The following is a 56,960-nucleotide window of genomic DNA, read 5'->3' on the forward strand; positions in this document are numbered from 1 at the left end:
TGATCCGTGATCCGTGATCCGTGATCCGTGATCCGTGATCCGTGATCCGTGATCCGTGATCCGTGATCCGTGATCCGTGATCCGTGATCCGTGATCCGTGATCCGTGATCCGTGATCCGTGTATTAGGCGAGCGCCAGAATTCATCGATCATAATACCTTGGCATGATTGAACTTTCGGCTGAATGGCCGTTTTGTTGAAAACTGCTCGCAAGAAGATCGTTCTGGAGGAGTACGTCCGCGATGGACATGAAGGGGGAATATCGTATCCCGGCGCCGCGCCAGAAGGTGTGGGAGGCGCTCAACGATCCGGAAATCCTGAAGATTTGCATTCCCGGCTGCGAAAGCCTGGAAAAGACGGGCGAACATGAAATGGCCGCGGAGGTGACCGCGAAGGTCGGCCCGCTCAAGGCGCAGTTCAAGGGAGAGGTGAGCTTCGAGAACATCAACGCGCCGGAAAGCTACACCATCACGGGCGAGGGCAAGGGCAAGGGCGGCGTCGCCGGCTTCGCTAAGGGCGGTGCGGACGTGCATCTGGCCGAGGAGGGCGAGGCGACCGTCCTCACCTACGAGGCCTATGCCCAGGTGGGCGGCAAGCTGGCCCAGCTCGGCTCGCGGCTGATCGATTCAACGGCGCGCAAGATGGCGGACGATTTCTTCGGTAAGTTCTCTGAGCTTCTCGGCGGTGCGCCTCAGGGCGCGGGCGATCATTCGATCGCCGGTGTGGTGGCTGAGGTCGAGAACGCCATGGAGGACACGGTGCGCGATGCGGAGGAATGGTTGGAGGTGGAGGCCGGCAAGGGCACGCTCGGCGACCCGATGGTCTGGGGCCTGATCGGCCTTGCCGTGCTGATCGTCATCATTCTGATTGCGAATATTGTGAGAGGTCTGACGGCACGCCGCATGCCGGGAAGAGGGGCTGCGGCGTCGCCGGATATTGATGCAGAAACGGGAGGATTATCTATGGCTACGGTTTCCATGACCGTGAACGGCAAGGCCGTCACGGGCGAGGTCGAAGGCCGGACGTTGCTCGTGCAGTCCCTGCGCGAGGGGCAGGGGCTGACCGGCACCCATGTCGGTTGCGATACCTCGCAATGCGGGGCCTGCGTCGTTCATGTGGACGGTAAGGCGGTGAAATCCTGCACCATGCTGGCCGCCCAGGCGGACGGATGCACGGTCACCACAATCGAAGGGCTGGCCAGGGGCGACCAGCTTCACCCCGTGCAGGCAGACCGCGTTCCGCGAACATCACGGACTTCAGTGTGGCTTCTGCACGCCCGGCATGATCATGTCCGCGGTCGACATGATCGAGCGCTACGGCGGCAAGCTCGACGAGGCGACCATCTGCCACGAGCTTGAAGGCAATATCTGTCGCTGCACCGGCTACCACAATATCGTCAAGGCCATCAAGGCGGCCGTCGGCGAGATGTCCGGCACCGTGGCGGCTGCGGCCGAATAGCGAAAACCTCTGAGATTTTCAGCGGGCGGGTCAGCTGTTCGCGAAACGGATTTCGTGTCTGAGAAAAGCCCGGGCAAGGGCTCCGGATATGCGTGACGCTTCAACGGGGAAGGCTCTCGACGTGAGCGGCCGCCCAGGGAGGATTGAAATGGGAGTTGTTGACGGCTTCGGCGTACGCCTGCCGCGCAAGGAAGACAAGCGATTCATCACCGGCAAGGGCCGGTATACGGATGACATGAGTCTGCCGCGCATGGGCTATGTGGCCTTCGTGCGCAGCCCCTATGCCCACGCCAAGGTGATGAATATCGACGTATCCGAGGCGCAGGCCATGCCCGGCGTCGATGCGGTGCTGACGGGGGCGGAACTGGTGGCCGACGGGGTCGGCAATCTCATCTGCGGCTGGATGATCCATTCCAAAGACGGCACGCCGATGAAGATGGGCGCCTGGTCGGCGCTCGCCACCGACACGGTGCGGTTTGTCGACCAGTCGGTCGCCATGGTCGTGGCCGACACCTATGCCCAGGCCCGCGATGCGGCCGAGGCGGTGATGGTCGATTGGGAGAACTCACCACCGTGACCACCACGGCCGCTGCCCTTGTGCCCGGCGCTCCGCAGATCCATCCCGAATGTGAAGGCAATCTGATCTACGACTGGGAGATCGGCAACGAGGCGGCGACGGATGCGGCGATCGCCAATGCCGCCCATGTCACCAAGCTCGACATCACCAACAACCGTCTCGTGCCCAATCCGATGGAACCGCGCGCGGCTGTTGCCGACTACGATGAGGCGGAAGAGCATTTCACGCTCTGGACCACGTCGCAGAACCCGCATACCGCGCGGCTGGTCCTGTCCGCCTTCCACAACATCGCACCGGAGCACAAGCTGCGTGTCATCGCGCCCGACGTGGGCGGCGGGTTCGGCTCCAAGATCTACGTCTACCCGGAAGAGGTGGCGTGTCTTTGGGCTGCCAAGAAGACCGGACGTCCCGTCAAATGGGTGTCGGATCGCACCGAAGCCTTCCACACCGATGCCCATGGCCGCGACCATGAGACAACGGCGGAAGTGGCCTTTGACGCCGACAACTGGATCACCGGTTTCCGGGTCAACACGACGGCGAATTTCGGCGCCTACATGTCGCTCTTCTCCTCCGCCGTGCCGACCTAATCTCTATGCGACGCTGCTGTCGGGCCAGTACACCATGCCCGCGATCTACGCCAACGTGAAGGCGGTCTACACCAAAACACCACGCCGGTCGATGTCTATCGCGGCGCAGGCCGTCCCGAGGCGACCTATGTGGTGGAACGCATGATGGAGGTCGCCGCGCGCGAACAGGGGCTCGATCCGGCCGAACTCAGGCGCAAGAACTCCGTGACCGAGTTCCCGCATCAGACCCCGGTCATCATGTGCTACGACGCTGGCGACTACGACGCCTCCGTGCGCGCCGCACAAGAGGCGATCGACTATGCCGTTTTCCCCGCCCGCAAGGCGGAGGCCGCAAGCCGCGGCAAGCTGCGCGGCATCGGCCCCTCCTGTTACATCGAGGCCTGCGGCATTGCTACGTCCAAGGCGGTCGGCTCGCTCGGCGCGGGCGTGGGCCTGTGGGAATCGGCGGAAATTCGGGTCAATCCGGTTGGCACGATCGAGGTTCTGACGGGCTCGCACAGCCACGGCCAGGGTCATGAGACGACCTTTGCCCAGCTCGTTGCCGAACGTCTCGGCGTCGGCACCGATACGGTGCAGATCGTCCACGGCGACACCGATAAGGTGCAATTCGGCATGGGCACTTACGGCTCTCGCTTCGGTGCTGTCGGCATGTCGGCGATCTCCAAGGTGCTCGACAAGGTCGAGGCCAAGGCCAAGAAGATCGCCGCGCACCTGATGGAAGCGGCGGAGACCGACATCGTCGTGGAAGAAGGCGCCTTCAAGGTTGCGGGCACCGACAAGCAGCTTTCCATGACGGAGGTGGCGCTTGCCACCTACAAGGCTGTGCCTACGATGCGGAGTTCGGTCAACTCACCACGGCGTCCTTCCAGGACTACTGCATGCCGCGTGCCGACGATCTGCCCTACTTCAAGGTGATGACGACGGAAACGGTCTGTCCGGGCAATCCGCTCGGCATCAAGGGTTGTGGCGAGGCGGGCGCCATAGGTTCTCCACCCGCAATCATCAACGCGCTCACCGATGCGCTGGGCACCGAGGAGCTGACCATGCCCGCAACGGCGGAAAAGGTCTGGCGTCTGGCTCAGACCGCGCGCGTACCGATGGCTGCCGAATAGGCATCGATACGTCCGCCGCGACCCGGTTCGCCGGGTCGCGGCCACCGATGAATTACCGGCCCGCCCAAAACGTGGCGTGGCCTGAAATGGGAAGGGACATCCATGTACGCGACAAACTACCATTGCGCCGGCAGCGTCAACGAGGCGACGGGGCTTCTGACTGCCAATGACGAAGCCAAGATCCTGCCCGGGGGCCAGACCCTTATTCCGACGATGAAGCAGCGCCTTTCCGCGCCTTCCGACGTGATCGACATCTCGCGCATCGAGACGCTGCGCGGCGTCGGCAAAGATGGTGACGCCTATGTCATCGGTGCAGGAACCCGGCATGCCGAAGTGGCCGGACACGCCGGGTTGCAGGTCGACATCCCCGGGCTGGCGGCCCTTGCGGGCAAGATCGGAGATCCGCACGTGCACCATCGCGGCACCATTGGCGGCTCCATCGCCAACAACGATCCGGCGGCCGACTATCCGGCGGGCATGCTGGGGCTGGGAGCGACGATCATCACCAGCAAGCGTGAGATCGCGGCCGATGACTTCTTCACCGGCCTTTTTGAAACCGCGCTTGACGAGGACGAGATCATCACCACCGTCAGGGTGCCGGTCCCGCAGAAATCGTCCTATGCCAAGTTCCCGAACCCGGCTTCGCGATATGTGATGGCGGGCGTGTTCGTGGCGAAGCTGGCCGATGGCTCGGTTCGTGTCGCCGTCACTGGCGCCGGGGCGGACGGCATCTTCCGCGTCCCGGAAATGGAAAGCGCCTTGTCCGGCAACTGGTCGGCCGATGCGGTCGCCGGAATTGCCGTCAGCCCGGCGGATCTTCTGGGCGACATTCACGGCTCGGCCGAATATCGCGCGAACCTCGTCACCGTCATGGCCAAGCGCGCGGTGGTAGCCGCCTAGAGCTGACGGAAGTAATCGAAGGGAAGCACCTCTCCCCATGGGAGAGGGGGCGGAGACGGTCCATTCCATAGACGATGAAACGCTCTGATACGGGCGGCCGATCGGCCTCAATATTCACCGGGTCGAAAACGACGAAGGGCGGGATCCTGATCCCGCCCTTTTGCATTTTGTCCGGCATTGCTGCGACGGTGTCAGGCCGCGGTCACGTCCTTCAGGAAGCGGTCGATCTGATTGCGCAGGGATCCGTCTTCTGGGAGACGTCGTCGCTTGAGACGCGGACAGACTGTGCGGAGTGCGTGGTCCGGTCGACCACCTCGGTGAGGCTCTCCATCTCCGTGCTGATCGCGCTGGTGTCGCGCGTCGCATCTTGCACGCTGCGGCTGATCTCGGTCGTCGCCGAGTCCTGCTGTTCCACGGCAGCGGTAATGGCGGAGGTGTAGCTGTTGACCTCTTCCATCGTTTACGCGATCTGCTGGATCGCCTTCACCGCCTCGTCGGTGGAGCCCTGGATGTCGGAGATCTGGGCGGAAATCTCCTCCGTCGCCTTGGAGGTTTGGGTCGCGAGATCCTTCACTTCCGCGGCCACCACAGCAAAGCCCTTGCCAGCTTCTCCGGCGCGCGCGGTCTCGATCGTGGCGTTCAGCGCGAGCAGGTTGGTCTGCTTGGCGATGTTCTGAATGGGGTCGATTACCTCGCCGATCTTGTGGGCCGATTCCGCCAGCGAGGCGACCTTGCTGTTCGTCTCCTGCGTGTCGGTCGTGGCCTTGCCGACGACATCGGTCGTCATCTTGATCTGGCGGCCGATTTCCCCGATGGACGAGGCCAATTCTTCCGCAGCATTCGCGACCGTCTGCACGTTCTGCGATGCGCCCGTGGAGGCGCTGGCGGCATGTGCGGTGCGCGAAGAGGCATTCTCCGCGATTTCCGACAGGTCGTTGGCGGTGGTTCCCATCGTGTCGATGCTGCCGGAAACGGAGGCCAGCAATTCCTGAACCTCGGCGCGGAAGTCCGCGATGAGGGTTTCGACGCGGCGGCGACGTTCCGCATTCGCCTGTTGCTCGGCCTGCTTGGCCTCCTGCAGGCGCACGCGCTCCACGGCGTTGTCGCGGAAGACCCGCACGGCCCGGCTCATGCCGCCGATTTCATCCTGACGCTCGGTGCCGAGGATTGTCACGTCGGTATCTCCGGCGGCCAGACGGTCCATGGTTTCCGTCAGGTTGCGTGTCGGCCGTATGGTGCGCGACAGAACGAATGCGATGGCGCTGGCCGCCAGCACGACGATGATCAGCGTGCCGCCGATCTGCCAGAGCGCATTGCGCCCGGCCTGCTGGGTGGTTTCGCTGCCGCGGTTGGTCATGTCGGCGATGCCGATGCGAACTTCCTGCGACATTCCGTCCAGAACCGCACTTTGGTCAACGAGAGCCGTGCGCAGGCCGATGAGCTTCTCGAAGGAAGCGCGCATGTCGGTGACCTGAAGTTCCAGCTTGTCCAGAGAACCGCGCAACGTTTCCGCCGACGGATCGAGCGGCGACAGGCTGAGCAATTCCAGCGACATGGCATCGTTGGCCGCTTTCAGGGCGTTCAGCGCTTCAAGCGGTTTCTCGCCCGTCATGTCCTTGCGATCGCTAACGAATGCGTGGAACTTGGCTTCCGTCGTCAAGGCTTGCGTGATGATGTAGGTTGCCGCGCGCGCCAGCTGGGAGAACTGTTCGTCCTTGGCGCCGATCTCGTCAAACCGGCGACGCCCGGCATCGACCAGGCCATAGACTGCATCGCGAAAGGCGTTGGCTGCATCGAGAGTCGCGCTCCCGCTCGTGCGGACCCGCGTTTCGAGGCCGTAAAGCGTGGCGAAATCCGTGGTCCCCGAAAGCTCCACGATATTGGCGCGATAGGCGGTGAGCTTGTTGGCAAGATCCTGGGTGGCGGCCTCCTGCGGGCTGCCCTTGCCGGCCTTGGCGAGATCCTTCGCCAGCGGTTCCAGCGCTTCGGATTTCGCAAGCGCCTGCTTGGTGGCGTTGCCCTATGCGCTGCCGGAGAAATAGCGCTGAACCAGAAGCAGGTTCTCGATCGTGCGCGATGTCAGCCGCGCCAGCGTATCGACGCGCTGCAACTCGGCCTGATTGGTCGCCAATTCCTTGTCGATCTGGTGACGGACCTGTTGGATGGACTGGCTGAAAGCGCTGGCCGCGGTGTCGAGCGCGGTGGACTGGTCGAGAAAATCCGTCAACGTTTCGTTTCGTTCGTCGATAATCCGCGTCATCTTGGCGAAGCCCTCGGCGAGCGAGGCGACCGACTGTTCGGCCTTGCGGATCCCGCTTTCGCTTTGAACGGCGTCGGCGTTCTGGGCCATCTGGGAGAGCTGTCGCTCCAGCTCGGTCGTTTCCGTCTCCACCGCCTTCAGGAGCTCTGGCGTGTGCTGCTGCATGTAGGCTTCGCGCGCCGCGGAAATTTTCTGGAGCTGGTTCACCGCTTCGGTGGATTCGGCCGTCAATTCCATGCGGCCGTTCAAGGACATGACCGCCAGCACGCCTGCAAGGCCGATGACGACGGAAAGGACTAGGACAAGCGCGAACCCGCCGCTGATCATCGCTCCGATAGGCAAGTTCAAGAGAAAGTCCATCTTCTTTGACATGTTCGCTCTGGAATCCCATTGAAGAATGGGCGCGAGGGTGATCGGAAAATGAGAATAATCGGTAAATAGTCGGGGTATGAGGGTCTCCGTAGGAAAGAACAGCTACGGCACTCTGCGGATGACTGTTTGTATTTCTCGAGAAAGCTTATGGTGGCCTCGATCAATGAGTATCAAAGGCGCGTCGCAGATGGCTATCGCCCGCCGAAAAGCGCTCGTAGCGAGGGGGGGCGCAAAATGAAAACGGCCGGACGATTTCCCGCCTGGCCGCTTTCATGGTCTTGTCTGTCCGGCCCCGCCTGGCGCCTGCGGCCCTGATCAGGCCGCGTTCGCTTCCGTGAGGAACGTGTTGATCTCGCGCCGCAACTGTTCGGTCTTATCCGCCATGGCCGAGGAGGCCTGAAGCACGGTTTCCGCGGATTCGTTGGTCTGCGCCATCGACTGCGAAAGCGTCTCCATGTTGCCCGTGACCGAGACGGTGCCGCGCGCCGCCTCCTGGACATTGCGCGAGATTTCCGAGGTCGCGGCCCCTTGCTCTTCCACGGCGGCGATTGCGGAGGTGTATCCATCCACATCGCCCATGGTCTGCGTGATCTCCTTGATCGCGATCGCCGCATCCTGCGTTTTGTGCTGGATCGCGGAGATCTGGGCGCTGATCTCTTCCATCGCCCTTGAGGTCTGGTTGGCCAGTTCCTTCACTTCCGTCGCCACAACGGCAAAGCCCTTGCCTGTCTCGCCGGCGCGCGCCGCCTCGATCGTGGCGTTCAGCGCCAAGAGGTTGGTCTGCTCTGCGATGTCCTGAATGAGGCCGATCACCTCGCCGATCTTGTTGGCGGCGTCGGCAAGCGAAATGACCTTCTCTCGTTCGTGGAGGAGGCGCCTGCCGTTGCGCGGGCGACGATTTCCGTCGTCTGTCCGACCTGTTGGCTGATTTCCGTGATCGATGCCGCCAGTTCCTCGACCGCCGAAGCGACCGTTTCCACGTTGTTGGTCGCTTCCTGACTGGCATTTGCCGTCTCATGGGCCCGGGTGGAGCTTTCGCCCGCAATGCCCGTCAGCGAGCGCGCCGTATCTTCCAGCCCATGTGCCGTATCCTCGACCGACTGGATCAGTGACTGCACCGTGTCGCGGAAGCTGGCAATCCGCGCCTCCGTCCTCTGCGCGCGTTCCTCTCGGGCGGCCTGAGCACGCTCCTGCTCGGCGGTCCGTTGGTGACGTTCCTGGCTGCGCTCTTTACAGTGTCTCCACCGCCTTGGCCATCTCTCCGATCTCGTCGACGCGCTGAGCGTGGGGGACGACTGCCTCCAGATCGTCATGGGCGATGCGGCGGGCTATCCCGGCCAGCACGGTCAGCGGACGAAGCATCTTGCGCGTCAGCACCACCGTGGCGCCGATGGCGATCACCAGGATCAACCTGAACGCGATGGAGAGCGAGGAGAGCATCTTGTTGATGACCGCAACGATCCGGGCCTTGCGAACGCCCGCGTAGAGAATGCCGACCGGCTCGCCGCTTGCGGAAAAGATCGGCTTGTAGATCGTGTAGTAGGGCTGGCCGAGAATGGTGACCTCGCCGCGGAAGGTTTCAGCCTTGGTGATAACGGGATAGACCGCCCCGTTCTTGCCCAGCGGAGTGCCGACGGCGCGCGATCCGTCCGGCTTCACGATGTTGGTCGTCTTGCGCCAGAAGTCTTGACTTTCCGGATCCCAGAGGAAAACGGTCGCCGTCTCGCCCGTCATCCGGCCGATCGTGTCGATCATGTCGTTATTGGCGAAACTGGGAATGTCGCTGACGGAAATGCGGTCGATGCTGTCGTCGTCGCCCCAGGTGACCTTGGCCCCGGCAACGTCCCGCTGGAAGATCGTGGCGGCGACACGCAGCGAGGTGTCCTGTCGTGCGGTCGCCTCGTTTGCGACCTGATTGGATAGGAGCAGGAAGATAACATAACCGGTGATTGCAAAGGCAGCCGTCATCAAGACTGCGAAAGTCGTCACCAGAGCACCGACGAGCTCCAGTCGACTGATGTTGAATTTCATGATGATTTACTCCGGCTTCGGCGTAATCGATCGATGTCTAAATTGGGAGAATATGTGAAAATAAAGTAATGAAAGTTGCCTTAATATAATTGATTAATTAAATATACGTATAATTCAACATTTTAGATATAAATAATAAAATTAAATAAAGTTGTATTTATTGTGCGTTATCTATTCTGGAAATGTCAGTTAAATATATAAGTAATTTTTAATATTGTCATATACTGTAAGGGAATTTGTGGAGGGCATGGGCTGAACGCCCTCCGCGGTCTTGGCCTTGCGTCAGGCTGCGGCGACGTCCCTAAGGAAGTCCGAGATTTCGCGATGGAAATGCGACGCGTTGTTTGCGGCTCCCTTGGAGGCGTTCAGTACAGCTTCCGCGGATCGGTTGGTTTCGTTCACCGCCTGATCCAGTTTGGAAATGCTCGTGACCACCACATGCGTGTGTTGGGCGGCATTCTGGATGTTCCGGTTGATCTCGTTCGTCGCCGCGCCCTGTTCCCTCCACGGCGGTGGCGATGGCGGCGGTGTATTCGTTCATGCTGCCCACGGTCTTGCTGATGTGACCGATCGCGGCGACCGCTTCGTCCGTCGAGGACTGGATGGCGGCGACCTGCGTGCCGATTTCCTCCGTGACCTTCGAGGTCTGGGGTGCCAGTTCCTTCACTTCAGCCGCCACCACGGCAAAGCCGTGACCGGCCTCGCCCGCGCGGGCCGCTTCGATGATCGCGTTCAGCGCCAGCAAGTTGGTCTGCTCGGCGATTTCCTGGATGAGGGAGACGACATCGCCGATCTTCTGAGCGGTTTCCGCGAGGCTCGCCACCTTGTTGTTGGTGGATTGTGCGGCCTCGGTTGCCTCGATGGCGATATTGGTGGTGCGGGCCACCTGCTGCGAAATCTCGGTGATGGAAGAGGCCAGTTGTTCCGACGCGCTGGCAACCGACTGGACGTTGTCCGAAGCTTCCTCCGAAGTACCCGCGGCCTCGCGGGCCTGTTCTGCGCTGGCCGTCGCCACTCCGTCCAGGCTGAGCGCGGTCGACTCCAGGCCGGAATTGGTCTCTTCCAGCTCTCCGAGCAGGCGCTGCGAGGTGCCGCGAAAGGTTTCCAGCAGGGCCTCGGTACGCTGCTGGCGCTGTTCGCGCGCCACGTGGTTGCTCTGCTGCTCCTGTTCGAGCCGGTCCTGCTCGATCGCGTTGAGCCGGAAGATCTCCACCGCCCGCGCCATGTCGTCAATCTCGTCGGATTTCTCGGCTTCCGCGATCGTGATGTCCTTGCGGCCTTCGCGCAGGCTGTCCATGACGCTGCCGAGGTTTTTAAGCGGCCGCGTGATGGAGCGCACGAGCACGAAGGAAGCTGCGGCAAGAGCCAGCAGGATCGGCAGGGTTATGAGCGAGGTCGTCAGGATGCGGTTCCAGAAGATCGCTTCGATGTTGTCGACATAGACGCCCGTACCGATCAGCCAGTTCCAGGGCTTTAAACCGGTCACATAGGAGACCTTGGCGATCGCCTCGTCGCTGCCGCCCTTGGGCCAGTAATATTCGGCCGGACCCGCCCCTTGCCTCTTCACGACGTCGACGAACTTGCGGAAGAACTTCATCCCGTTGACATCCTTGATGTCCAGGACATTCGTTACCTCCAGCTTGCGCACGGAGCCGTGCATGATCATCTCGCCGTCGAGCGTGTTGATCCAGAAATACTCGTCATTGCCGTAACGCAGGTTACGAATCGTTTCGGCGGCTCGCGTCTTGGCCTCGTCTTTAGAGATGGCGCCGGAGGCAGCGAGGGCGTAATTCGCCTCCACGATCCCGCTCATCGTCTCCACGGTATGTTTTCAATTCAGTGGCGTGCTGGTCGTAGAGACTCTGCCGCTGCTGCGTGATGATCAAGGCGGCAACGGCCACCATCCCAAGTACCGAGGCTCCGACCAGCGTGGTCAGCCGCATGCCGACTAACGTACGTAAAATTTTCCACTAGGGAAGGCTGGTTGGGGAGTAATACGCATGTGCGTCACCTCCCGCAAGGAAAGCGCGCGGACACACTCCGCACGCATCCCTTTTGCGGATTGCGGAAAAGGCGCGCGCGGGGCGTTGCGTTGACGAAAAGCCGCTTCAGACGTGCTGGCCGCCGTTGATGTGAATCTCGGCTCCGGTCACGTAGGAGCTCGGCGCGTTACACAGGAAAAAGATGGTTTCAGCCACCTCGTCCGGCCTGCCGAGCCTGCGTAACGGGATCTGTTCGACCAGCTTTTCTGTTCCCGGCGACAGGATTGAGGTGTCGATCTCACCGGGCGCAATGGCATTGACGCGAATACCGTAAGGTCCGAAGTCGGCGGCCATCTCGCGCGTCAGCGAGGCAAGCGCGGCCTTCGAGGTGGCATAGGCTGTGCCGGCGAAGGGATGCACCCGCATGCCTGCGATGGAGGTAACGTTGACCACCGAGCCCGCCGCTGCGCGCAATTCCTCGAAAAGGCCGCGCGCCAGCATGATCGGGGCGAAGAAATTGACCTGGAAGACTGTGCGCCACAGCTCCATCGGGGTGGTCAGGGAGTCCAGTCGTCCACTGTTCTCGTCCTTGGGACTGATCGCCGCATTGTTGATGAGCGCGTGGAGTTTGGAGCCTTCCTCCTCCAGACGCTCGCGGATTTCCGCCACGGCGATATCGATCGCCTCGGGATCGGACAGGTCGATCTGGATGTGGTCTTCCGGTCCCATCGGCCAGGGGCATTTGTCGGAAAAGGGCTGGCGCGAACAGGTGATCACGCGCCAACCGGCGGCGGAAAACCGCTTGACCGTCGCATGGCCGATGCCCCGGCTCGCGCCGGTAAGCACGACCGTTTCGCGAGCATCACGCAGACTGTCGGAATCACTCATCTCGGTTGCCTTGCATAATCGAGTGTCGCACATACGTTAGACCGGTTTGGAGCGGAATCGAACCGGTTTGATCGGAACGAGAAGACTTTGGCGCGAATATTCTGCGTGACCGGCCCAGCCCCGATCTGACGGAGCGGTTTCCCTTCGTCCGGGGGCTTCCCGAACGCGGCGCGTTCCCGGCATATTTCGATCCGATTGAATCAAACCGATCGACAAGGGCTAGCTTAAGGTATTGATCTTGATTTCTTTCTTGTCAGTCAAATGGTTTCTCTCGAATACGAAGCACTTTAGGATGCGTTCGAGGAGCGTGACACCCTATCGCATCGCAACGCACGCCGTCACGCCGCAATGTGCCTCGGGTAATTCGTCGATGATCATATGTTCCTGCAACGTGCTGACCGACAAGGATCTGGAGAAGGCGGCTGCCGAAATCCGGGACGATCCCTCCGGTCGCATCGTGACGCCTGGAGGCTGCTTCAAGAAGCTGAACTGTCGGCCGAAATGCGGCAACTGCTTTCCCATGGTTGTGCAGGTTATTCATCGGAGTTATAATAATTCTAAACTACGCGAGTCCAAACCGGAAACGCCGCGTTGGTGGGGTGTCGACCCTGAAGAGCCGATGATCCCGGAAGGCGCTCCCGGCCGGACCAGCTCCCCAAAGGCCCCTCGGAAAAAGGAACCTCGGCGATGAAGGGTGAACCGGAAGTCATTGAATATATGAACAAGGCGCTGCGTCATGAGATGACGGCGGTCAACCAGTACTGGTTGCACTATCGGCTCACCGAGGATTGGGGCTTTGCGAAGTTCGCCAAGAAGGAGCGTGAGGAGTCGATCGAGGAGATGCAGCACGCGGACAAGCTGGTCCAGCGGATCATCTTCCTGGGCGGGCATCCGAACATGCAGAGCCTCGACCCGCTGCGGATCGGCCAGAACATCCGCGAAGTGCTCGATTGCGATCTCGCCGGTGAGTATTCCGCCCGCGCGCTTTACAAGGAAGCCCGTGAGTGCGCCCACGACAAGCGCGACTACGTCACCATGCACATGTTCGACGATCTGATGGCCGACGAGGAAGGTCATATCGACTACCTCGAGACCCAGATCGAGCTGCTGGAGGCGATCGGCGTCGAGCGCTATATGCAGACACAGGCGGCCCCGGCGAACGAGGCGGAGTAATCTCCTCTCGCATTCCCAACAGGCTTCAAAGAACGGGCGGTCTTATCCGCCCGTTTTTTATGATCTTCGCCTTCTGGCGCAGATAGCGTAACGAGGGGGCCACCCGCGGCTTCCGCATCGCGCGCATCGTGGGTGACGAGCAGGGTCGGCAGGCGCCGTTCTTGCGCCTTGGAAAAGACAAGTCGGCGGATCTGATCGCGCAACGCCATGTCGAGCTTGGAAAACGGCTCGTCGAGCAGAAGTGCTCGAGGTTCCGACAATAGCACTCGCATCAGCACCACCCAGGCGCGCTGGCCGTCGGAAAGGGTGCCGGGGTCGCGGTTCTCCAGCTTCCTCCATCGAGATGTCAGTGAGTGCGGCTCGTGCCCGCTTTCGCCACTCCGTTCGTCCCACGCCTTGCGGAACCGCGAACATCAGGTTCTCGATCATCGACATGTGCGGAAAGAGCAGATCATCCTGAAACAGCAGCCCCATGCGCCGCGTATGCGTGGCGAGCGCAGTGATGTCCTTGCCCGCCATCATGACGCGACCCGTTCCGGAAAAGGCGGGCGGCAGAAATCCCGCGATATAGGCAAGCAGCGTCGATTTGCCGATCCCGCTCGGGCCCATGACAGTGAGAACCTCGCTGGGGCTGACGACCGCATCGAAGCCGATGAGCGGACGGTCCGCACGCAGGATGCGGATATCCTCAAGGACCAGATCCTTCGTCTCGGGGTGCGCGCTCATCGTCCCGCCCTCATGCCTTGCCGATTTCTGAATAGAGCTGCGGGAACGGCGAGCGCCAGCAGAAACCCGGCAAAGGGCAGGGCCGCCTGCACGAGCGCATAGACGGCGATCAACCCGCGATTGCCGCCTGCCGCAAGCGCCACGGCTTCCGTCGTGACGGTCGAGAACCGTCCCCCGCCGATGAGCAGGGTCGGCAGATACTGGCCGACGGATACGGCAAAGCCCACGGCGGCGGCTGTCAATGTCGCGCGGATCAGCATCGGCAATCGCACACGCCAGAAGATGCGAGCGGGCGTCGTGCCAAAGCTTGCCGCCACTTGTCCGTAGCGCGGATCCCACGCGCGCCACGGATCGCCGAGCGACAGGAACACATAGGGCAGCACGAAGAGAAAATGGACGAAGGCGGGCCCCGCCGCACTCGTGCCGAAGCCTGCGGCAAGCAGAAGGAACTGCAGCCCGAACAGAAACGCCACCTGCGGCACAAGGAGCGGGATGTAGATGAGCCCGAGCGCGGCATCCCCTGGACGCCGCCCGGTGCGCACCTCCCGCTCCAGGCAGGCGATGGTGAGGACGAGCGCGAAAAATATCGCAATGAGCCCGAGCCACAGGGTCGTACCGATCGGGGAAGATTCCTCCGGCAGCACGCGAAGCCAGGTCCTGAGAGAAACGCTCGGAGGCAGGGCATCGGGAAACGGCCAGCAGCCAGAGAGCGATCAGAGCCCCAGCACCACAAGGCCGAGCCCCATGAAGGCGATCGGCAATTCCGCAAGCGCGGCAACCGCAATCCGGACCGAGCTGTCACGGGCGCAACGCCGACCGAGTGCGCCGACGAGCCTTTCGCCGAGGAGCCAGCAGATGATGGCTCCGGCCGTGACGGCGAGTTGCAGCATGGAGCCTGCGGAGGCGGTGAAACGAAGGCTGAGGTCGGGATCGTTCATCCAGCGGGTGAGTTGCACCGCGAACGGTGCGGGCCGGATCGGGCCGAGGATGATCGCGACGTCCACGACCGATGAGGCATAGGCGATGACCGCGAGGATGGGCAGGCGGATCTGCGGATAGAGCAGCGGCAGGACCACCTTGAAGAAGCCCGCGAACCGCCCGTATCCGAAACTCGCCGCGATCTGCGATAGCCTCATGGCCCGGACCTGCGGCACGGCCGCCAGCGTCATCAGGAACAGAAACGGCGTCTCCTTGGCAATCAGTCCCGCCATCATCGTCAGGCCCAGCGGATCGTGCACGACGAGAACGTCCGGCGGGCGGGTCAATCTCGTCGCCCAGGGCGACAGAAGCCGCATGATCCAGCCCGACGGTGCGATCAGAAAGGCAAGTGCGAAGGCAGCTGCCGCATGTGGCACGGACAGGAGCGGCGACAAGGCGCGTTCCATCAGCGCAAAAAGCCGCGTCCCGCCTCATGCGGCAACGAAGAGCTGCACCAGCGCAAAGGGACAGAACGCCGTTATCAGCGCGCTCGCAAAGCTGAGCGCAGCGGACTGCGCAATCCCCGGTATGGCGGCGAGATCCCTGAAGGGGGCGAGCGTGAAGCCTGTCCCCCCGAGGATCGGCAGGTAGCCGAAAGCGGGCAGGGTGACACCTGCGATCCCGGCCATCACCGGGCCGAGAAGCACCAGAACGGTGAAGCTTGGGGCCAGACGGAGGGTGAAACCAGGGCCGAAACTCGGTGCGCTCATTCGATGCCGTATCGTGCCGACCAGGCCCGTTCCAGCCGGGTCATCCAGCTCTGGTGCGGTTCGGGCAAGGTCTTGCCGAGCTCTTCCGGCGAAAGGGTCGCGATGCCGAGATCGAGCGCATCGAACCGGGCCTTGTCGGGGCCGCGCAGCTTGTCGACGGCAAACACGGTCAGATCGCCCCAGATATCAGGATCCTGCTTGCGGGCCTGGGCCTCCGGCGACATCAGGAAATTGGCGACAACCATGGCGCCGGCCGCAGCGCTCGCGTTGAAGGGGATGGCGAGGAAGTGGGTATTGCCGATGGTGCCGCCGTCCAGAACATAGGTGCGCACCGTATCAGGCAGTTCCCCGTTGGCGATCGCGTTGGAGGCAGCGGCCGGGTTGAAGCTGAAAGCGATGTCGGTCTCGTTGTCGGTGAGAAGCCGGCGGAGCGCGCTGCTGTTTTTGGGAAAGGCCCGGCCCGCCCGCCACAGATTTGGATGGAGCGCGTCGAGATAGTCAAAGAGCGGAGCGGTTGCGGTCTTGAAGTTCGCATCCGTGGCGGGAGCCTTCAGGAGATCCGGATCGGGCGTCAGTTCGTAAAGCTCCTGCTTCAGGAAAGTCGAGCCGTGGAAATCGGGCGGCTGGGGGGATAGGTGAAGCGGCCGGGATGAGCCTGGGCCCATTCCAGCAGCGCGCCTTGAGCACGGCGGAGTTTTGACGCGCGTGGTGTCATAGAGAAAGACGAGCTGCGCCATTCCCTAGGGGGCTTCGGGCCCGTCGGTGGGAACCGTGAAATCGCTGGCGACAGTGGGCTTGCCGGAAACGTCGACGTATTTCCAGTTCGGCAGCTTGTTCGCCCAGCCGTTTTTCAGGAGAAGGCCCTGCCGCTTCAAGGCGGCGAAGTTCTCGCCGTTGATCCAGACGAGGTCGATGGCGCCGTCCTCGGTCTGCCCCGTCGCTTTTTCCGCCAGGACCTGACTCACCACATTGGCGGTGTCGTCCACCTTCACCTGTTTCGGGGTGACGCCGTAGCGCGCGCTGACCTGTTCGCCCGCCCAGCGGATATAGGCGTTGATGCGCGGTTCTCCGCCCCATGCGTGGAAATAGACGATCTGACCTTTGGCCGCATCCAGAAGGGTCGGCCAGTTCTGTGGATCGGGTTCCGCCGCCCGCCCCGGGGAGGCAAGCAGCAACAGCATGGTGAATGCCGCCACAACGGCGCGAAACATGGAAACGGTCCCTCCTGTCCGACAGGGCCGGATCACCGACCTTCAGGCACGTTTGCATGTGTTCGTCGCCGGGTGAAGGTCACCACATAGCTTGGTGAAAGGCGCGAGAGGTCCGCTCAGGAGATCGCCGTGAGAGAGCAGGCTTCAGATTGGCAGGACGGAGGTGTCCTTCACCTCTTCCATCATCATGAATTTGTTCGTCTCGCGCACGCCCGGTAGCTTCAACACGACATCGGACAGGAACTGGCCATAGACTGGCCATAGGCGGCCATGTCCGCGACCCGGCTTTTCAGCAGATAATCGAAACCGCCCGCCACCATGTGGCACTCCAGAACTTCCGGTACGTCGTGGACGGCCTGTGAGAAGGCGTCGAACACGTCCGGCGTGGTCCTGTCGAGCTTGATTTCGACGAAAACCAGCAGGCCGAGACGATCTTTGCCGTATCCAGCCTCGTTGTGAAGCCGAGGATGTAACCCTCGCGTGTGAGCCGCTTCACACGCTCCGATGTGGCGGTCGGAGACAGGCCGATCCGCTCGGCAAGCTGCGTCGTAGTGATGCGGCCGTCGGCCTGCAGCTGAGCCAGGATTTTCCGGTCCTATTTGTCGAGATCCGTAAAAACCGCTATTAATTCATCCATTTCCAGAAAATCCTCGGAATTTTCGGTCGCATTTGGCGGATAACACTATTGCCTTCGAGCTATCTTAGCGGAAGAGCAGTTTGGAGATCCCTAACGTGAGCACTCTTTCTTACCAGCCGGCCGCGCGCGTCGATATGACTCAGCCCGCACCTGCCCCGTTCCGCGCCGACTATGCTCCGGACGATGAGATGCTCGTCCAGAAGTTGAAGGAGTGAACACGGCTCGACCCGCTTGCCGAGCAGCGGATCAATACAACCGCCGAACGCTATATCGACGTCATCCGCACCACCCGTTCCGGGCTCGGTGGTGTGGAAGACTTCCTGCGCGATTACGGCCTGTCGACCCGCGAGGGCCTGGCGCTGATGGTGCTGGCGGAAGCCCTGTTGCGCGTGCCCGATGCGATCACCGCCGACAAGCTGATCGAGGACAAGCTCGCCGACCGTCTCGGCGGACAGCGACCGAAATCCGATACCTGGCTCGTTTCCGCCTCCTCCTGGGTGTTCGATATTTCCTCGCGCCTGCTGCATCTGGGCAATCCGCCGGAAACGATCCTGCGCCAGCTTACCAAACGTTTCGGCATGCCTGCCATGCGCACGGCGACGCGCCAGGCCATGCGGTTGCTCGGTCACCAGTTCGTGCTGGGTGAGACCATCGAAAACGCGCTCGATCGCGCCCGCACGATGGAATCCAAGGGCTATCGCTATTCCTACGACATGCTGGGCGAGGGCGCGCGCGCCGCAGCCGATGCCGACCGCTATTTCGAAAGCTATGCGGCCGCGATCTCAGCGATCACCAAACGCGCCGGCGATCGCGTGCTTCCCGACCGGCCGGGCATCTCGATCAAGCTTTCCGCCCTCTATCCGCGCTATGAAGCGGGTAATGGCGAAGAGGTCATGGCCACGCTCGTGCCGCAGCTCATCGAGCTCGCGCGTTATGCCAAGGCGAAGGACCTGAACTTCACCGTCGATGCGGAAGAGGCTGATCGGCTGGAACTCTCGCTTGACGTTTTCGCTGCAACTCTGGCCGATCCCTCGTTGGCCGGCTGGGAAGGTTTCGGGCTGGCGATCCAGGCCTATCAGAAGCGGGCGGTGGACGTGGTCAGCCATATCCACGATCTCGCCAGCGCTTATGACTGCCGCCTGATGGTGCGCCTCGTCAAGGGCGCCTACTGAGATACGAAGATCAAGCGCGCCCAGGAACGCGGGCTTGACGACTACCCCGTCTTCACGCGCAAGGCGACAACTGATCTCTCCTATCTCGCCTGTGCCCAGCGCATGCTGGCCGGGCGAGACCGGATCTATTCCCAGTTCGCCACCCATAACGGGCTGACGGTCGCGCAAGTTCTGGAATTCGCCTCGCCGGTCGACCGGTTCGAGTTTCAGCGCCTGCACGGCATGGGGGAATCCCTCTTCAAGGCGGTGGTGGAGGAGGACGGCCATCCCTGCCGCATCTACGCGCCCGTCGGCGGTCACCGCGATCTGCTGGTCTATCTGGTCCGGCGTCTGCTGGAAAACGGCGCCAATTCCTCCTTCGTTGCTGCCGTCGGCAATCCGTCGAAGTCGATGGAGGATCTGCTCAAGCGGCCCGCGGCCTATCTGGAGTCGGACAGCGCCCGCAACCGCCAGATCGTTCGGCCGCGCGCGATCTACGGCGACCGCGAGGATTCAGCCGGTGCCGAATTCGGACATACCAAGGAGCGCGAGGCGCTCTCCGCCGGGATCGCCGAACAATCCTTCCCGATGGTCGAGGCAACAGCCCTGATCGGCGGCAAGCCGGGAACGGGCGAGCCGCGCTCTGTCGTCTCTCCGGTCGACGGCAGCACGGTTGCGGGAAGCGTGGCGGAAGCCACGTCGAAGGATGCCACCAAGGCGATCGACGTCGCCGCCAAGGGCTTCAAGACGTGGTCGCGTCTACCGGTGGAGGGGCGTGCTGCCGCGCTCGACCGGATGGCGGATCTGCTGGAGGAAAACCGCGACCGCATCATGGCGCTTCTGGCCGTTGAGGCGGGCAAGACGCAGGCCGACGGAATGGCGGAAATCCGCGAGGCAGTCGATTTCTGCCGCTACTACGCGGTGGAGGCGCGTGAACTCTTTGGTGCGGGCAAGCTGATGCCGGGGCCGACGGGCGAGGAGAACCGCTATCGCTTCTGTGGGCGCGGCGTCTGCCTTTGCATCTCGCCGTGGAATTTCCCGCTGGCGATCTTCATCGGTCAGATCGCGGCAGCTCTGGTTTCCGGCAATGCGGTGGTTGCCAAGCCCGTTCCGCAGACGCCGCTCGTCGCCTTTGAGGCGACGCGCCTTCTGCACGAGGCGGGCGTGCCGAAAGAGGCGCTGCAACTCGTTCCCGGCGGCCCGGCCCATCGGCGCGCCGCTCGTCGAGGATCCGCGTATTGCGGGTGTCGCGTTTACCGGCTCGACGCAGACGGTCCAGGCCATCAACCACACGCTTGCTGCGAAAGACGGGCCGATCGTGCCGCTGATCGCGGAAACGGGCGGCATCAACGCCATGGTGGTCGACGCCACGGCGCTGCCGGAACAGGTGACCGACGACGTCATCATGTCGGCTTTCCGCTCCGCCGGTCAGCGCTGCTCGGCACTCCGTCTGCTCTTCGTGCAGGACGGGGTCGCCGACCGGATGCTGTAGATGATCGCGGGAGCGGCGGCCGAATTGCGGCTGGGCGACCCGAAACTGGTCTCTACCGACGTGGGGCCTGTCATCGACGTGGAAGCGCGCAATCGCATCCAGTCCCATCTCGACCGGATGCGCGCGGAGCAGACCATCCGCTATGCGGGCAAGGCCCCGGACGGGGCACTGGCGGGAGGAAGCTGGATGCCGCCGCATATCATCAAACTGGACAAGCCGGAGGCGCTGGAGCGCGAGGTTTTCGGCCCGATCCTGCACGTGGTGCGCTACAAAGCGGACAAGCTCGGCGAGGTGATCGAGAAGATCGCCTCCACCGGCTACGGTCTGACGCTCGGCGTTCACAGCCGTATCGACACCACGGTGAAGCAGGTCGTTGATGCCCTGTAGGTCGGCAATGTCTACGTGAACCGCAACATCATCGGCGCGGTCGTCGGCACCCAGCCCTTTGGCGGCTCGGGATTGTCGGACACGGGACCGAAGGTGGGCGGCCCGAACTATCTGCCGCGTTTCGCGCTGGAATAGGTGATCTCGATCAACACGGCTGCGGCAGGCGGCAACGCGAGTTTGCTCGCGCAGGCCGAGGAATAGGCGAGGGGGCTGTCCTTCGAGCCGGTTCTTGCCAACCTGTCCACCGTCATTGCCCGGCGAAGTCCGGGCAATCCATCGGGCCGCGGTTTAAGCTGGGCGTGCTGGATCCCCCGGATGAAGCCGGGGGATGACGACGGAGAGATGGTTACTCGCCTAGTCCATCTCTCCGAAAACGATCCGCGACCGCTCCTCCCCGAGCCGCACCACCACAGCCTTGTCGCCGGGCGCGCACGCTACGGGCCGTAGGCCCTCCGGCGCGATCTCTTTCGCGTCCGACGCCGATGCGGTATCGAGCGTCGTGCTGCGTTCGAACCGGGCCAATGCGAAGGTGTCGCCTGTCCGTGTGACGAGCGCCCAATGGGCCTCCTCGCCGCCATAGGTTCGCGTGAGCAGGAAATCGTTGATCCGCGCAGCATCGAGCGCCGTTTCCGGCACGCGCTTTTCGTGCGGGGGAAGCACGCAGGCCGTATCGAGATCGTGTTTGATGAGGTCGGCCACGCGCACCGGCTTGTTTAAGGGCAGCGTTTCCAGATCCGTCCGACTAATCGGCGGGGCCGACAGCATCATGTCCATACCGGCAAGCGCCACGATCCCGAGGTCGGAGGCGACGACGGCGGCAAGTCCGAGACGTTTCGGCCATTTCGAATGCATGAGCGTCTCCTCCCGTCATGGATCAACTGCGCGGCTTTGCCCGCCGGGTCGCCTGGGCTGAGGCCGGATCGTCCGGCCAGGGGTGCTTGGGATAGCGTCTCTTCATATCGGCTTTTACGTCCGACCACGATCCGACCCAGAAACCGGGAAGATCGCGCGTGAGCTGGATGGGGCGCTGGGCGGGCGAGAGCAACTCCACCATAAGCGAAATACGCCCGTCAGCCACCGTGGGATGCCGGTTCAGACCGAACAATTCCTGCACGCGGATGGAAATAAGGGTCCCCGGATCCGCCACGTAATTGATGGGAACGCGCGAGCCCGTCGGCGCTTCGAAATGGCTCGGTGCAAGCCGGTCGATCTCTGCTATCCGTCCCCATGGCAGCAAGCCGCCAAGTGCCTGACCGAGCCGCTCCGCATCGATATCGGCGAGCGAGCGGGCCCCTGCAAAATAGGGCGCGAGCCAGTCGTCGAGCGAGGATTGAAGCGCTTCGTCGGAGAGGTCCGGCCACGGCTCTCCCAGATTGGTGCGAAGATAACCGATCCGCGCGCGCAGCCGCTTTTGGTTCTTCGATCAAGGCAGACGGGGCAATGCCCGCGATTGCGCACAAGATCGACAAGCGCCGCCGTAATCCGTTCCGGATCGGGATCGTCGATCCGCTGTTCCTCGAGGATCACCTTGCCGAGCCGTCGGATCCGCCGCGCCTTGATCGTATCGGAGCCCGGCTGCAGGCGTACCTCGTCGTGCGCGACGATGTGTCGGGCGAAATCCTCTTCGATGTTTTCGCGCGCAATCGGGGCGGCGAGGAGAATGCGGGCGTGTTGCGCGCTGCCCTGCACCTCGGCAATTGCTAGAAAGGGGTCGCTCGCCAGAGCATCCGCTTCCTCAAGCTGCGCCCCGCGCCCATTGGCCAGCCGATCGGGGAAGGCCAGTGCCAGAACCCGGCCCGCTTCCTCGATATCTCCGTCGCCGAGCCGCGCCTCAATGCGTTTCAACCATTGTGCCGCAAGCGCCTTGGCATCCTTGGATCGGCCTCCGCTCTCCCGATGCAATCGCCGCAGCCGCTCTCGCAGATCGCTTGATGTTCCGCCAAGCCCGCGTTTGGAAACGATGACGGCGATCTCCGCCGCCAGCCGTCCGCGTCCTTCGTGGGCAGCGCGGAGGATCATGTGGGCGAGACGCGGATGAAGCGGCAGCCGCGCCAGAGCCTCGCCGTCGCGCGTCACCCGGCCTTGCCCGTCGAGCGCATCGAGATCTGTCAGAAGCTGCTTGACCTCCGCCCAGGCGCCTGCGGGCGACTGATCGGGAAAGGCGAGGGCATCGGGTTCCCACGCGCCCCACTGCGCCAGATCGAGCACGAGCTGGGCGAGATCGGCTTCCAGAATTTCCGACCGACCGATCATGCTCGGCAAGCGCCGTCGTCTGCGCCTCGTCCCAGAGCCTGTAGCAGACACCCGGTTCCGTTCGCCCGGCACGCCCACGCCGCTGGTCGGCCGCAGCGCGCGAGACCTTCACGGTCTCAAGCCGCGTCAGATCTGTTGCGGGCTCATAGCGCGGCACGCGGGCAAGGCCGGTGTCGATGACGATCTGAACGCCCTGGATGGTCAGCGACGTTTGCGCGATCGATGTCGCCAGCACGACCTTGCGCAGTCCGTCCGGTGCAGGCCGGATTGCAGCATCCTGCTCGCGGCTCGTCAGCACGCCGTAGAGCGGGGCGACGGTCACGTTGTCGGGTAAGCGCTCGCCGAACATCTCCGCAACCCGGCGGATCTCACTCTGTCCGGGCAGAAAAACCAGGATGGAGCCCGTCTCTTCCGACAGAGCCGTGCGCACGGCTTTCACCGTCTCCGCCTCCATCCGCTTGGAGGGATCGCGGCCGAGATAACGGGTCTCGATCGGATACATCCGGCCCTTGCTCTCGATGACCGGAGCCTCACCCAGAAGGGCGGCGACCTTGGCGGCATCGAGTGTCGCGGACATGACCAGAAGGCGCAGGTCCTCGCGCAACGCCGACTGCACGTCGAGCCCCAGCCCCAGCCCCAGATCGCCGTCGAGACTGCGTTCATGGAATTCGTCGAAGAGCACGGCGGCGACGCCCGGCAGATCCGGATTGTTCAGGATCATGCGGGCGAAAACACCTTCGGTGACGACCTCAATGCGCGTGCGTGCGGAAACCTTGGTTTCCATCCGCATGCGGTAGCCGACGGTTTTCTCCCACCTTTTCGCCGAGCGTCTCGGCCATGCGGCGGGCAGCGGCGCGGGTCGCCAGGCGGCGTGGTTCCAGAACGAGAATTCGGCCGTCGTCGCGCCACGGTGCATCGAGCAGCGCCAACGGCACGCGCGTCGTCTCGCCCGCGCCGGGGCTTGCGACCAGAACGGCGTTCGGCGCAGCCTCTCAAGCGCGCTCAGAAGCTGAGGCAGGACCTCTTCGACGGGTAGGCGGCGCGTCCATGCGCACTCCGGCTCAGGAAGTGGAAGAAGCTCGCCACATCCGCCCGATCAGATCGATGGCGAAGCGTGAGGGCGTGCGCGCAAAGCCCGCCAGTCCTTCAAGCGCCGGTTGCGGGGGTGCTTGATGATGAAGGTCGGGATCGTCTTCATGATCGCCTCGTGCAGCGCCTTGACCTCGAACGATGCCCGGAAGGGACCGTCCAGCAGGAAGCTCTCGATATGGGGCGGAATGCCGCCGGCCAGATAGATGTCACCGCGCGCCAGCGTCATCAGCGCCATGTCGCCTGAGATGCGGCCGAGTGCGGCGGTGAAGAGTTCGAGGGTCTTTTCCGCCAACTCATCGCCGTGACGCGCGGCCGCGACGACTTCGGCTGCGACTGAAAACTGCGGTGTCTTGCCGTCCGCGCGCGCAACGGCTGCCGCCAGCCGCACCATGCCGTCGCCGCTGATCACCTGTTCGGCCCCGATGCGGTCGCCCTTGCGCTCGATATGCGGCCAGATCCGGTATTCCTCTTCGCTCACAGGCCCCAGTTCCACATGGCCGCCTTCGCCTAGGATCGGAACCCAGCGGTCGGCGGCATGGATCATGCGTGCCCGCGCCGAGCCCGCTTCCGGGACCGACCACGGCCTTGGGAGCAAAGGGCACGGGTTCCCCACCTGCGATCTGCGTGAGGTCCTTGTCCTCAAGCGTCAGCAACGAAAGTGCCTGCGCCTCGAAATCGTTGAGGAGCACGACCGTATCGAACCCGAGCTCGCGGATTAGTTCTTTTGGGTCGACCGTCCACGGCGTATTGGTGAGCTTGGTGCGGTCGCCCTGGATCGGCCCGGCCATGGCGATGACGGCGGTGCGCGGAATGAGCGATGTGTGGGCCAGCACCTTGTCTGCGATGACCTGCGCCAGCCCTTCCGGGTGATCGCGCGTATGCGCGGTGATCACCTCGGGCAGGTCCGCATGCGCGTCGGAGACGACGGCAAAGCGGGCGTTGGTGCCGCCGACATCGGCAACAAGGATGGGGAAGGAAAAGGATTGAACGTCGCGCGAAGTGGATATCATTGCGATGGCGTGCTTTCCGGATCTGCGGTTTCCGCAATCGTACTGATAACGGCTTCGGCCGTCGCTTGGTTCAATGCCATGGGTATGTCATAGACGATGGCCAGCCGCGTCAAAGCCTTGACGTCGACATCATGAGGCATCGGCGTGAGTGGATCGGCGAAGAAGATCAGGGCGGAAAGTCGTCCGTCGGCGATCATTGCGCCGATCTGTTGATCGTCGCCGAGCGGGCCGCTCTTGACGGGCGTCACGTCGAGATTGGGACAGGCTGCCTTCACCCGTGCGCCCGTCGTACCGGTGGCGACCAGGTGGAAGGGGGCAAGTTTTTTCTCGTGCTGGCGAACGAAAGCGACAAGGCTGTCTTTCTTGGCGTCGTGGGCGACGAGAGCAAAAGCGGGACGATCTTGCATGGGCACACTTTACCTTATTCCCCATGCCGGTTTAGCCATTACAGCGTCTGATTGAAAGCCTTTCTCAACGCCAGTTCCAGTCGCGATCTTGTATATGTTCGCGCCAGATGCGCTCTCCGCTCAGGCAGAATTCCCGATCCTGAGGCGAAAACGCTGCGGGTTGAAAGGACGCCGCTGCGTCGCTTTCCGCAATTTCCATGACGAGTTTCCGCCGTACCGCTTCGGCGAAGGCGTCAATGTCGCGTACCGGTATGGAAAAGGCTCCGACCCCGCCGATTGAGCACCACCGGCAGGTCGTTGATGACGATGCCCGACGACAGAACCGCGGCGCGGGCCTCCAGCACCGGCATGCCCTGGTTGTTGGGGCCGTCGCTGGAGATATCGATGATGCGCCTGAACGGATGCTCGTCGAGACGATCCAGCACCTATGCGCCGTAGGTGAGCGCGCTGCTGATCGAGGTGCGATAGGCCCGCCGGACCGGTGCCTCCGCAAGCGCGTCGGCGAACTCCTCCGCCGATCTCTGGTCGGAGATCTCGTGCCAGTCGACGAGCGTGAACTGGGAGGAGGCCCCGGCCCATTCCACATAGGCAACCGCGATCCGGCTGGTGAGCCCGCTTGAAATCGCCTTGAGAACCTGCGGCGCGGTGATCGCGGAAATGTAGCCCAGCCGCTGGAGGCGTTGCTCGTCCTCGTCCATGGAATAGGAAATGTCGACGGCGAGAAATAGGGCGAGGATCGAACCAGGGCGCACGGAACCGCTCCAACTACTGGTGCGGCTGATCGGCTCCGGTCGCGCAAGATCGAAGGCGCGCGCGGTAGGTGACTGAACTTCCTCCTCGCGTGCGAATCCCGGCGCCGACCGCCTTCGCCGCTGCGGCCTCAAATGACCGCGTGGCTCCCTGGCGGCTCTCAGTCTGGCAGAGCCGTGCCGGGGTGCAAAGCACATGTTGGTGCCATGTTTACCCAACGAGAGATCTCAGCCTCCCGGCGGGGCGGCAATCGGCCGGATTAGTTGAACAGATTGCAGGCAATCGGCTTGCGGCCGGAGGCGGGATAGAACCGCACCTCGTCGCGCGGAATGAGACCGGCAATCTCCATCACTAGCTTGGTCTTGATCGCCATGCCGAATTCCGCGGTCGAATAGACCGGCACCATGAACGAGCCGGGCCCTCAGATGACGCAGTCCTCGTAATAGTGATCGAGGTTCAGCATGTGATACCAGCCGTTGCCGGTGCCCTTCAGCATCAGCGACAATCCGTTGATGGTGATGCCGTTGGCAATGACATCGTCGCGCGCCGAGGTGACCAGCCCACCCTGGTTGTTCGGCCCGTCGCCCGACATGTCGATGACGCGCTGCAAGCCGTTGAAGATGCTCTTCTCGATATGGGCAACGGAAAAGGCGAGCGCCGCCGCAATGGACGTGCGTTGAACCTGGCGGAGGGGCGATTCAGCGATCTTGGAGGCGAAACTGGCCGCCGTCTCCGGCCCGTCGATCACCTGCCAGTCGGCCACGACATATTGCTCGCCGATCCCGGCCCCATTCCACATACGTGACGGCGATGCGTCCCGTCGGGCCCATGCGGATGGCTTCCATGACTTCCGTGGAGGTGATTGCCTCGACATAGCCGCGCCGTTGAACCTGCTGCTCTTCCTCGTCCATCAACTGGGAGATATCGACGGCCAGCACCAGTTCCACATCGACCTCGGAGGCCGGGTTGTAGGCGTCAAAGTCGGTCGCCTGAGACGGACCGGACAGGGAGCGCCATGATGGCGATCAGGAGCAGGGCGAGCACCATGGTCGCCGCTTTTGTTGTTTCTTCTTTCAGACGCATCGACGGTTCCTCTTTCAATGAACGTGTCTTGGCGTCCTTCTGCTTTGTTCTTTGCTGAAACCCTCAAACCTTGTGCGCAAACGACCTCCCACCGCGCGATCTCGTGTTCGGTTTGAATAAGAGCTGCCCGATTGCATTTTGTGGTGCAGCAATCCGTTTCCGGACTCTACTCAAACCGGGCTCATACGAGCCGATCGGACGCAAAAAATCCGTAATTCTTCTGCATAGTTTCTTGCAAAAATGTGAAATGAATCGCAAAATGAACAATATATTCTTTCATTTTTCTATTAAAAATTAATAAAATTAATCATTTATGCGGATATATATTATTGATTTTTATAGAAAATCACATAAGTGTAGTTCTGCATACTTGCAGTCCTGCGGATAAAATAGGCTCGTGTCGCAAATGTTGGTTGCAGCAAGAATCGAGTCAGATTGCTGTACTGCAATATTTGTGATGTCGGAGGTCGATAGGCGACTCTCTGCGGGCCTTGGTCGTCGTGCCTTGCCGGTCAGATGTGAAAGGCGGAATCGTCTGATATGCGCGATGGACCGGTACGTGTCGCGCAAACGGGCAGAAATCTGTCGCCCCGTTGTGCAATTGCGCCGAAATACGTCATGCTAGGGGAAAAGCTTCGAGGAAAGCCGGCCCGGGCGGACAATCCGCTTGACCCTGACGGTTTGGTATGTGGTGCGTTAAAATTATTCTCAGCCAGTGAAGAATTCTTTACGCCCCTGCGATTGACGAGACGAAGCGGGCTGTCGGCGGGTGTCAACGGCAAAGGGAAGTCCGATCCGGCGACAGGCCGGACTGACAATGGATCATCGGACATGGGCGAGCCCGACGATTGGACGACCTACCTGGCCATACGTGCGGCGTGGCTGTCGTTCATCGGCGGCTGCACCCAGGGCGAAATCGCCGCGCGTCTCCCTTGACGATCTGAGCATCGTTTCGATCTCCGGCTCCCTGACGCGCCGCCTTTCGGCCAATCCCTATGACGTTGTTCAATCGCTGGCGGAGCGCTCCGGCGGTGAGGGCTATTATCTGCCGGTGCCCTATCTGGCCGCGACGATTGCGGAAAAGGACATGTTCCTGAGCCAGCCGAGTGTGCAGGAGCTTCTGGCCCGCGCGCGGCGCTCGGATGTCTTCGTGGTCGGCATCGGCTCCATCGGTGACGATGGGCATTTGCGGCGCATGGGGCTGATTTCGTCGGACGAACAGCAGGCGCTTCAAAAAGTGGGCGCCGTCGGCGACCTGATGGGACGCTTCATCGACATTGACGGCGCCGCGGTCTCGACCCGGCTGAGCGAACAGGCGGTAGGCCTGGGGTTCGAGGACGTGCGCGGCGCACGGGTTCTGGCGCTTTCGGGCGGGATCTCGAAGACCGCTGCGACGCTGTCGGCCCTGCGCACCGGCGTTGTGACCGATCTCGTCGTCGACGAGGTTTTGGCGAAAAGTCTTGCTGAAGCGATCGACGTGAAGGTGCCGTAGCCGGCGTGAGATCGGCGCGGTACGAATGAGCGAAGCGGCGCATGCGCCGTCGATTTCGATTGAAACGGGTTGGCTCGGGGACTTGCCGAAATCGGCGGGCGTCGATGTCGAACAAGGATGGAGGGTTACGTGAAGACGATAGCCAAGCTTATGGGAGCGGTCGCCGTCGCGACCATGATGTCGGGTGCGGCCACGGTCGCGGCCTCGGCTGCGGACACCACGCCTGCGGTCGTCTACGACCTCGGCGGCAAGTTCGACAAGTCGTCCAATGAATCTGCCTACAAGGGGGCCGAGAAATACAAGGTCGACACGGGCACGGCCTATCGCGATTTCGAGATCCAAAACGACAGCCAGCGCGAACAGGGCCTGCGCAATTTCGCCCGCCGCGGCATGAGCCCAATCGTCGGCATCGGCTTTTCCTACGAGCAGGCTATCGAGAAGGTCGCCAAGGAATTCTCCGACACCGAATTTGCGATCGTCGATGCGGCGGTGGACCTGCCCAACGTGCGTTCCGTCCTGTTCAAGGAGCATAAAGGCTCCTACCTCGTTGGCGTCCTCGTCGCGATGGCGTCGAAAATCGGCAAGGTCGGCTTCGTCGGCGGCATGAACATTCCGCTCATCCGCAAGTTTGCCTGCGGCTACGTTCAGGGCGTGAAATCGGTTAGCCCCGATATCGAGGTCATCCAGAACATGACCGGCACGACGGGCGCTGCCTGGAACGATCCGGTGAAGGGCGGCGAGCTCGCCAAGCCGCAGTTCGACAAAGGGATGGACGTTATCTACCACGCCGCCGGCGGCACCGGCATCGGCGTTCTGCAGGCGGTGGCGGATGCGGGCAAGCTCGGCATCGGCGTAGACAGCAACCAGAATGCGCTTCATCCGGGCAACATGCTCACCTCCATGGTCAAGAGCGTGGATGTGGTCGTCTACAAGGTCTTCGAGGACTCCGCCAACGGCAACTGGACATCCGGCGTTCAGGCGCTCGGCCTGAAGGAAGGCGGCGTCGACTGGGCCTATGACGACGACGACAAGGATCTCATTATCGACGAGATGAAGGTGGCCGTCGACAAGGCGCGCGAGGGCATAATCTCCGGCGAGATCAAGGTTCACGACTACATGTCGGATAATTCCTGCCCGATGTGATCCCGGTCCGGTCCCGCGTATGCTCCTGAGCATGGCGCGGGATCGGATAAGAAACGGCAAGGTTCAGAAGAACGGCGAAAAGCGGGAAGGGCGCAGGCACATGCGAACGATGTGGCACATACTGACCGGAAAGGTCGGGCTGGCCGCAACGGTCGGCTCTGCCTGGTCGCGATCCCCGGGGCGCGGCTGCCGACAGCGAGACGCCAGGCCCAGCCATCGTCTATTCCGTCGGCGGCAAGTTCGACGGCTCCTTCAATGAATCCGCTTTTTCCGGCGTCAAACGCTTCACGAAGGATACGGGCGCGGAGGTGCACGAATTCGCGATCGCGCGCGATGCCCAGAGCCTTCAGGCCCTTCGCAATTTCGCCGGTCGCGGCTATGGTGCGCCGATTGTTGCCATCAGCTTCAATCAGGCAGGCGCCGTGGGACAGGCGGTGATGAATTCCCCGATGCTGCCTTCGCCATTGTCGACATGGTCGTCGACAAGCCGAACGTCGCGCCTCCTACGTCTTCAAGGAACAGGAAGGCTCCTATGTCGCCGGGGTTCTGGCGGCGATGGCCACGAAGAACGGCACGATCGGCTTCTTCGGCGGCATGAACATCCCGATCATCCGGCGCTTCCTGTGCGGTTACCGACAGGGTGCGGCGTCCGTCGGCGGCAATGTGATCGTCGTCTTCAAGCAATGTGATCGTCGTCTTCAACATGGCAGGCGATGCGCCCGCCGCCTTCGCCGATCCCGCCCGCGGGGTCGAGCTCGCACGCTCGCAGATCGATCAGGGCGCTGACGTCATCATCCAGGCGGCCGGCGGTACCGGCATTGGCGTGCTTCAGGCCGCAGCCTATGCGGGCGTCCTCGGTATCGGCACTGATTCCAATCAGAACGGCCTGCACCCGGGCCATATGCTGACCTCGATCCGCAAGCGGGTCGACAATGCCGTCTACGAGAGCTTCACGGCCTCGCGCGAGGGACGTTTCGAGCCGGGCGTCCGTGTTCTCGGTCTGGCCGATGGCGGCATGGACTGGGTGCTTGACGAGAACAATGAGAAACTGATCACGCCGGAGATGAAGGCGGTGGCTGAAAAGGCCGTTGCCGACATTTCGAGCGGCCGGATAAAGGTGCACGACGTCCTCGCCGACGGTCTGTGCCCGCTGGAGTGAGCCATGTCGCCGACACCCAACGTTCCCCGGCCGGAGATCCGGTCATGAGCGATGCTTCATCTGCGGTGTCCGCCGTCGAGCTGATCGGCATCGACAAGCGCTTCGGCTCGGTGCGGGCCAACAAGGACATCAACCTCTCCGTCGCCAAGGGCTCGATCCACGGCATTGTCGGCGAGAACGGGGCGGGGGCAAGTCGACCCTGATGTCGATCATCTACGGTTTCTACGCAACCGATGCGGGCGAGATACGTATCGACGGAAAGCCAGTCTCGATCACAGATTCCAAGACTGCGATCGCCAACGGCATTGGCATGATCCACCAGCACTTCATGCTGGTCGACAATTTCACCGTTCTGGAAAACGTCATGCTGGGGGTGGAGGGCGGCCTGCTGCTCAACGCCGGGATCGCGAAGGCGCGAGCCGTGCTGAAACGTCTGGCCGATGACTACGGCCTCGCCGTCGATCTGGATGCGGAAGTGGGAGAGCTGCCTGTCGGCCTGCAACAGCGCATGGAGATCCTGAAAGCGCTCTTTCGCGGTGCCGACATCCTCATTCTGGACGAACCGACCGGCGTGCTGACATCGGCCGAGGCCGACTATCTCTTCTGCATCCTGCGCGACGAGGGCAAGACGGTCCTGCTCATCACTCACAAGCTGCGCGAGATCATGGCCGTGACCGACCATGTCTCCGTCATGCGCCGGGGTGAGCTTGTGGATACCCGCGAAATCGCACAGACCAGCGTCGAAGAGCTTGCCGAACTGATGGTCGGCCGCTCGGTGTTGCTCCGGGTCGACAAGAAACCGGCCGAACCGGGACGCACGGTTCTGGAGGTGGAGGACCTGACCGTGCGCGACGGACGCGGCGTGGTGCGGGTCGGTCACGCCTCTCTTTGCGTGCGTGCGGGAGAGATCGTCGGCATCGCGGGCGTATCCGGCAACGGCCAATCGCAATTGCTGGAAGCGCTCGCCGGTATCCGCACCTGGGAGACAGGGTGCGTCCTCGTCGATGGGCGCGACGTGACGGCGGACGGCGCCGTGGGGCCTGAGGAAATCCGGAACATGGGCGTTGCCCACGTGCCGGAGGACCGGCACCGCATGGGGCTCGTCAACGCGTTTGCGGAATATGAGAACTCCGTTCTCGGCTATCACGGCGATCCGCAATACGGCTCCGGTGCGCTGATGGACATCAAGTCCATGCAGGCCGATGCCCGTGACAAGATCGAGAAATACGATATTCGCCCGCCGTCCTGCACGCTGAAGACCTCGATGTTTTCCGGCGGCAACCAGCAGAAGATCGTGCTGGCGCGCGAGATCGAGCGCGATCCGGTAGTGCTGCTGGTCGGCCAGCCGACGCGCGGCGTCGATATCGGCGCCATCGAATTCATTCACAAGCGACTGCTTGAGCTACGCGATCAGGGCAAGGGCATCCTGCTCGTTTCCGTCGAACTCGACGAGATCCGCATGCTGGCCAACAGGGTTCTGGTGATGTTCGACGGCCGTCTCGTCGGCGAGCGCGCGGCTGACGCGAGCGAACAGGAATTCGGCCTGATGATGTCCGGCGTGACCGAGGAGGCGGCGGAATGAGAAATACACATCACCCACTCGTCGCGGTGTTCGCCCTCCGGCAGGGGAGCGCATCATGAGCCGTGGCAAGCTGCCGAAATGGGTCGATTACGGCTTGCTGCCGGTCCTCAATCTCGCAGCCGCCTTCTTCGTGGCTGGGCTCGTTGTCCTGTTGATCGGCGAGAACCCGCTGGAGGCGGTGAAGATCCTGGTCTGGGGCTCGCTCGGTTTCGGCGAGGGCGTCGGCTACACGCTGTTCTACGCCACCAACTTCATCTTCACCGGGCTGGCGGTCGCCGTCGCCTTCCATGTCGGGCTGTTCAATATCGGCGGCGAGGGACAGGCCTATATCGGCGGTCTCGGCGTCGGGATCGCCTGTCTGGCGCTCGACCGGATCGTGCTCTGGTGGGTGACCTTTCCCGTCGCGGTGGCGGGCGGTGCGGTGTTCGGCGCGGCTTGGGCGCTCGTTCCAGCCTATCTGCAGGCAAAGCGCGGCAGCCATATCGTCATCACGACGATCATGTTCAATTTCATTGCGTCCTCGCTGATGGTCTACCTGCTGGTTAACGTGCTGCAGAAGCCGGGTTCCATGCAGCCGGAGACGCGGAATTTCGAGGCCGGCGGACAATTGCCGCTCATCCGGGACATCCTGCCCGGTCTCGATCTCGGGCAGGCGCCGCTGAACCTGGCCTTCATCCTGGTACTTGCGGCCTGCGTCTTCGTCTGGGTTCTGGTCTGGCACTCGAAACTGGGTTTTGAGATCCGCACTTTTGGTGCGAACCAGACGGCGGCGATCTACGCCGGAATATCGCCGGTCCGGATCGTCATCATCACCATGCTGATTTCCGGCGGGCTTGCCGGTCTGATGGCAATCAACGAGGTGATGGGCTCGCAGACACGTCTCCTTCTGGAATTCACGGCCGGATACGGTTTCGTCGGCATTGCGGTTGCGTTGATGGGCCGGGCCCATCCCATCGGCATCATTCTCGCCTCGATCCTGTTTGGTATGCTCTATCAGGGCGGCGCGGAACTGGCCTTTGAGAAGCCCGCCATCACCCGGGACATGATCGTTGTCATTCAGGGCCTCGTGATCCTGTTCGCTGGGGCGCTGGAGCATGTCTTCCGTCCGTATCTGGAACGGCTTTTCGCCTCCGCGCCGCACCCCGCGGCTCAAGCGACGTAAAGGGGGCGACCATGATCGATTTCTTCTTCGCGATCTTTGCCATCGTCTTCAATCTGTCGACGCTCGATGCCGCCGTCCGGCTGTCGACGCCGCTGCTTCTGGCAGCCCTTGCCGGGCTCTTTTCGGAACGTTCCAGTGTCTTCGACACCGGCCTTGAGGGCAAGATGCTGGCCGCAGCCTTCGCCGCCGGAGTGGTGGCGGGCGTGACGGGATCGGCCTGGCTCGGGCTCGGCGCGGGCATGCTCGTCTCCGTGGCGCTGGCTCTTGTCCACGGCTTTGCCTCCATCACCCATCGTGGCAACCAGATCGTTTCCGGCGTCGCCATCAACTTCTTCGCAGCCGGTCTCACCACGCTTCTGGGGTAGGCTTGGTTCCATCAGGGCGGGCGCACGCCGCAGTTTGGGCACGGGGCGCGCTTCGGCGAACTCAGTTTGCCCGGCGAACAGGCGCTGAAGGACGTGCCGGTTCTGGGCGACGTCTATCTCCATCTGATCTCTGGTCACAACATTTTGGTCTATGCCGCGTTTCTCGCCGTGCCGTTTTCCTGGTGGGTGCTTTATCGCACCCGCTTCGGCCTGCGGCTCAGGGCGGTCGGTGAAAATCCGGCCGCCGTCGACACCGCAGGCATCTCGGTTGCCTGGCTGCGCTATCGCGCTGTGATCGGCACCGGCATCCTGTGCGGCATGACCGGAACCTATCTGTCGATCGCTCAATCGGCGGGCTTCAATCGCGACATGACGGCGGGGCGCGGCTTCATCGCGCTGGCCGCGCTGATCTTTGCCAAATGGAAACCGGTGCTCGCCATGTTCGCCTGCCTGCTCTTTGGCATGCTCGATGCGGTCGCTATCCGTTTGCAGGGGCAGGAAATTCCGGGGATCGGCGTCGTTCCGGTCCAGTTTTTCCAGGCTCTGCTCTATACTCTCACGGGTGATTTTGCTGGCCGGTTTCATCGGCAAGGCAATCCCGCCCAAGGCGGGCGGTACGGCTTACGTCAAGGAGCGTACATGAGCTCGTTCGATGCGCTTTTCGCGGCGGCGAAGGCCGCGCGCGAAAACGCCCATGCCCCTATTCCGGCTACAAGGTCGGCGCGGCCGTAAAGACGCGCGACGGTCGGATCTTTTCGGGCTGCAATGTTGAAAATGCCAGCTATGCGGAAGGCTGGTGCGCGGAGACGACCGCGCTCGGCGCTATGGTCGCGGCGGGCGGGGCGGAGGTGACGGAAGTCGTCGTCCTTGCCGACGGCGAGCGGCTCTGCACGCCGTGTGGCGGCTGCCGTCAACGCCTTGCGGAATTCGCGGGTGCTGACACGCCCGTCCATGTAGCCGGACTGGAGGGACTGCGCCGCACCTTCACGCTCAGTGAGCTGCTGCCCGCAGGATTTGCTCTGGACGACAAGGGTGCTGCCAACGGCGAAGGAGAAACGCGATGACCGGCCACGGACAACAATGCGCCGACATCGTGCGGGCCGCGCGTCCGAGCTCCTACCGGGTCGGGATCGTGCTCGGCTCCGGCCTTGGCTCTCTCGCCGATGCGGTCGAGGATGCCGCGCGCATTTCCTACAATGAATTGCCCGATTTTCCCGTCTCCACCGTCTCCTCCCACGCCAGCGAGCTGATCGTGGGACGATTGGCGGGTCAGGAGGTGGTCGTTCTGGCAGGCCGGGCTCATTACTATGAAAGCGGCGATCCGACCCTCATGCGCACTCCGCTGGAGACGCTGAAGGCACTGGGTTGCGAGATCTTCATCCTCACCAATGCGGCCGGTTCGCTCGATATCGACGTCAAATCCGGCTCGCCGATGCTGATCACCGATCACATCAACTTCTCCGACCTCAATCCGTTGATCGGAGAGGCGAGCGATGCCCGCTTTGTCGACATGAGCGCAGCCTAAGACAAGGACCTGCGCGCGCGTCTGAAAACGGTCGCCGCGACGAAGGGCATCGAACTGGCCGAGGGTGTCTATGCCTGGTTCTCCGGCCCGAGCTTCGAGACGCCGGCCGAAATCCGCATGGCGCGGACGCTGGGGGCGGATGCGGTCGGCATGTCCACCGTGCCGGAGGTGATCCTGGCGCGGTTCCTGGGCCTTCAGGTCGCCGCCGTCTCCACCATCACAAATCTCGCCGCGGTGATGCAGGCCGCGCTGTCTCATGCGGAAACCAAGAAAATGGGACTTGAAGGCGTCGGTCGCCTGACCGCGCTGGTAACGGGGCTTCTGGAAATGCTCGACAAGGATAAGTCCGATGCCTGACTTCGATGCGCGCGCGACTACCGCGCGCACTTTGCCGTTGCTCGATCTGACGGATCTGACCGACGACTGCGACGCCGCCGCAATCCGCGATCTGTGCACGCGCGCGCTCACGCCGCATGAAAACGTCGCCGCCGTCTGCATCTGGTCGCGCTTCGTCGGCCAAGCGAAGGTGCTGCTGGCCAGAACCGGCGTGCGCATCGCAACGGTCGTGAATTTCCCGGGCGGCGATCAGGATATCTCCGAGATCATCGAAGAGACCCAGCAGGCGATTTCCGACGGTGCGGACGAGATCGATTTGGTCATGCCCTACAAAAGCTGGCTTTCCGGCGATCGGGTCGTGGCGGAATCCACCGTCGTGCGGGGGCGTACCGCCTGCATTCCGCCGATCGGGCTGAAGGTCATTCTGGAAACCGGAAAGATCTGCGATCCCGGCCTTATCCGCAAAACCTCCGACATGGCGATTGCCGCGGGCGCCAATTTCATCAAGACCTCCACCGGCAAGGTGCCGGTCAATGCAACGCTCGGTGCTGCCCGCATCATGTTGGAAGCCGTTCGCGAATCCGGGCAGCCGGCAGGGTTCAAGGCCGCCGGGGGCATTCGCGCGGTGGAGGACGCCGCCGCCTATCTGGCGCTGGCCGACGAAATCCTGGGCCCGAAATGGGCAAACGCCGAGACCTTCCGTTTCGGTGCGAGGGGGGCTGCTCGATGCCTTGCTCGCCGAACTCGACGGCCGTCCTGCCGTGGCAGGCGGAGGCTACTGATGCTTGCTCAGGAGATCATCCGCAAGAAGCGCGACGGCGGCACGCTGGCGGCGCACGAGATCGCCGGTTTCATCAAGGGACTGACCGAGGAGACAGTCTCCGAAGGTCAGGCCGCCGCCCTTGCCATGGCGATCTTTTTTCGCGGGCTTTCTGTCGATGAGCGTGTGGCCCTCACACTCGCCATGCGCGACTCCGGCACCGTTCTCGACTGGTCCGATATCGACCGTCCCGTCCTCGACAAGCATTCCACCGGCGGGGTGGGCGACAACGTCTCGCTGATCCTTGCCCCGGCACTTGCCGCCTGCGGCGCGGCCGTGCCGATGATTTCCGGCCGCGGCCTAGGCCATACCGGCGGCACGCTCGACAAGCTCGATTCCATTCCCGGCTACACCCCGCAGCCCGACAACGCGCTATTTCGTAAAGTCGTGGCCGATGTCGACTGTGCGGTCATTGGGCAGACGGCCGATCTGGCGCCCGCCGACAAACGGCTCTATGCGATCCGCGACGTGACAGGCACCGTGGAAAGCCTGGATCTGATCACCGCTTCCATCCTGTCGAAGAAGCCGGCCGCCGGTCTTCAGGGCTTGGTGCTCGACGTCAAATGGGGCTCCGGCGCTTTCATGGGAACGCTTGAGGAGGCGCGCGCGCTGGCGCAGAGCCTCGTCGACGTCGCCAACGGGGCGGGGCTGAAGACGAGCGCGCTCGTCACCAACATGAACGAACCGCTCGCCAGTGCCGCGGGTAATGCGGTGGAGGTGCAGAACGACATCGACTTCCTGACCGGGCGCCATATCGACAACCGTCTTTTCGACGTCACGGCCGCGCTTGGCGGCGAGGTTCTGGCGCCCGGCGGACTGGCCCGCGATGCGGCCGAGGGAACCGAGAAGATGCGCGATGCCTTCGACAGCGGTCGCACGGCGGAGGTATTTGCACGAATGGTCGCCGCCCTTGGCGGACCGCACGATCTGCTGGAAAAGGCGGAGACCTATCTGCCGGTGGCTCCCATCGTGCGCGAGGTTCATGCCGAACGTCACGGGCTCGTCAGCGCGGTTGATACCCGGGTGATCGGCGTTGCGGTGATCGAGTTCGGCGGCGGACGAAATCGATCCGCGCGTCGGCTTTTCGCAGCTTGCCGGTGTCGGCATGGCGGTCGGGCCGGACGACGAGCCGCTGGGAACTGTCCATGCCGCCGACGAAGCGTCCGCGAGGAAAGCGGCCGAAACCCTGCGGGTCACCTATACGATCGGCGGAGAGATGACGGATTACGACGTGATCGGCGAGCGCATCGCGCCTTGACGGGTCACGGACTTCGGAAATTAAACAAGATGGTACTGGAACGCGGCGCCTCTCCCCGGCTCGATGCGCCGGTAAAGACGATGAGGAAACCCAATGGGGCGTGCCATCATGATGGTGCTCGATTCCTTCGGAATCGGAGACGCCGGAGATGCGGACCGTTTCGGTGATGCCGGAGCGGATACGCTCGGCCATATCGCGGAAAACTGTTTGCGCGGGGGAGGCGATCGCGCGGGCCTGCGCTCCGGTCCGCTATCCTTGCCCAATATGGACCGGCTGGGCCTGGGCTCTGCTGCCATCGCCTCAAACGGCATCCACCCACCGGGCCTCGACCGATACGGGGCGCCGACCGGTCTGTGGGGCTATGCGGCTGAGGTTGGACACTCCGTCCGGGCACTGGGAAATCGCGGGCGTTCCGGTGCTCTTCGACTGGAGCTATTTCCCTCAGACCGTGCCGACTTTCCCGCCCGAATTGATCAGCGCCTTTGTGGAACGGGCGGGCCTTCCCGGCATTCTCGGCGACAAGCACGCCTCCGGCACCGAGATAATCAAGGAGCTGGGAGAGGAGCATGTCCGCACCGGCAAGCCCATCTGCTACACCTCCGGCGACAGCGTCTTCCAGATCGCAGTGCACGAGGAGCATTTCGGTCTCGAACGGCTCTACGAGATCGCACGTGAGCTGGTCGATCCCTACAATATCGGCCGTGTCATTGCGCGTCCGTTCATAGGAGAAGCGGCCGAAGATTTTCAGCGTACCGGTAACCGGCGTGACTATTCCGTGCTGCCGCCGGAACCGACCCTGCTCGACCGGGCGAAAGCGGCGGGACGTCAGGTGATCGCCGTCGGCAAGATCTTCGACATCTTCGCCCATCAGGGTGTTACCAAGGTGCTGAAGGTGTCCGGCAACGAGGCGCTGTTCGAAGCCAATCTCAAGGTGATGGATATGGCGGGCGACGGCGATCTGGTCTTCACCAATTTCGTCGATTTCGACATGCTCTACGGCCACCGCCGCGACGTGCCGGGCTATGCCGCCGCACTCGAGGCCTTCGATCGCCGCCTGCCGGAAATCGAGGCGCGCCTGCGGCCCGGCGATCTCGCCCTTCTCACCGCCGATCACGGCTGCGATCCCACATGGCGGCGCGGCACGGACCACACCCGGGAACATGTGCCCGTTCTGGCATTCGGCCCCGGAATCGCGGGCCGCGACATCGGTGCACGGCTGACCTTCGCCGATATCGGCGAGACTGTGGCCGCGCATCTGAGATTCGCACCGGGCAAGCACGGCAAGAGCTTTTTCTAGACCTCAGGAACAGGAGCGCTTTCAGGGAGGACGACATGGAGGCACGGCGCTTCAAGGCGATGGTCGACGGCAGTCTCATGGCGGAGATGGTTGCGGCTTACCGGGAAGATGGATTTCTGTTGCTGGAGGATTTCGTTCCCCCGGCTACCTGCGATGCGTTGCGCTAACGCATTGCGGCGCTCGTGGGTCAGTTCGATCCGGATACGGCCTCGACGGTCTTTTCCACCTCCACCCAGTCCCATGCTCGCGACGACTATTTCCGCACCTCCGGCGACAAGATCCGCTTCTTCTTCGAAGAGGAGGCGTTCGATGAGGAGGGCTATCTCGTCAAGGGCAAGCACGATGCCCTGAACAAGGTCGGCCACGCCCTGCACGATATCGATCCGGTCTTTGCCGCCTTTTCGCATGATGCGCGGCTTGGGCATGTCGCCCGCGATCTTGGGATCCGGGACCCGTTGCTGGCCCAGTCCATGTACATCTTCAAGCCGCCTCATATCGGCGGAGAAGTGAACTGCCATCAGGATTCCACCTTCCTGCACACCACCCCGCTGAGCTGCACCGGCTTCTGGTTTGCGCTGGAAGATGCCGATGACAGCAATGGCGGGCTCTACGGCATTCCTGGCGGTCACGAGGGGCCGTTGCGCACGCGCTTCCATTATCGCATATCGCATATCGCATATCGCATATCGCGGCGACGATCTCGTCATGGAGACACTGGACGAAACGCCCTTCGCCCCGATGAGGAGCATGTCGCGCTCAATGCGCCGAAGGGGAACCCTGGTCGTCCTGCACGGGCTGTTGCCGCACAAATCCGCGCCCAACCGCTCGCCGCGCTCGCGCCATGCCTATGCGGTGCATGTCGTCGACGGGGCGGCTTCTTGGTCGACGGACAACTGGTTGCGGCGCTCCCCCGACATGCCGATGCGTGGCTTCGAATGAACCCGATCGCGGAGCTCCATTGCCATATCGAGGGGGCCGCGCCTCGATCTCGTCCGCCGTCTTGGTGCGCGGCACGGGATCGCGCTCGATGGCCTGTTTACCGCTGATGGTGCCTACGCCTGGCACGACTTCACCTCCTTTCTGGCCGACTATGACCGGGCTACCGCCGTCTTCCGTACCGAGGAGGATTATGCCGATCTCGCCCACGCTCATTTCTCAGGTGCCGCGTGCGAGGGCATGATCTACGGGGAGGTCTTCATCTCGCCCGATCACGCAGCGGCTGCCGGTCTATCCTATGCGAGCTATGTGGCAGGCCTTGCCGCAGGCATCGAGCGTGTGCGGGCGGAGACGGGCGTGGAAGGCCGGATGATCGTCGTCGGCATCCGCCATTTCGGCGAGGAGGCGGTGGAGAAAGCCGCCCGGATCATGGTGGAAGAGCCGCACCCTCTTGTGACCGGCTTCGGCCTGGTCGGGGACGAGCGCCAGGGTCGGGTGCAGGATTTCGCGCGTGCCTTCACGCTCGCCTGGGAGGCGGGCTATGGCCTGACGGCGCACGCGGGCGAATTCGGCGGGCCGGAAAGCGTGGTCGACGTTCTCGACAATCTCGCGGTAACGCGGATCGGCCACGGTGTTCGCGCGATCGAGGATCCCTCTCTGGTTGCCCGTCTGGCGGAGGAGGGGACGGCGCTCGAAGTCTGCCCCGGCTCCAACATTTCGCTCGGGCTCTATGCCGATTTTTCCACCCATCCCATCGGCCGCTTGCGTCGCGGTCACCATCAATTCCGATGATCCGCCGTTCTTCGCCACCACGCTGGCGCGCGATCATGCGGAAACGGCGCATGCGCAAGGGTGGAGCCATGCCGATATCGTGGCGGTGACGCGGACCGCCCCTAATGCCGCCTTCTGCGACGAGGCGACCCGATTGCGTCTTCTGGATCGTCTCGATAGGAACATGTCGGTTCAGTCCGCTGAAAGATCCCTATGACCGAAGATCCCGACGCCACACTTCCGGAAGACGACCTGCCCGACGGGTACGACGAAAAACTTGCCCACAAGGCGCGCGATCTGATGGGCGCGGCGGCCGTGCGCCATCGATCCGATCTGGTGCTGCAGAGCGTGCTCGATGCCAGGCTTGAGCATGTCGAGGTCGATCTTGCGCAACTGGAACCGACCGCCGACCGCATCGCTGCGCTGATCCGCGAGCGCTGGCTCGATCTCGTCCTGCCGTTTCATTCACTCTGGCGACGCTTTGAGGCCGGGGGACATGACCGCTTCGCTGGCCTTGCCGCATCCCGGCAATGGCGCGACGTGCGCGAGATGGGCCGCGCCGCCTTCGACATGGCGCTGGTCAGTGGGTTCATCGGGATCTCCGCCCCGTCTGGTTGGGCCTATGCCGACGGGCTGACGGCGGAAAGCCATTTCGGCGCCGACGGACTGGCAATCGCAAGCCTCGCCATGATCGCAAGCGGATTGTTTTCGGGCGTGCCCCGCGACCCCTTACGCGCCGATGCCGGTTAGCTCGTGCGCGTCTCGGCCGAGGAAATCGTGGCAGGCTTGCAGGCGGCATCGGTTCACGGCGGGATCGACTGCGAGGGCCACGCGATTGCGCTGCGCCGTCTCGGGGAGGCGGTGGGCTTGCGCGACGATCTCTTTGCGCGCGAGGACGATCCACGGCCCGGCGATCTTTTCGATCTTCTGTTCGAGGAGGGGTGTCGGGTTCCGTGTCCGCCGAATGCGTTCTGGAGGTTCTTGTCGACGGTCTGGCTCCCGTCTTTGCCGGAGGCCCGGAGCTCGGCGGCATCCCGCTTGACGATACATGCCGCTTCGACATCGTGAGCGGGGAGGGAATCGATCCGGATACGGTCGGCCTTCTGCCGCTTCATTCGCGCCTGCAACGTCTCGTTGCGGATCTGGCCGAACCGCTTGTCTGGGCGGGAGTTGAAATTCAGGGGCTGGAGCGACTGACCGCGCAAAGCGATGCCGTGGTTGCGGGACTGCTGCTCGATACGGGGCTCGTTCGCCTGCGTGGGGGTAAGGGGGCCTACCGGAGAGCTCGCTATTGCCGATCAATGTACGGTTGAATTGCGGGGACTCACCGTCGCGCTTTTCGACCGACTCGCTGCCTGCCTTTACGCGCTTTTCGACCGTGAGCGGGAGGAAATACCGCTGGCTGGCCTGCTCGAAGGCGTGATGCGGTATGCCGCAGGCAAGATTGCATTGGAAAAGCGGACGAGTCCGTCCCCGATCCTTCTGTTTGTGGCGGCGGACGGGGTACTGTAAGCTGTCAGTGGAAAATGCGGGTCAGGCAGACCAGGAGAAGGAGTTTCCGGCATGAGCACGGCGACCGTCATCGATCATCCGCTGGTGCAGCACAAGCTTACCATCATGCGTGACAAGGAAACCTCCACCTCGAGCTTTCGCCAGCTCCTGCGGGAGATCGAACATCTGATGTGCTACGAGGTCACCCGCGATCTGGCTCTGACCGAGATCACGATCGAGACCCCGATCGCGGAAATGCGGGCGCCCACGTTGGCATGCAAGAAGCTGGTCTTCTGCTCGATCCTGCGCGCCGGTAACGGCCTGCTGGAAGGCATGCTCGATCTCGTGCCCTCCGCCCGCGTCGCCCATATTGGCCTTTATCGCGATCCCAAGACGCTGATCCCGGTGGAATACTATTTCAAGGCGCTGGAGGATCTCGAAGACCGCCTCGTCATCGTGATCGATCCGATGTTGGCAACCGCCAATTCCTCCATCGTCGCTGTGCAGCGGCTGAAGGAGCGTGGCGGGCGCCAAGAACCTGCGCTTCGTCTGCCTGCTGGCGGCGCCCGAAGGCGTCAAGAAGTTCTCCGAAGCCCATCCCGAAGTGCCGATCTTCACCGTCGCGATCGACGAGAAGCTGAACGAGCACGCCTATATCGTTCCCGATCTCGGCGACGCGGGCGATCGAATGTACGGCACGAAATAGGATTAAGCGCTCTGCGCGGGGGCTGGGGCCGTGGCGCCGGCTTCTTTCGTATCCTTGAGAGATTTGATTCCCTCCCCCTACCCCTCCCCCATGGGAGAGGGGATACGTCTGCGTCGTGTTGCGTCGGTTGCTTTTGTACTTGCGGGATTTGGCGGAACTTCATCACCTCTCCATGGGGAGAGGTCGGCGCGCATACGACGGGTGAGGGGGTGTCGGGTTGTCCGCATCCACCTGACAGCGCCCCCTCCATGAGGGGATGCAAGAAGCCCGCTACGCTCTCAGCTTTATCGTCCCGACTGGCGACCGTCAACCGGCTCACATAGTCAACGATCCGGTCGTCTATCTGGGCGAACAGGTTGACCTGTGCGGGATAGAGCGTGTTGTCGAGATCGAAGACCCAGTCGGTGACCGAGCTGAACGAATTCATGGGCATGCGGGAAAGGTTCGTAAGCTTAGGATGGTCGAGGGAGGCCGATCTTCCGGCTTCGGATTAGTGGCGCGCGGGCCGCGCGTCAATCGGGGGAAGTCCTTGGCGGGGGGCCGTTCGTGGCGGGGAAGTCTTTGGCCAGAGCCACTCCGGGAGAGGGCTCCGGCCAGGGGGTGAGCGTGTCAGCCCGGTTATCGGGTTATGAGCGTGCCCGCGCCGCCTTCGGTGAAGAGTTCTAAAAGCACCGCGTGTGGCACCTTGCCATTCAGGATGACGACACCCTCCACGCCGCGGTCGAGCGCGCTGATGCAGGTCTCCACCTTCGGGATCATGCCGCCGGAGATCGTTCCGTCGAGGATCAGGGCGCGCGCCTCAGCGACCGTGAGGTGCTTGAGAAGCGTGCCCGTCTTGTCGAGAACGCCCGGCACGTCGGTCAGGAACATCAGGCGGGAGGCGTTGAGCGCACCTGCGACCGCTCCGGAGAACGTGTCCGCGTTGACGTTGTAGGTCTCGCCGTCCGTCCCCGGCGCCACGGGCGCTACCACGGGGATGAGATTTTCCTTCAGCACCAGTTTCAGAACCGTCGGATCGACCGATTTGGGCTCACCCACGAAGCCAAGATCCACGATCTTCTCGATATTGGAACCGGGATCGACCACCGTGCGCGTCAGCTTGTCAACGATCACCATGCGGCCGTCCTTGCCGCACAGGCCGACCGCGCGGCCGCCTTCGTAGTTGATGGTGTTGACGATGTTCTTGTTGATGCCCCCGGCGAGCACCATCTCCACGATTTCAACCGTCGCCTTGTCGGTGACGCGCAAGCCTCCGCGGAATTCGCTCTTGATGCCGAGCCGTTCCAGCATGGAGCCGATCTGCGGCCCGCCGCCATGCACCACCACCGGATGAACGCCGGACTGGCGCAGCAGCGTGATGTCGCGCGCAAAGGCCCGCGAAAGCCCCGGATCTCCCATCGCATGCCCGCCGTACTTCACCACGATCGTGCGATTGTCGTAGCGCTGCATGTAGGGCAGGGCTTCGGAAATGATGGTGGCGCGGTTCTGCCCCGACGTCGAATGGTTCTGTGAGGCTGTGCTGCTGTCGTCGGTCATGCCCGATCCTGTATCGGTTCGCGAAGCGTCTATAGAACAATTCCGGAGGAAGGGTAAGCGTGAACGCCGCAGGACTTGTCGTCCCTCAATGGTCAGATGCGCGCTGTCGTTCGTCTCAGGGCGTCTCTGATGGGGGATGAAAGCCGCCGATCTCCGCGATGGTCGCGCGCAATTCGTCAATACCCGTCCCCTTTTCGCTCGATGTGGCGATGATTTCGGGAAAGGTCGCCGGGCGTCGGCCGATTGCGTCGTGCGTCTGGGTCACGAGCTTTTCCAATGCCAGCGGCTTCACCTTGTCGGCCTTGGTCAGCACGATCTGATAGGTCACCGCTGCCGTGTCGAGCGCCTTCAGGGCCGCGAGATCGTTTCCCTTCAACCCGTGACGGGCATCCACCAGCACGAAGACCCGGCGCAGGTTCGGTCGTCCGTGCAGATAATCGAAGATCAGGTTCGTCCAGGCATCCACCGTCTTCTTCGGCGCTTCCGCATAGCCGTATCCGGGCATGTCGACGATGGTGACCGGATACGCGGGGCCGAAATCGGGAGCGGAGAAGAAATTGAGAAGCTGGGTGCGACCGGGCGTGTTGGAGGTGCGCGCCAGTCCCTTGCGCCCCGTCACCGCGTTGATCAGGCTCGACTTGCCCACATTGGAGCGCCCCGCGAAGGCAACTTCAACGCCCCGCGGTGCGGCCAGCTGTTCGTAGCGGGCAATCGAGGTCACGAAGCCCCAGGGCCTGGCAAAGAGAAGCCGTCCCGCTTCGAGAGCGGCGGCGCGTGCGTCGATGTCTTCTTCTGGGCTCTGGTCCATGCTTATGTTTCTAGAGCAAGCCGTACTGCGGGGGAACCACCGGCAACGGGATAAGTTGTTCGTTACCGTCAAGTCGGAGTCCGGCGCAGGCCATGCGCCCGGTCCTTGCCGAAAGAGACCGGATGTGTGGCAAGAGCCTCAGGGACTTTCAGGTCGGCCGTGGGGAGCCGGTCGAGGCGATCCTGATCATGACGGCGCACGAGATCACGGAAAGCAAAAGAAATCGGCAGGCGCGGAACCCACGCCTGCCGAAAACTGTCGTGACTGATTTGCGCAGCTGCGCCGTCAGCTTTTCTCTGGCGCGTTCTTTTTGCGCTTGAAGGTGCCCGCCACGTTGCCGAACAGATCCACCTCCACGCTCTGACGCCGCATGATGACGTACTGCTGCAGGATCGAGAGCGTGTTGTTCCAGGCCCAGTAGATGACGAGGCCCGCGGGGAAGGATCCCAGCATGAACGTGAACAGCACTGGCATCCAGTTGAAGATCACCTGCTGCGCGGGCTCGGCCGGCGTCGGGTTCATCTTCATCTGGAAGAACATCGTGATGCCCATGATGATGGGCCAGATGCCAATCATAAGGAAGTGCGGCGCATCCCAGGCCAGGTAGCCGAACAGCGTGAACACCGATGTCGGATCAGGCGCGGACAGATCCTGGATCCAGCCGAAGAACGACGCGTGCCGCATCTCGATGGTGATGTAGAGCACCTTGTAGAGCGAGAAGAAGACGGGGATCTGGATCACCACAGGCAGACAGCCTGCCAGCGGATTGATCTTCTCCGTCTTGTACAGCTCCATCATCGCCTTTTGCTGCTGGACCTTGTCGTCCTTGTAGCGCTCGCGGATCTCCGCCATCTGCGGCTGAACCTTCTTCATCCGGCTCATCGAGACGTAGGATTTGTTGGCGAGCGGAAAGAAGATGAGCTTGACGACGACGGTCGCCAGCAGGATCGCGATGCCGAAATTGCCGACCAGTTTGTAGAACCAGTCGATCATGTGGAACATCGGCTTCGTGATGAAATAGAACCAGCCCCAGTCGATCATCAGATCGAAATTGTGGAGATTGTACTGGTCTTCGTACTTGTTGATGAGGGCGACTTCCTTGGCGCCGGCGAAGAGGCGCGCCTTGGCCTCCGAAGATCCACCCGCGGGAATGGTGATCGCATCACCCAGGAAGTCGGCCTGATAGCCGTCGACGCTCGGAATGTAGGAGAAGCGCGGCTGGAAATCGCCGTCCACGGTTTCCGGCAGCAGGGCTGCGGCCCAGTACTTGTCGGTGATGCCGAGCCAGCCGTCCTTGATCTTGCTGCCGCGGACCGTCTTATCTTCCTTCAGGTCCTTGTATTTGACTTCCTTCAGCCCCTCGTCGCCGAACACGCCGATCAGGCCTTCGTGAAGGATGTAGAAGCCCGCCGTCTTCGGGGTGCCGTGATGCGAGATCAGACCGTAGGGATAGAGATTCACCGCATTGCCCGTGGTGTTCTCCACGGACTGGGTGACGGTGAACATGTAGTCCTTGTCCAGCGCGATCGTGCGATGGAAGACGAGGCCCGCGCCATTTTCCCAGCTCAGCTCCAGTGGATTGTCTTCCGTCAGCGCGCCGGAATTCGTCTGCGTCCAGACGGTCCGGGAATCGGGAAGCGCGATCTTCGCGGCCGGATCTCCGGCCCAGTCGAATTCGGCGTAATAGGGATGTTCGCTGCCCGACGGCGAGAATAGCGTGATGGTCGGGCTGCTGTCATCCACCGTCTCATGATATTTCACCAGGTGGATATCGTCGATGCGCGCGCCGCGCAGGTTGATCGAACCCGACAGGCTTTCCGTCTTGATCTCGACGCGCGGGGTGGCGGCAAGCGCCTGGTCGCGGGTCATCGCGGTGGCGGCCTGGGTGCCGTTGCCGGCGGCCGGAGCAGGGGCGACGCCCTGGTCGGCGCCTGGCGTGGGTACGACGTAGGCGCTCGGCGCGGTGCTCTGCCCGGCTTCGGGCGCCGGCTCCTTGGCCGCATCCGCCTGCTGGGCGATTTCCTGCTGCTTGCGCTGTTCCTCGACCCGAGGCTGAACGATCAGCATCTGCCAACCGAGCAGGATCGCCAAAGAGAGCACGATCGCGATAATGTAATTCTTGTTCTCGAACATGCCTCTGGTCTCACCGTTAATCTGGTTTCGCCTTGGGCGTGGTGTTTGACGTGTCGCGGCGCTCGTGTCCGCGATGATCCGACTTCGGACCGGTCGGTTCTTGGGCGAGGGTTCTGGCGTCCTTATGCACGCAGGCAAAGCCTGCTGCCAAATCCTTTTTCAAAACTGAAAAGGAAATATCAAGTGCGGCGCGCCGCCCGATGAGGACATAGTCGCAAGCTGGCCTGGTTGCAATCGGCGCGACGTCGCGGATGGCCGCCCTCAACCTGCGCTTGATACGGTTGCGTTCCACGGCATTGCCCGTCTTTTTGGTGACGGTATAGCCGATGCGCGGCACGTCGCCGCTCCCGCGATCGCATAGTGCTTGCAGCACGAAAGCGCGCCGAGCTGTCCGCACACCTTTGGCGACGGCCAGAAACTCGGAGCGCTTTTTCAGCACGGGCATGGAAAATGGCGGTGCAACCATGGCACTCCGCCTCATTCAGGCATTAGGCGGACAGCCGCTTGCGGGCCCTTCGCGCGACGGCGATTGATGACCTGACGGCCGTTCTTCGTGGCCATACGAGACCGAAAACCGTGGCGATGTTTGCGGACAAGGCGGCTCGACTGATACGTGCGCTTCATGATTTCCCACCGCGCCGGACGCGGCCCTTGATAAATTGACTTTAGACGATCGATGTTCAACTGAGGATGCACCCGGCGCGCTTCGTCAAGCGCATGTTCCACACGGACAGGGGCACGAAACGTGCAAAACCGCAACCGGAAAGAACCGGTCCGGGCGACAGGTCTTGATGGAGCGCGCTCGTACGGGCGGCAGCGGCGCAAGTCAACGCAAACGGAAAAGGAACATGAGCGATGGCAAAGCCGGGATTTGCCCATATTTGCCGTCACACTGTTTCTTTCACCCGTTCACGCCCGTTTGATGACGCAATCTCGGCTCTTCAATTCCGGGTGAGCGGGGCAGGTTGAGCGCGCATGCGCGCCTCGAGACCTCCACATATCGGGGAAAGGATCATCGGGAAAGGTCCTCGCGGCGCATGCCGTCGCGCTCACGTGTCCATGGATTGGACTTGCGGGATTGGACTTGCGGCGATTCCCGATAGAATGTTTGAACCCGATGGCACGGGGCCGGTCACCCTCTGACGGGTCGCCGTGCATGAAACGGGAGCTTCGATGCCGACACGACACCGGGATGCCCCCGCCTCCCAGGCAGAGCCTGTGCCGCAGACGCGCAAGCGGACGCTGAGGCGCTGGGGGCTGCTTGTCGTTCTGGCGGGCCTGATGGCGGTCGGTTTCGTGCTCGGCTGGCACAAGTACCTCACCTTGTCGGAACTCATCCGTAATCGCGCGCTGCTGGCGGACATGGTGGAGCAGAACCTCGCTCTGACCGTCACGGTCTATTGTCTCGTTTATGTGGCGGCCGTTGCCCTGTCCTTTCCCGGCGCTTCGTTGCTGACCATGGCGGGAGGCCTCCTGTTTGGCGCGTTTGCGGGCGGAACGATGACCGACTTTGCCGCCACGCTCGGTGCTGTGATCATCTTTCTTGTCGCCCGCACTTCGTTCGGTCACACCTTCAGTGATCGCGCCGGTCCCATGATGAAACGCCTGGCCAAGGGCTTGCGGGAGGATGCGTTCAACTATCTGTTCTTCCTGCGCCTGACGCCGATCTTCCCGTTCTGGCTGGTCAATGCGGCGCCCGCGCTGGTCAACGTGCCGTTGTGCACCTACACGCTCGCGACCTTCATCGGGATCCTGCCCGGCACCTATGCCTATGTCTTTCTCGGATCCGACCTCGACAGCCTGATTGCGGCGCAGGAAAAGGCGGATCCGGGATGCGCGGCGCAAGGAACCTGCCAGATAGATCCTTCCGCCCTGATCACGTGCGAGATGATCGTCGCCCTCGGTCTCGTGTCCCTCATTCCCGTGGGAGCAAAGAAATTGCGGCGTAAACGCTCGGGAGACGGCGCGTGACGATGCAGTTTCTCACACCCGATATCTGTGTCATCGGCGCCGGATCCGGCGGCTTGAGCGTGGCCGCCGCCGCCGCTGTCTTCGGCGTCGACGTGGTGCTGATCGAGCGGGACAAGATGGGCGGCGATTGTCTCAACTACGGCTGCCTGCCCTCAAAATCGCTCATCGCGGCTGCCGGGCATGCCCATGCCGTGCGCGCCGGAGCGCCTTTGGGCGTAACAGTGGGCGATCCCGAAATCGATTTTGCGCGTACCCGTGCACATCTGCGCAATGTCATCTCTGCGATCGCTCCCCATGATTCGGCGGAGCGGTTTGAAGGGTTCGGCGTGACCGTGCTCCAGCAACAGGCCCGGTTCATCGATGCGCGCACCGTGGAGGCAGGGAACACCCGCGTGCAGGCCCGCCGTTTCGTTCTCGCCACCGGATCCGCCCCCGCCGTGCCTCCTATTCCGGGGCTTGTCGGGTCGGGGGCGATGGGGTGAGCTATCTCACCAACGAGACGATCTTCGATCTGAGCGAGTGCCCGGATCATCTTGTCATCATCGGCTGCGGCCCCATCGGCATCGAGCTTGCTCAGGTCTATCGGCGGCTGGGAGCCGAGGTCACGCTGGTGGAAGCCCAAACCGCCCTGGCGTGCGAGGACAGGGATGCCGCTGCCGTGGTCGTGCGCAGTCTGCGCGCCGACGGCGTCACCTTGCATGAAAAGGCCAAGGTCACGCGGGTGGAGTGGGATGCAAGCGGCGTTGCCGTTGTCATCGACACGGATGACGGCGAAAGGCGCCTTACCGGCTCCCACCTGCTGGTTGCTGTCGGCCGGGCCCCGAATGTCGCCGGTCTCGGGCTTGAGGAGGCCGGGATCAATCATGACCGGCGCGGGATCGAGGTCGATCGCTCGATGCGCACGTCCAACCGCCGGGTCTATGCCATCGGAGATGTGGCGGGCGGTCTGCAATTCACCCATGCCGCGAATTATCACGCGGGGCTTGTGGTGCGGGCGATTCTGTTCCGTTTGTCCGTGTGCAATCGACCCGTTCTTGTGCTGCGCTTGACTTAATACCGATCCGGAGCTGGCCCATGTCGGGCTGAGCGAGAGCGAAGCGCGTGAGCGTCACGGGGAAACGATCAAGGTGTTGCGGGCGTCGTTTGAGGAAAACGACCGGGCCCGGGCCGAAGCGCGCACGGATGGCTTCGTCAAGTTGGTGACCGATCGCCGGGGCCGGATTCTCGGCGTCACGATCGTTGGCGACAGGGCGGGCGAGCAGATCGGGCTGTGGTCTCTTGCCGTATCGAAGCGGCTGAAGGTCTCCGCGATCGCGGGGCTCGTTCTGCCCTATCCGACCCTGTCGGAAACGGGAAAGCGGGCGGCCATTGGCTTTTATTCCTGCAGTCTGGAAAATCCGTGGGTCCGGCGGCTGGTTCGTTTCCTGCGTATCTTCGGATAAGGTGTTCTTTCTGTTCACAAGACGTGCGTCTGAAGATCACCATGCCGGAGATGTCCGAAACCTCAAGCCCTGCCGATGCCCCGCGTACGCGCCGGCTCGGCCTGTCCGCCAAGCTTCTGATTCTGAAGGTCAGTTTCGTGATGATGAGCAAAGTGCTGATCTTCGTGCCGTTGGTCGCCAATTTCCGCAATAGCTGGGTTTCGGACAAGCTACGCACCGCCGGTGTCGCCGCCGCCGTCCTGGCGGAATCCGACGTGATCTCTCCCTCTCTCCAGACCCGCTTGCTGCAGGCGACAGGATCCTCCGCCATCGCCCTCAATGACGGCCCGACGCGGCGGCTCGTCGCCATGTCGACCATGCCGCCGATGGTCGATGAGGTCGTGGACATGAGCACGATGGATACCTCCACCGCCATTCTGCAGGCTTTTGACACCCTGGTGAACGGCGCGGGCCGCACGATCCGGATCATCGGCAAGGCCGAGATGGGCATGAGCGGAACGGTCGAGATCGTGATGCCCGAGGCTCCCTTGCGCAATGCGATGCTGGGGTTCGCTGGGCGTATTCTGGAATTGTCGCTGATGATCTCGATCATCACCACATCGCTTGTCTACGTCGCTCTGCGCTGGCTCTTCGTGCGCCCCCTGTAGCGCCTTTCCGCCAACATGGCGCGCTTCGGCGAGGCGCCGGAGGACGCATCCCGGGTGATCACGCCCACCGGCCGGTCCGACGAGATTGGGGAGGCGGAACAACGCCTCGTGACCATGCAGAAGACCCTTGGTCAGACCCTCAACCAGCAGCGGCGGCTGGCGGATCTGGGGCTCGCGGTCTCCAAGATCAACCATAACCTGAGGAACCTGTTTGCCTCCGCCCAGCTCTTCCTGGAGCGACTTGAAACGAGTTCCGATCCGCTTGCCGCGCGTCTTGCGCCGAAGATCGTGTCCACGCTGGACCGTGCCGTCGGCTACACCAGCGCGGTTTTCGCCTATGGCCGTGCCCAGGAAGTCCCGCCCTGGCGCCGTCTGGTCCATCTGTCGCGTATCGTCGACGATGTCGGTCTGGTTCTGGGGTTCGTCGAGCACGGGTCGATCACGTGGGAGAACGGGGTCGCCCGCGGAATGGAGATCGACGCCGATCCCGAGCAGATCTTCCGCGTCCTGATGAACATCTGCCGCAATGCGGTTCAGGCCCTTCAGGGGGAGTACAACCCGGCCGTGGTCAAGCGTCTGTCGATTGCCGCCGACCGGACCGACAGCTTGGTGACGATTCGAATCACGGATACCGGGTCGGGCGTTCCTCCTGCCGCCAAGGTCAATCTCTTCCGCGCCTTCCAGTCCTCCGTCCGTCCGGGCGGAACCGGGCTCGGTCTTGCGATCGCCGCCGAACTCATCCGCGCCCACGGTGGTGAGATCGCTCTGGAAGAGGAGAGGCCGGGGGCATGCTTCCGCATCATGTTGCCGGATCGTTCACGCGATCTTTCGACACAAGGGAGCGCTCGCAACGGTGTGCACAAGGCCGGGCAGAACGGTGCAACGCCCGTGGACGAAGGGGCACAAAGGACGGAGCGCGGCTGACGGAAACGTGTTTCGCGCATTGGATTTCCACAGAAGGGACGGTGAGTTGGCTGTCAAAGCAGATTTCGCATTTTGCGCCCTTGCAATCGCGGGGCTTAGGCAGTAGAGGTAGCGCCCTATTCGGGGTCGCTTGAAGCGAGCCGATTCGCAACGACCTGGGCGAACAGCCCACGGCAGGCGCCGGTAGCTCAGCTGGATAGAGCACCAGACTACGAATCTGGGGGTCAGGGGTTCGAATCCTCTCCGGCGCGCCATTCCCCTCGGCAATCCCACGCACTTTTAAAGACCACACTCGGACCTCGTCTGAGCGGCAGCGGTGTGTCTCCGAATCTTTCCGAAAATCATGACCTTGTCGGATAAGGCCACGCGACAGGGACGTCGCTTGTGCGCGCCTGTTCCTTCAGCTTTTCACCGACAACTGGATCCGCTCCGCCGCAAAGCGCGTGCGCGCGACCTGGATCGGCGTGCCGTTCGCATCCACGTTGATAACCGCCGTCACCAGAACCGGCGCATTAGGCGCGATCTGCAGCAACCGTGCTTCTTCCGGTTCTGCGATGCGGGCGGAAATGTCGGTGTGGGCGCGCGAGTAATCCGTTACGCCGTGTGCGGCCAGAGCCTTGGTTACCGACCCCGTCTCTGCGTAATGCAGCACGAGATCGGGGAAGCGGGCGGCGGGAAACCAGGCGGTCGAGACGGAGACAGGGATGCCGTCGGCCACATGCAGCGTCTCCAGCCGGTGTAGGACCGCGCCTGCGGGCAGATGCAGCTTGTCCGTCAGCCAGGGAGCGGTGGTTTCGCGGAAGGAGGCGATCAGCCGTCCTCCCGGTTCGCGCGCCTGGCGCGAAATGATCTTCGGAAACCGAGTGCGAGATCCGATCGGATAGCTGATCGGGGTGCTTTCAACGAAGGTGCCCCGGCCCTGGAGCGAGGACACAAGACCCTCATTGGCCAGTTCGCTCACCGCGCGGCGGATCGTGTGGTGGTTCACGCCGAAACGCTGGGCAAGTTCAGATTCCGCAGGCAGCTTCGCGCCTTGACCCCAGACGCCAGTACGCAGGTCGGTCTTCAGCCGCTCGGCGATTTGGCGCCACAGCGCCACGCCCGTGCTGCGCTCCATCGAAATATCGCCCGTGCCGTCGTCGCTCAGCATCATTGCTGCCGTTCTTACTCGCCCTGTGTCTTCTTCTGCCGTTTCCGTCGCGAAGCCCAGCCTTCACATAGCCTGCGCGCCGCATTCTGTCATCGCCGCGTCACGTGCATCCGCTAGGACTGGGGTCAGAAAATATACTTGTATAGATGACTAGACAAATAGGATCCGGAACGGATATTCAGCGGATGTGACGCACGGTCCGCGCATCCCGGGATCACGAGCTGGCAGGGCGCCGGGGCATCGGACCATCGCGCGTCGCAACGGCGGACGATGGCGGGCCGTTGAGACGGTGATGACGGGACTATCGGCGCTTGCGCCCAGCCGCGGGCTCACGATCACGAGGCAGGAGGTTTTGCCGATGACGCGACAGGAAGCGATGGGCGTTCTGGCCCGCGCAAACCGGGAGGAGTTGCACGACGCGCTGGATGCCTGGCCCGAGCCGCCGCAATCCGAAGCTCTACGCGGTCCCGAGGCCGGAATGATCATGTTGCGCGGACGCGCGGGCGGCGGCGGTGCGTCGTTCAATCTCGGCGAAGTGACGATGGCGCGCGCAACCGTCCGGCTGTCGACGGGGGAGGTCGGGTTCTCCTGTGTGCTTGGGCGCGATCTGGAAAAGGCCTGGCTGGCAGCCCTCTTCGATGCGTTGTGGCAGAGCGAGGCGGAAGCTGTCGATACCCGCCTTCTGGCAGGTATTCGCAACCGGTTGGATGTGGAGGGTCGGCAGACGGCGGTAGAGACGGCCGCGACTCGCGTCAACTTCTTCACCATGACACGGGGAGAAGACGAATGACCCTCGAGACCCGCGCCGACACCTTTTCCGGCGGTTTTCTCCGGCCGGTTTTCGATTCCCAGAGTGTCTTTCGTATCGTGCTCGATGCGCTGGCAAGGCCGGGGCAGGTGAAGCCGCTTGCTGCGCGCACCAGCCCGCCGAAACCTCTGCCACCGCTTGCAGTCGACATTACCGCAGCGCTCGCGGATCAGGAAACGTCCGTCTATCTGTGCCCGGCGCTTGCCAAGGCCAAGACGCCCGCGGGTTGGCTCCGCTTCCAGACCGGGGCGTCCGTGACGGCCAATCCGGCAGAGGCCGATTTCGTCATCGCCGCATCGCCGCAGACCCTGCCGCCGCTGTCGCAACTGGCGGTGGGTATGCCGGATTATCCCGACCGCTCAGCCACTGTGATCGTTGCCGTGCCCAGTTTCGACGGCGGCTTGCCGGTCACCCTGTCCGGCCCCGGCATCAAGAACCAACAGGCTTTTGCACCCGATGGTGTCTCTCTGCCTCTCTGGCAGCAGCTTGTCGCCAATCACGCCCTTTATCCGCGCGGCATCGACGTGATCTTCGTCTCAGGCGAGGCAATTGCCGGCCTGCCGCGGTCCACGCAAATCGAGATCGGGGAGGCGTAATCCATGTATGTCGCCGTCAAGGGTGGCGAGCGCGCCATCCGCAATGCCCACCGGTTGCTCGCCGACAAGCGCCGCGGCCCGCGCAATCTGCCCGACATCACGCTGGAACAGATCGCGACCCAACTAGCGCTCTCGGTCGACCGCATCATGTCGGAAGGCTCGCTTTATGATCGCGACCTTGCAGCGCTGGCCATGAAGCAGGCGCGCGGCGACCTCATCGATGCGATCTTTCTGGTGCACGCCTATCGCACCATCACCCCGCGCTTCGGCTTCTCCGAGCCGCTCGATACATCGAAAATGCGGGTTGAACGCCGCGTCTCGGCAACCTTCAAGGATCTGCCCGGCGGCCAGCTTCTGGGGCCCACCTTCGACTACACCCATCGTCTGCTCGACCCGACCCTGGAAGGGGCCGAGATCGACGAGGCCGCCCGCGCCGAGGTGACGGACGAAGATCGCCCCATGCCGCGCGTCACCGATCTTCTCGGCCACGAGGAACTGATCGAGGATGATGGCGAAGCGCAGGAGGGGGTCGAAATAGGCGACCTCACCCGCGAGCCGCTGTCTTTCCCGGCTGACCGCGATCTCAGGCTTCAGGCGCTTGCACGCGGCGATGAGGGGTTCCTCCTGGGGCTGGGGTACTCCACCCAGCGCGGTTATTCCCGCACCCATCCCTTTGTCGGCGAAATCCGCATTGGCACGGTGGATGTGGAGGTCGAAATTCCCGAGCTGGGCTTCACCGTTTCCATCGGCGAGATCCAGGTGACCGAGTGCCGGATGGTCACCCAGTTCAAGGGCTCGGCCAAGGCTCCGCCGCAATTCACCCGCGGCTACGGCCTCGTCTTCGACCAGAGCGAGCGCAAGGCGATGGCCATGTCGCTGGTCGACCGGGCGCTCAGGGCGCGTGAATTCGGCGAGGATGTCGTGGCGCCCGCCCAGGACGAGGAATTCGTGCTCTCGCATTCCGACAACGTGCAGTCCACCGGTTTCTTGGAGCACCTGAAACTCCCCCACTACGTCGACTTTCAGGCCGAACTCGACTTCGTGCGCCGCATGCGTCATGAATACGAGGACCGCGCGGCGCAAGAGAACAAGGAGGCCGCGGAATGAAGGAAATCTCTGCAATCGACGCTCACGACGCCCCTCGCCTACAACTTCGCCTATCTGGATGAACAGACGAAGCGGATGATCCGCCGTGCGCTTTTGAAGGCGGTGGCGATCCCCGGCTATCAGGTGCCCTTTGCCAACCGCGAAATGCCCATGCCGTATGGCTGGGGCACCGGCGGCGTGCAGGTCACGGCTTTGGTTCTGGGGCCGGATGATACGCTCAAGGTCATCGATCAGGGTGCGGACGACACCACGAGCGCGGTCGCCATGCGCGGTTTCTTTGAAAAGACCGCCCGGGTTGCCACGATCACGGTGACGGAGGAGGCGACGGTCATCCAGACCCGCCACCGCATTCCCGAAACACCGCTGAACGCCAACCAGATCCTCGTCTATCAGATGCCGATCCCGGAGCCCTTGCGCTATCTGGAGCCGCGCGAGGGCGGAAACGCGCAAGATGCACGGGCTTGCCGAATACGGCCTCATCGCCACGACCTACGCCTATCCGGTGAACGTCAACGGCCGATACGTGATGGATCCTTCCCCGATCCCCAAATTCGACAATTCGAAGATGG

45 protein-coding genes, 1 tRNA gene and 24 pseudogenes (1 of these 70 running past the window's edge) are annotated in these 56,960 nt (G+C 62.7%); 37 read left to right on the top strand and 33 right to left on the bottom strand.

Going from position 1 to position 56,960, the window contains the following annotated elements:
* Positions 1–247 precede the first annotated feature (247 nt).
* The 7 genes and pseudogenes from QNJ43_RS03010 to QNJ43_RS03035 form a co-directional block, all read left to right on the top strand.
* Positions 248–664, top strand: a pseudogene (locus tag QNJ43_RS03010) (carbon monoxide dehydrogenase subunit G); the annotation flags it as partial.
* 297 nt (positions 665–961) lie between these two features.
* Positions 962–1,457: pseudogene (locus QNJ43_RS03015) on the top strand ((2Fe-2S)-binding protein).
* Positions 1,458–1,605: 148 nt separating this feature from the next.
* Positions 1,606–2,034: a hypothetical protein gene (locus QNJ43_RS03020; protein ID WP_300467314.1), complete on the top strand. Its 429-nt coding sequence runs from the start codon at positions 1,606–1,608 to the stop codon at positions 2,032–2,034.
* Between the two features lie 20 nt (positions 2,035–2,054).
* A pseudogene (locus tag QNJ43_RS26630) lies at positions 2,055–2,762 on the top strand (molybdopterin cofactor-binding domain-containing protein); the annotation flags it as partial.
* 96 nt (positions 2,763–2,858) lie between these two features.
* The gene (locus QNJ43_RS26635) at positions 2,859–3,536 is read left to right on the top strand and encodes a molybdopterin cofactor-binding domain-containing protein (protein ID WP_346432857.1); all 678 of its coding nucleotides are present in this window, start codon (positions 2,859–2,861) and stop codon (positions 3,534–3,536) included.
* A complete protein-coding gene (locus QNJ43_RS03030; protein WP_300467316.1) occupies positions 3,500–3,733 on the top strand; it encodes a hypothetical protein in 234 nt (77 codons plus the stop codon). Before QNJ43_RS26635 ends, QNJ43_RS03030 begins: the two co-directional genes overlap by 37 nt.
* Before the next feature lie 102 nt (positions 3,734–3,835).
* Positions 3,836–4,633, top strand: coding sequence for a xanthine dehydrogenase family protein subunit M (locus tag QNJ43_RS03035; RefSeq protein ID WP_300467318.1), 798 nt, complete (start codon positions 3,836–3,838; stop codon positions 4,631–4,633).
* A gap of 211 nt (positions 4,634–4,844) precedes the next feature.
* On the opposite strand, the gene QNJ43_RS03040 is transcribed toward QNJ43_RS03035, so the two are convergent.
* The 8 genes from QNJ43_RS03040 to QNJ43_RS03075 all read right to left on the bottom strand — a co-directional run bounded on the left by QNJ43_RS03040 (position 4,845) and on the right by QNJ43_RS03075 (position 12,166).
* A complete protein-coding gene (locus QNJ43_RS03040; RefSeq protein ID WP_300467320.1) occupies positions 4,845–5,090 on the bottom strand; it encodes a hypothetical protein in 246 nt (81 codons plus the stop codon).
* A gap of 3 nt (positions 5,091–5,093) precedes the next feature.
* Complete coding sequence (locus QNJ43_RS03045; RefSeq protein WP_300467322.1) at positions 5,094–6,509, bottom strand: methyl-accepting chemotaxis protein; 1,416 nt, start codon at positions 6,507–6,509, stop codon at positions 5,094–5,096.
* Positions 6,510–6,653: 144 nt separating this feature from the next.
* Positions 6,654–7,253, bottom strand: coding sequence for a hypothetical protein (locus QNJ43_RS03050; protein ID WP_300467324.1), 600 nt, complete (start codon positions 7,251–7,253; stop codon positions 6,654–6,656).
* Between the two features lie 327 nt (positions 7,254–7,580).
* Positions 7,581–8,078, bottom strand: a complete 498-nt coding sequence (locus QNJ43_RS03055) for a methyl-accepting chemotaxis protein (protein ID WP_300467326.1) — start codon at positions 8,076–8,078, stop codon at positions 7,581–7,583.
* Complete coding sequence (locus QNJ43_RS03060; protein WP_300467328.1) at positions 8,075–8,383, bottom strand: hypothetical protein; 309 nt, start codon at positions 8,381–8,383, stop codon at positions 8,075–8,077. Before QNJ43_RS03060 ends, QNJ43_RS03055 begins: the two co-directional genes overlap by 4 nt.
* A 112-nt stretch (positions 8,384–8,495) precedes the next feature.
* Positions 8,496–9,296, bottom strand: coding sequence for a cache domain-containing protein (locus QNJ43_RS03065; protein ID WP_300467330.1), 801 nt, complete (start codon positions 9,294–9,296; stop codon positions 8,496–8,498).
* A gap of 301 nt (positions 9,297–9,597) precedes the next feature.
* Positions 9,598–11,118, bottom strand: coding sequence for a cache domain-containing protein (locus tag QNJ43_RS03070; protein WP_300467332.1), 1,521 nt, complete (start codon positions 11,116–11,118; stop codon positions 9,598–9,600).
* A gap of 286 nt (positions 11,119–11,404) precedes the next feature.
* Positions 11,405–12,166 carry an SDR family oxidoreductase gene (locus tag QNJ43_RS03075; RefSeq protein ID WP_300467334.1) on the bottom strand — a complete coding sequence of 254 codons (762 nt, stop codon included), beginning with the start codon at positions 12,164–12,166 and terminating at the stop codon, positions 11,405–11,407.
* A gap of 687 nt (positions 12,167–12,853) precedes the next feature.
* On the opposite strand from QNJ43_RS03075, the gene bfr reads away from it, so the two are divergent.
* On the top strand, positions 12,854–13,339 hold the full coding sequence (gene bfr, locus QNJ43_RS03080) for a bacterioferritin (RefSeq protein ID WP_300467336.1): 486 nt from the start codon (positions 12,854–12,856) through the stop codon (positions 13,337–13,339).
* On the opposite strand, the gene QNJ43_RS26640 is transcribed toward bfr, so the two are convergent.
* The 6 genes and pseudogenes from QNJ43_RS26640 to QNJ43_RS03105 all read right to left on the bottom strand — a co-directional run bounded on the left by QNJ43_RS26640 (position 13,297) and on the right by QNJ43_RS03105 (position 17,550).
* Positions 13,297–13,620, bottom strand: coding sequence for a hypothetical protein (locus tag QNJ43_RS26640; protein WP_346432835.1), 324 nt, complete (start codon positions 13,618–13,620; stop codon positions 13,297–13,299). The genes bfr and QNJ43_RS26640 overlap by 43 nt on opposite strands.
* Before the next feature lie 109 nt (positions 13,621–13,729).
* Positions 13,730–14,065 (bottom strand): annotated as a pseudogene (locus QNJ43_RS26645) (ATP-binding cassette domain-containing protein); the annotation flags it as partial.
* A pseudogene (locus QNJ43_RS03090) lies at positions 14,062–15,672 on the bottom strand (ABC transporter permease). The pseudogenes QNJ43_RS26645 and QNJ43_RS03090, both read right to left, overlap by 4 nt.
* A 77-nt stretch (positions 15,673–15,749) precedes the next feature.
* Positions 15,750–16,490 carry an ABC transporter substrate-binding protein gene (locus tag QNJ43_RS03095; RefSeq protein WP_300467338.1) on the bottom strand — a complete coding sequence of 247 codons (741 nt, stop codon included), beginning with the start codon at positions 16,488–16,490 and terminating at the stop codon, positions 15,750–15,752.
* 3 nt (positions 16,491–16,493) lie between these two features.
* Positions 16,494–16,964 (bottom strand): hypothetical protein, encoded by a 471-nt coding sequence (locus tag QNJ43_RS03100; protein WP_300467340.1) that lies wholly within the window; start codon positions 16,962–16,964, stop codon positions 16,494–16,496.
* A 144-nt stretch (positions 16,965–17,108) separates the two neighbouring features.
* Positions 17,109–17,550, bottom strand: a pseudogene (locus tag QNJ43_RS03105) (Lrp/AsnC ligand binding domain-containing protein).
* Positions 17,551–17,735: 185 nt separating this feature from the next.
* On the opposite strand from QNJ43_RS03105, the pseudogene putA reads away from it, so the two are divergent.
* Positions 17,736–20,832, top strand: a pseudogene (gene putA / locus QNJ43_RS03110) (bifunctional proline dehydrogenase/L-glutamate gamma-semialdehyde dehydrogenase PutA).
* Between the two features lie 153 nt (positions 20,833–20,985).
* Here putA and QNJ43_RS03115 read toward each other — a convergent pair.
* The 12 genes and pseudogenes from QNJ43_RS03115 to QNJ43_RS03150 form a co-directional block, all read right to left on the bottom strand.
* Positions 20,986–21,483, bottom strand: a complete 498-nt coding sequence (locus QNJ43_RS03115; RefSeq protein ID WP_300467342.1) for a hypothetical protein — start codon at positions 21,481–21,483, stop codon at positions 20,986–20,988.
* A gap of 22 nt (positions 21,484–21,505) precedes the next feature.
* The gene (locus QNJ43_RS26650) at positions 21,506–21,904 is read right to left on the bottom strand and encodes an ATP-dependent helicase C-terminal domain-containing protein (protein WP_346432858.1); all 399 of its coding nucleotides are present in this window, start codon (positions 21,902–21,904) and stop codon (positions 21,506–21,508) included.
* The gene (locus QNJ43_RS26655) at positions 21,847–22,476 is read right to left on the bottom strand and encodes a hypothetical protein (protein WP_346432836.1); all 630 of its coding nucleotides are present in this window, start codon (positions 22,474–22,476) and stop codon (positions 21,847–21,849) included. The genes QNJ43_RS26650 and QNJ43_RS26655 overlap by 58 nt, the downstream gene beginning before the upstream one ends.
* On the bottom strand, positions 22,463–23,668 hold the full coding sequence (locus QNJ43_RS26660) for a helicase-related protein (RefSeq protein WP_346432837.1): 1,206 nt from the start codon (positions 23,666–23,668) through the stop codon (positions 22,463–22,465). The genes QNJ43_RS26655 and QNJ43_RS26660 overlap by 14 nt, the downstream gene beginning before the upstream one ends.
* The gene (locus tag QNJ43_RS26665) at positions 23,634–23,819 is read right to left on the bottom strand and encodes a hypothetical protein (protein ID WP_346432838.1); all 186 of its coding nucleotides are present in this window, start codon (positions 23,817–23,819) and stop codon (positions 23,634–23,636) included. Before QNJ43_RS26665 ends, QNJ43_RS26660 begins: the two co-directional genes overlap by 35 nt.
* A 161-nt stretch (positions 23,820–23,980) precedes the next feature.
* The gene (locus QNJ43_RS03125; protein WP_300467344.1) at positions 23,981–24,520 is read right to left on the bottom strand and encodes a glucokinase; all 540 of its coding nucleotides are present in this window, start codon (positions 24,518–24,520) and stop codon (positions 23,981–23,983) included.
* A gap of 13 nt (positions 24,521–24,533) precedes the next feature.
* Positions 24,534–24,986, bottom strand: a pseudogene (locus tag QNJ43_RS03130) (glucokinase); the annotation flags it as partial.
* A complete protein-coding gene (locus QNJ43_RS03135) occupies positions 24,983–25,393 on the bottom strand; it encodes a methylglyoxal synthase (protein ID WP_300467346.1) in 411 nt (136 codons plus the stop codon). The gene QNJ43_RS03135 and the pseudogene QNJ43_RS03130, both read right to left, overlap by 4 nt.
* Before the next feature lie 64 nt (positions 25,394–25,457).
* Positions 25,458–26,340 (bottom strand): annotated as a pseudogene (locus QNJ43_RS03140) (DUF1194 domain-containing protein).
* 62 nt (positions 26,341–26,402) lie between these two features.
* Positions 26,403–26,549 carry a hypothetical protein gene (locus QNJ43_RS26670; protein ID WP_346432839.1) on the bottom strand — a complete coding sequence of 49 codons (147 nt, stop codon included), beginning with the start codon at positions 26,547–26,549 and terminating at the stop codon, positions 26,403–26,405.
* 15 nt (positions 26,550–26,564) lie between these two features.
* Entirely contained in the window at positions 26,565–26,906 is a 342-nt protein-coding gene (locus QNJ43_RS26675) for a DUF1194 domain-containing protein (protein ID WP_346432840.1), read from the bottom strand.
* Positions 26,842–27,090, bottom strand: a complete 249-nt coding sequence (locus QNJ43_RS03150; protein WP_300467349.1) for a DUF1194 domain-containing protein — start codon at positions 27,088–27,090, stop codon at positions 26,842–26,844. Before QNJ43_RS03150 ends, QNJ43_RS26675 begins: the two co-directional genes overlap by 65 nt.
* A gap of 1,007 nt (positions 27,091–28,097) precedes the next feature.
* Here QNJ43_RS03150 and QNJ43_RS03155 point away from each other — a divergent pair.
* From QNJ43_RS03155 to upp, 18 genes and pseudogenes are all read left to right on the top strand, one after another.
* Entirely contained in the window at positions 28,098–28,718 is a 621-nt protein-coding gene (locus QNJ43_RS03155; RefSeq protein ID WP_300467351.1) for a sugar-binding domain-containing protein, read from the top strand.
* Between the two features lie 174 nt (positions 28,719–28,892).
* Positions 28,893–29,861 (top strand): BMP family ABC transporter substrate-binding protein, encoded by a 969-nt coding sequence (locus QNJ43_RS03160; RefSeq protein ID WP_300467922.1) that lies wholly within the window; start codon positions 28,893–28,895, stop codon positions 29,859–29,861.
* A gap of 158 nt (positions 29,862–30,019) precedes the next feature.
* Positions 30,020–31,020 (top strand): annotated as a pseudogene (locus QNJ43_RS03165) (BMP family ABC transporter substrate-binding protein).
* 44 nt (positions 31,021–31,064) lie between these two features.
* Positions 31,065–32,602 (top strand): annotated as a pseudogene (locus QNJ43_RS03170) (ABC transporter ATP-binding protein).
* Positions 32,603–32,657: 55 nt separating this feature from the next.
* Positions 32,658–33,764: an ABC transporter permease gene (locus QNJ43_RS03175; RefSeq protein ID WP_300467353.1), complete on the top strand. Its 1,107-nt coding sequence runs from the start codon at positions 32,658–32,660 to the stop codon at positions 33,762–33,764.
* Between the two features lie 11 nt (positions 33,765–33,775).
* Positions 33,776–34,772 (top strand): annotated as a pseudogene (locus QNJ43_RS03180) (ABC transporter permease).
* Positions 34,773–34,875: 103 nt separating this feature from the next.
* Positions 34,876–35,193 (top strand): annotated as a pseudogene (locus QNJ43_RS03185) (cytidine deaminase); the annotation flags it as partial.
* Positions 35,190–36,011, top strand: a pseudogene (locus tag QNJ43_RS03190) (purine-nucleoside phosphorylase). The pseudogenes QNJ43_RS03185 and QNJ43_RS03190, both read left to right, overlap by 4 nt.
* Positions 36,004–36,669 (top strand): annotated as a pseudogene (gene deoC, locus QNJ43_RS03195) (deoxyribose-phosphate aldolase); the annotation flags it as partial. The pseudogenes QNJ43_RS03190 and deoC, both read left to right, overlap by 8 nt.
* A gap of 102 nt (positions 36,670–36,771) precedes the next feature.
* Positions 36,772–38,068 (top strand): annotated as a pseudogene (deoA, locus tag QNJ43_RS03200) (thymidine phosphorylase).
* Positions 38,069–38,161: 93 nt separating this feature from the next.
* A pseudogene (locus QNJ43_RS03205) lies at positions 38,162–39,365 on the top strand (phosphopentomutase).
* 35 nt (positions 39,366–39,400) lie between these two features.
* Positions 39,401–39,532, top strand: a complete 132-nt coding sequence (locus tag QNJ43_RS03210; RefSeq protein ID WP_300467355.1) for a hypothetical protein — start codon at positions 39,401–39,403, stop codon at positions 39,530–39,532.
* 15 nt (positions 39,533–39,547) lie between these two features.
* A pseudogene (locus QNJ43_RS03215) lies at positions 39,548–40,069 on the top strand (phytanoyl-CoA dioxygenase family protein); the annotation flags it as partial.
* 55 nt (positions 40,070–40,124) lie between these two features.
* Positions 40,125–40,304, top strand: coding sequence for a phytanoyl-CoA dioxygenase family protein (locus QNJ43_RS03220; protein ID WP_300467923.1), 180 nt, complete (start codon positions 40,125–40,127; stop codon positions 40,302–40,304).
* Positions 40,301–41,289, top strand: a pseudogene (gene add / locus QNJ43_RS03225) (adenosine deaminase). Before QNJ43_RS03220 ends, add begins: the two are co-directional and overlap by 4 nt.
* Positions 41,286–41,822 (top strand): DUF1688 family protein, encoded by a 537-nt coding sequence (locus tag QNJ43_RS03230; RefSeq protein ID WP_300467357.1) that lies wholly within the window; start codon positions 41,286–41,288, stop codon positions 41,820–41,822. Before add ends, QNJ43_RS03230 begins: the two are co-directional and overlap by 4 nt.
* Positions 41,823–42,013: 191 nt before the next feature.
* Complete coding sequence (locus tag QNJ43_RS03235) at positions 42,014–42,385, top strand: DUF1688 family protein (RefSeq protein WP_300467359.1); 372 nt, start codon at positions 42,014–42,016, stop codon at positions 42,383–42,385.
* 250 nt (positions 42,386–42,635) lie between these two features.
* A pseudogene (gene upp / locus QNJ43_RS03240) lies at positions 42,636–43,269 on the top strand (uracil phosphoribosyltransferase).
* A gap of 307 nt (positions 43,270–43,576) precedes the next feature.
* On the opposite strand, the pseudogene QNJ43_RS03245 reads toward upp, so the two are convergent.
* From QNJ43_RS03245 to rpmH, 6 genes and pseudogenes are all read right to left on the bottom strand, one after another.
* A pseudogene (locus QNJ43_RS03245) lies at positions 43,577–43,702 on the bottom strand (pyrimidine 5'-nucleotidase); the annotation flags it as partial.
* A gap of 185 nt (positions 43,703–43,887) precedes the next feature.
* Positions 43,888–44,805: an acetylglutamate kinase gene (argB, locus tag QNJ43_RS03250; protein ID WP_300467361.1), complete on the bottom strand. Its 918-nt coding sequence runs from the start codon at positions 44,803–44,805 to the stop codon at positions 43,888–43,890.
* A 115-nt stretch (positions 44,806–44,920) separates the two neighbouring features.
* Complete coding sequence (gene yihA / locus QNJ43_RS03255) at positions 44,921–45,613, bottom strand: ribosome biogenesis GTP-binding protein YihA/YsxC (RefSeq protein WP_300467363.1); 693 nt, start codon at positions 45,611–45,613, stop codon at positions 44,921–44,923.
* A gap of 285 nt (positions 45,614–45,898) precedes the next feature.
* A complete protein-coding gene (gene yidC / locus QNJ43_RS03260) occupies positions 45,899–47,746 on the bottom strand; it encodes a membrane protein insertase YidC (protein ID WP_300467365.1) in 1,848 nt (615 codons plus the stop codon).
* Positions 47,747–47,762: 16 nt separating this feature from the next.
* Entirely contained in the window at positions 47,763–48,227 is a 465-nt protein-coding gene (rnpA, locus tag QNJ43_RS03265; protein ID WP_346432841.1) for a ribonuclease P protein component, read from the bottom strand.
* 7 nt (positions 48,228–48,234) lie between these two features.
* Positions 48,235–48,370, bottom strand: a pseudogene (rpmH, locus tag QNJ43_RS03270) (50S ribosomal protein L34).
* Positions 48,371–48,919: 549 nt separating this feature from the next.
* Here rpmH and QNJ43_RS03275 point away from each other — a divergent pair.
* The 6 genes and pseudogenes from QNJ43_RS03275 (at position 48,920) to QNJ43_RS03300 (ending at position 52,984) form a co-directional block, all read left to right on the top strand.
* Positions 48,920–49,717, top strand: coding sequence for a TVP38/TMEM64 family protein (locus QNJ43_RS03275; RefSeq protein ID WP_300467367.1), 798 nt, complete (start codon positions 48,920–48,922; stop codon positions 49,715–49,717).
* 2 nt (positions 49,718–49,719) lie between these two features.
* Positions 49,720–50,771 (top strand): annotated as a pseudogene (locus QNJ43_RS03280) (FAD-dependent oxidoreductase).
* 13 nt (positions 50,772–50,784) lie between these two features.
* Entirely contained in the window at positions 50,785–51,159 is a 375-nt protein-coding gene (locus tag QNJ43_RS03285) for a hypothetical protein (RefSeq protein WP_300467927.1), read from the top strand.
* Between the two features lie 41 nt (positions 51,160–51,200).
* On the top strand, positions 51,201–51,806 hold the full coding sequence (locus QNJ43_RS03290) for a hypothetical protein (protein WP_300467369.1): 606 nt from the start codon (positions 51,201–51,203) through the stop codon (positions 51,804–51,806).
* Between the two features lie 15 nt (positions 51,807–51,821).
* Positions 51,822–52,730, top strand: a complete 909-nt coding sequence (locus QNJ43_RS03295) for a HAMP domain-containing sensor histidine kinase (protein ID WP_300467371.1) — start codon at positions 51,822–51,824, stop codon at positions 52,728–52,730.
* Positions 52,731–52,907: 177 nt separating this feature from the next.
* Positions 52,908–52,984, top strand: a tRNA-Arg gene (locus QNJ43_RS03300).
* Between the two features lie 146 nt (positions 52,985–53,130).
* On the opposite strand, the gene phnF is transcribed toward QNJ43_RS03300, so the two are convergent.
* The gene (gene phnF, locus QNJ43_RS03305) at positions 53,131–53,883 is read right to left on the bottom strand and encodes a phosphonate metabolism transcriptional regulator PhnF (RefSeq protein WP_300467373.1); all 753 of its coding nucleotides are present in this window, start codon (positions 53,881–53,883) and stop codon (positions 53,131–53,133) included.
* A gap of 355 nt (positions 53,884–54,238) precedes the next feature.
* Here phnF and phnG point away from each other — a divergent pair, with 355 nt between their 5' ends.
* The 4 genes and pseudogenes from phnG to QNJ43_RS03325 form a co-directional block, all read left to right on the top strand.
* Positions 54,239–54,670 (top strand): phosphonate C-P lyase system protein PhnG, encoded by a 432-nt coding sequence (gene phnG / locus QNJ43_RS03310; RefSeq protein WP_300467375.1) that lies wholly within the window; start codon positions 54,239–54,241, stop codon positions 54,668–54,670.
* Complete coding sequence (gene phnH / locus QNJ43_RS03315; RefSeq protein WP_300467377.1) at positions 54,667–55,284, top strand: phosphonate C-P lyase system protein PhnH; 618 nt, start codon at positions 54,667–54,669, stop codon at positions 55,282–55,284. The genes phnG and phnH overlap by 4 nt, the downstream gene beginning before the upstream one ends.
* A gap of 3 nt (positions 55,285–55,287) precedes the next feature.
* On the top strand, positions 55,288–56,391 hold the full coding sequence (locus tag QNJ43_RS03320) for a carbon-phosphorus lyase complex subunit PhnI (protein WP_300467379.1): 1,104 nt from the start codon (positions 55,288–55,290) through the stop codon (positions 56,389–56,391).
* Between the two features lie 75 nt (positions 56,392–56,466).
* Positions 56,467–56,960, top strand: a pseudogene (locus tag QNJ43_RS03325) (alpha-D-ribose 1-methylphosphonate 5-phosphate C-P-lyase PhnJ) (it continues 278 nt past the right edge of the window).

The sequence above is a fragment of the Breoghania sp. genome, assembly GCF_030066895.1.
Taxonomy (GTDB): domain Bacteria; phylum Pseudomonadota; class Alphaproteobacteria; order Rhizobiales; family Stappiaceae; genus Breoghania.

What these genes read in the sequence shown, in the direction of transcription:
- QNJ43_RS03020 (WP_300467314.1), top strand. Translation starts at nt 1,606, where the DNA reads ATGGGAGTTGTTGACGGCTTCGGCGTACGCCTGCCGCGCAAGGAAGAC.
- QNJ43_RS26635 (WP_346432857.1), top strand. Translation starts at nt 2,859, where the DNA reads ATGTGCTACGACGCTGGCGACTACGACGCCTCCGTGCGCGCCGCACAA.
- QNJ43_RS03030 (WP_300467316.1), top strand. Translation starts at nt 3,500, where the DNA reads ATGCCGCGTGCCGACGATCTGCCCTACTTCAAGGTGATGACGACGGAA.
- QNJ43_RS03035 (WP_300467318.1), top strand. Translation starts at nt 3,836, where the DNA reads ATGTACGCGACAAACTACCATTGCGCCGGCAGCGTCAACGAGGCGACG.
- QNJ43_RS03040 (WP_300467320.1), bottom strand. Translation starts at nt 5,090, where the DNA reads ATGGAAGAGGTCAACAGCTACACCTCCGCCATTACCGCTGCCGTGGAA.
- QNJ43_RS03050 (WP_300467324.1), bottom strand. Translation starts at nt 7,253, where the DNA reads ATGGACTTTCTCTTGAACTTGCCTATCGGAGCGATGATCAGCGGCGGG.
- QNJ43_RS03065 (WP_300467330.1), bottom strand. Translation starts at nt 9,296, where the DNA reads ATGAAATTCAACATCAGTCGACTGGAGCTCGTCGGTGCTCTGGTGACG.
- QNJ43_RS03075 (WP_300467334.1), bottom strand. Translation starts at nt 12,166, where the DNA reads ATGAGTGATTCCGACAGTCTGCGTGATGCTCGCGAAACGGTCGTGCTT.
- bfr (WP_300467336.1), top strand. Translation starts at nt 12,854, where the DNA reads ATGAAGGGTGAACCGGAAGTCATTGAATATATGAACAAGGCGCTGCGT.
- QNJ43_RS03095 (WP_300467338.1), bottom strand. Translation starts at nt 16,490, where the DNA reads ATGGCGCAGCTCGTCTTTCTCTATGACACCACGCGCGTCAAAACTCCG.
- QNJ43_RS03100 (WP_300467340.1), bottom strand. Translation starts at nt 16,964, where the DNA reads ATGTTTCGCGCCGTTGTGGCGGCATTCACCATGCTGTTGCTGCTTGCC.
- QNJ43_RS03115 (WP_300467342.1), bottom strand. Translation starts at nt 21,483, where the DNA reads ATGCATTCGAAATGGCCGAAACGTCTCGGACTTGCCGCCGTCGTCGCC.
- QNJ43_RS26660 (WP_346432837.1), bottom strand. Translation starts at nt 23,668, where the DNA reads ATGGAAACCAAGGTTTCCGCACGCACGCGCATTGAGGTCGTCACCGAA.
- QNJ43_RS03125 (WP_300467344.1), bottom strand. Translation starts at nt 24,520, where the DNA reads ATGATCCATGCCGCCGACCGCTGGGTTCCGATCCTAGGCGAAGGCGGC.
- QNJ43_RS03135 (WP_300467346.1), bottom strand. Translation starts at nt 25,393, where the DNA reads ATGCAAGATCGTCCCGCTTTTGCTCTCGTCGCCCACGACGCCAAGAAA.
- QNJ43_RS26670 (WP_346432839.1), bottom strand. Translation starts at nt 26,549, where the DNA reads ATGGTGCCGGTCTATTCGACCGCGGAATTCGGCATGGCGATCAAGACC.
- QNJ43_RS03160 (WP_300467922.1), top strand. Translation starts at nt 28,893, where the DNA reads ATGATGTCGGGTGCGGCCACGGTCGCGGCCTCGGCTGCGGACACCACG.
- QNJ43_RS03175 (WP_300467353.1), top strand. Translation starts at nt 32,658, where the DNA reads ATGAGCCGTGGCAAGCTGCCGAAATGGGTCGATTACGGCTTGCTGCCG.
- QNJ43_RS03210 (WP_300467355.1), top strand. Translation starts at nt 39,401, where the DNA reads ATGGAGGCACGGCGCTTCAAGGCGATGGTCGACGGCAGTCTCATGGCG.
- QNJ43_RS03220 (WP_300467923.1), top strand. Translation starts at nt 40,125, where the DNA reads ATGCGCCGAAGGGGAACCCTGGTCGTCCTGCACGGGCTGTTGCCGCAC.
- QNJ43_RS03230 (WP_300467357.1), top strand. Translation starts at nt 41,286, where the DNA reads ATGACCGAAGATCCCGACGCCACACTTCCGGAAGACGACCTGCCCGAC.
- argB (WP_300467361.1), bottom strand. Translation starts at nt 44,805, where the DNA reads ATGACCGACGACAGCAGCACAGCCTCACAGAACCATTCGACGTCGGGG.
- yihA (WP_300467363.1), bottom strand. Translation starts at nt 45,613, where the DNA reads ATGGACCAGAGCCCAGAAGAAGACATCGACGCACGCGCCGCCGCTCTC.
- yidC (WP_300467365.1), bottom strand. Translation starts at nt 47,746, where the DNA reads ATGTTCGAGAACAAGAATTACATTATCGCGATCGTGCTCTCTTTGGCG.
- rnpA (WP_346432841.1), bottom strand. Translation starts at nt 48,227, where the DNA reads ATGAGGCGGAGTGCCATGGTTGCACCGCCATTTTCCATGCCCGTGCTG.
- QNJ43_RS03275 (WP_300467367.1), top strand. Translation starts at nt 48,920, where the DNA reads ATGCCGACACGACACCGGGATGCCCCCGCCTCCCAGGCAGAGCCTGTG.
- QNJ43_RS03290 (WP_300467369.1), top strand. Translation starts at nt 51,201, where the DNA reads ATGCCGGAGATGTCCGAAACCTCAAGCCCTGCCGATGCCCCGCGTACG.
- QNJ43_RS03295 (WP_300467371.1), top strand. Translation starts at nt 51,822, where the DNA reads ATGGCGCGCTTCGGCGAGGCGCCGGAGGACGCATCCCGGGTGATCACG.
- phnF (WP_300467373.1), bottom strand. Translation starts at nt 53,883, where the DNA reads ATGATGCTGAGCGACGACGGCACGGGCGATATTTCGATGGAGCGCAGC.
- phnG (WP_300467375.1), top strand. Translation starts at nt 54,239, where the DNA reads ATGACGCGACAGGAAGCGATGGGCGTTCTGGCCCGCGCAAACCGGGAG.
- phnH (WP_300467377.1), top strand. Translation starts at nt 54,667, where the DNA reads ATGACCCTCGAGACCCGCGCCGACACCTTTTCCGGCGGTTTTCTCCGG.
- QNJ43_RS03320 (WP_300467379.1), top strand. Translation starts at nt 55,288, where the DNA reads ATGTATGTCGCCGTCAAGGGTGGCGAGCGCGCCATCCGCAATGCCCAC.